Origin of the sequence: Virgibacillus aidingensis (genome assembly GCF_010994035.1) — a bacterium.
Classification (GTDB): domain Bacteria; phylum Bacillota; class Bacilli; order Bacillales; family Amphibacillaceae; genus Virgibacillus_N.
In genome coordinates this window covers 173,015-230,685 of sequence record NZ_WIXN01000004.1, presented here as the reverse complement: position 1 = coordinate 230,685, position 57,671 = coordinate 173,015, and the positions used below count along the sequence as shown (strand labels likewise).

At 38.2% G+C, this 57,671-nt stretch carries 44 protein-coding genes and 1 pseudogene (2 of these 45 running past the window's edge); 34 read left to right on the top strand and 11 right to left on the bottom strand.

The window, feature by feature from the left end:
- Nucleotides 1–299, bottom strand: partial view of a M14 family zinc carboxypeptidase gene (locus GHD25_RS05215; RefSeq protein ID WP_164215314.1) — the beginning only. 2,158 nt of this gene lie to the left of the window's left edge; the window shows 299 of its 2,457 coding nt (coding positions 1–299); the start codon lies at nucleotides 297–299; its stop codon lies beyond the left edge, outside the window.
- A gap of 641 nt (nucleotides 300–940) precedes the next feature.
- Here GHD25_RS05215 and GHD25_RS05210 point away from each other — a divergent pair.
- Together GHD25_RS05210 and GHD25_RS05205 are read left to right on the top strand one after the other, a co-directional pair.
- Nucleotides 941–3,031, top strand: coding sequence for an AAA family ATPase (locus tag GHD25_RS05210; protein WP_240452223.1), 2,091 nt, complete (start codon nucleotides 941–943; stop codon nucleotides 3,029–3,031).
- A gap of 2 nt (nucleotides 3,032–3,033) precedes the next feature.
- Nucleotides 3,034–5,115 (top strand): ATP-dependent helicase, encoded by a 2,082-nt coding sequence (locus GHD25_RS05205; RefSeq protein WP_164215313.1) that lies wholly within the window; start codon nucleotides 3,034–3,036, stop codon nucleotides 5,113–5,115.
- Between the two features lie 1,108 nt (nucleotides 5,116–6,223).
- On the opposite strand, the pseudogene GHD25_RS20145 reads toward GHD25_RS05205, so the two are convergent.
- Nucleotides 6,224–6,447, bottom strand: a pseudogene (locus GHD25_RS20145) (ATP-binding protein); the annotation flags it as partial.
- 866 nt (nucleotides 6,448–7,313) lie between these two features.
- On the opposite strand from GHD25_RS20145, the gene GHD25_RS05195 reads away from it, so the two are divergent.
- Together GHD25_RS05195 and sftI are read left to right on the top strand one after the other, a co-directional pair.
- Complete coding sequence (locus GHD25_RS05195; protein ID WP_164215312.1) at nucleotides 7,314–8,057, top strand: SDR family NAD(P)-dependent oxidoreductase; 744 nt, start codon at nucleotides 7,314–7,316, stop codon at nucleotides 8,055–8,057.
- Nucleotides 8,058–8,741: 684 nt separating this feature from the next.
- Nucleotides 8,742–10,079 (top strand): sulfoquinovose isomerase, encoded by a 1,338-nt coding sequence (gene sftI / locus GHD25_RS05190; protein ID WP_164215311.1) that lies wholly within the window; start codon nucleotides 8,742–8,744, stop codon nucleotides 10,077–10,079.
- 162 nt (nucleotides 10,080–10,241) lie between these two features.
- Here the strand turns inward: sftI and GHD25_RS05185 are convergent, their stop codons facing one another.
- The gene (locus GHD25_RS05185) at nucleotides 10,242–10,406 is read right to left on the bottom strand and encodes a hypothetical protein (protein WP_164215310.1); all 165 of its coding nucleotides are present in this window, start codon (nucleotides 10,404–10,406) and stop codon (nucleotides 10,242–10,244) included.
- 324 nt (nucleotides 10,407–10,730) lie between these two features.
- On the opposite strand from GHD25_RS05185, the gene GHD25_RS05180 reads away from it, so the two are divergent.
- From GHD25_RS05180 to GHD25_RS05135, 10 genes are all read left to right on the top strand, one after another.
- Nucleotides 10,731–11,396, top strand: coding sequence for a DUF4867 family protein (locus GHD25_RS05180; RefSeq protein ID WP_164215309.1), 666 nt, complete (start codon nucleotides 10,731–10,733; stop codon nucleotides 11,394–11,396).
- 119 nt (nucleotides 11,397–11,515) lie between these two features.
- Nucleotides 11,516–13,300 carry a solute:sodium symporter family transporter gene (locus GHD25_RS05175; protein ID WP_164215308.1) on the top strand — a complete coding sequence of 595 codons (1,785 nt, stop codon included), beginning with the start codon at nucleotides 11,516–11,518 and terminating at the stop codon, nucleotides 13,298–13,300.
- Between the two features lie 49 nt (nucleotides 13,301–13,349).
- Entirely contained in the window at nucleotides 13,350–15,386 is a 2,037-nt protein-coding gene (locus GHD25_RS05170) for an alpha-glucosidase (protein ID WP_164215307.1), read from the top strand.
- A 390-nt stretch (nucleotides 15,387–15,776) separates the two neighbouring features.
- Entirely contained in the window at nucleotides 15,777–16,943 is a 1,167-nt protein-coding gene (locus tag GHD25_RS05165) for a diphosphate--fructose-6-phosphate 1-phosphotransferase (RefSeq protein WP_164215306.1), read from the top strand.
- Nucleotides 16,930–17,667 carry a GntR family transcriptional regulator gene (locus GHD25_RS05160; protein WP_164215305.1) on the top strand — a complete coding sequence of 246 codons (738 nt, stop codon included), beginning with the start codon at nucleotides 16,930–16,932 and terminating at the stop codon, nucleotides 17,665–17,667. Before GHD25_RS05165 ends, GHD25_RS05160 begins: the two co-directional genes overlap by 14 nt.
- Nucleotides 17,668–17,680: 13 nt before the next feature.
- On the top strand, nucleotides 17,681–18,562 hold the full coding sequence (locus tag GHD25_RS05155; protein ID WP_164215304.1) for a class II fructose-bisphosphate aldolase: 882 nt from the start codon (nucleotides 17,681–17,683) through the stop codon (nucleotides 18,560–18,562).
- A gap of 28 nt (nucleotides 18,563–18,590) precedes the next feature.
- On the top strand, nucleotides 18,591–20,027 hold the full coding sequence (locus GHD25_RS05150; RefSeq protein WP_164215303.1) for an aldehyde dehydrogenase family protein: 1,437 nt from the start codon (nucleotides 18,591–18,593) through the stop codon (nucleotides 20,025–20,027).
- A 78-nt stretch (nucleotides 20,028–20,105) separates the two neighbouring features.
- Nucleotides 20,106–21,008 (top strand): AEC family transporter, encoded by a 903-nt coding sequence (locus tag GHD25_RS05145; protein WP_240452222.1) that lies wholly within the window; start codon nucleotides 20,106–20,108, stop codon nucleotides 21,006–21,008.
- Between the two features lie 204 nt (nucleotides 21,009–21,212).
- Nucleotides 21,213–22,421, top strand: a complete 1,209-nt coding sequence (locus GHD25_RS05140; protein ID WP_164215302.1) for a threonine synthase — start codon at nucleotides 21,213–21,215, stop codon at nucleotides 22,419–22,421.
- A gap of 897 nt (nucleotides 22,422–23,318) precedes the next feature.
- Nucleotides 23,319–24,536 (top strand): M20/M25/M40 family metallo-hydrolase, encoded by a 1,218-nt coding sequence (locus tag GHD25_RS05135; protein WP_164215301.1) that lies wholly within the window; start codon nucleotides 23,319–23,321, stop codon nucleotides 24,534–24,536.
- Nucleotides 24,537–24,711: 175 nt separating this feature from the next.
- Here GHD25_RS05135 and GHD25_RS05130 read toward each other — a convergent pair whose 3' ends face one another.
- The 4 genes from GHD25_RS05130 to GHD25_RS05115 all read right to left on the bottom strand — a co-directional run bounded on the left by GHD25_RS05130 (nucleotide 24,712) and on the right by GHD25_RS05115 (nucleotide 27,809).
- A complete protein-coding gene (locus GHD25_RS05130; protein WP_164215300.1) occupies nucleotides 24,712–24,990 on the bottom strand; it encodes a hypothetical protein in 279 nt (92 codons plus the stop codon).
- Nucleotides 24,991–25,179: 189 nt separating this feature from the next.
- Nucleotides 25,180–25,476, bottom strand: coding sequence for a competence protein ComK (locus tag GHD25_RS20375; protein WP_164215299.1), 297 nt, complete (start codon nucleotides 25,474–25,476; stop codon nucleotides 25,180–25,182).
- Nucleotides 25,461–25,736, bottom strand: a complete 276-nt coding sequence (locus GHD25_RS05120; protein WP_164215298.1) for an FAD-dependent oxidoreductase — start codon at nucleotides 25,734–25,736, stop codon at nucleotides 25,461–25,463. Before GHD25_RS05120 ends, GHD25_RS20375 begins: the two co-directional genes overlap by 16 nt.
- A 204-nt stretch (nucleotides 25,737–25,940) precedes the next feature.
- Nucleotides 25,941–27,809: a heavy metal translocating P-type ATPase gene (locus tag GHD25_RS05115; protein WP_164215297.1), complete on the bottom strand. Its 1,869-nt coding sequence runs from the start codon at nucleotides 27,807–27,809 to the stop codon at nucleotides 25,941–25,943.
- A 789-nt stretch (nucleotides 27,810–28,598) separates the two neighbouring features.
- Between GHD25_RS05115 and GHD25_RS05110 the strand changes: the two genes are divergently transcribed.
- The 16 genes from GHD25_RS05110 to GHD25_RS05035 all read left to right on the top strand — a co-directional run bounded on the left by GHD25_RS05110 (nucleotide 28,599) and on the right by GHD25_RS05035 (nucleotide 49,722).
- Complete coding sequence (locus GHD25_RS05110; protein ID WP_164215296.1) at nucleotides 28,599–29,345, top strand: SDR family NAD(P)-dependent oxidoreductase; 747 nt, start codon at nucleotides 28,599–28,601, stop codon at nucleotides 29,343–29,345.
- A gap of 409 nt (nucleotides 29,346–29,754) precedes the next feature.
- Nucleotides 29,755–30,192: an oxidoreductase gene (locus tag GHD25_RS05105; protein WP_164215295.1), complete on the top strand. Its 438-nt coding sequence runs from the start codon at nucleotides 29,755–29,757 to the stop codon at nucleotides 30,190–30,192.
- Between the two features lie 3 nt (nucleotides 30,193–30,195).
- Nucleotides 30,196–30,585: a sodium:solute symporter family transporter gene (locus GHD25_RS05100; RefSeq protein ID WP_164215294.1), complete on the top strand. Its 390-nt coding sequence runs from the start codon at nucleotides 30,196–30,198 to the stop codon at nucleotides 30,583–30,585.
- Nucleotides 30,575–31,081, top strand: coding sequence for a sodium:solute symporter family transporter (locus tag GHD25_RS05095; RefSeq protein ID WP_346426773.1), 507 nt, complete (start codon nucleotides 30,575–30,577; stop codon nucleotides 31,079–31,081). The genes GHD25_RS05100 and GHD25_RS05095 overlap by 11 nt, the downstream gene beginning before the upstream one ends.
- Nucleotides 31,082–31,600: 519 nt before the next feature.
- Nucleotides 31,601–33,874 carry an FIMAH domain-containing protein gene (locus tag GHD25_RS05090; RefSeq protein ID WP_164215292.1) on the top strand — a complete coding sequence of 758 codons (2,274 nt, stop codon included), beginning with the start codon at nucleotides 31,601–31,603 and terminating at the stop codon, nucleotides 33,872–33,874.
- A gap of 650 nt (nucleotides 33,875–34,524) precedes the next feature.
- Complete coding sequence (locus GHD25_RS05085) at nucleotides 34,525–34,779, top strand: hypothetical protein (RefSeq protein ID WP_164215291.1); 255 nt, start codon at nucleotides 34,525–34,527, stop codon at nucleotides 34,777–34,779.
- Nucleotides 34,776–36,065 (top strand): FIMAH domain-containing protein, encoded by a 1,290-nt coding sequence (locus GHD25_RS05080; RefSeq protein WP_164215290.1) that lies wholly within the window; start codon nucleotides 34,776–34,778, stop codon nucleotides 36,063–36,065. The genes GHD25_RS05085 and GHD25_RS05080 overlap by 4 nt, the downstream gene beginning before the upstream one ends.
- 1,156 nt (nucleotides 36,066–37,221) lie before the next feature.
- Entirely contained in the window at nucleotides 37,222–40,191 is a 2,970-nt protein-coding gene (locus GHD25_RS05075) for a M14 family zinc carboxypeptidase (RefSeq protein WP_164215289.1), read from the top strand.
- 154 nt (nucleotides 40,192–40,345) lie between these two features.
- Nucleotides 40,346–40,681 carry a putative sulfate exporter family transporter gene (locus GHD25_RS05070; protein WP_164215288.1) on the top strand — a complete coding sequence of 112 codons (336 nt, stop codon included), beginning with the start codon at nucleotides 40,346–40,348 and terminating at the stop codon, nucleotides 40,679–40,681.
- Between the two features lie 700 nt (nucleotides 40,682–41,381).
- Nucleotides 41,382–42,401 carry an asparaginase gene (locus tag GHD25_RS05065; RefSeq protein ID WP_164215287.1) on the top strand — a complete coding sequence of 340 codons (1,020 nt, stop codon included), beginning with the start codon at nucleotides 41,382–41,384 and terminating at the stop codon, nucleotides 42,399–42,401.
- Nucleotides 42,402–42,431: 30 nt separating this feature from the next.
- A complete protein-coding gene (locus GHD25_RS05060) occupies nucleotides 42,432–44,045 on the top strand; it encodes a glutathione ABC transporter substrate-binding protein (protein ID WP_205601330.1) in 1,614 nt (537 codons plus the stop codon).
- Nucleotides 44,046–44,117: 72 nt separating this feature from the next.
- Nucleotides 44,118–45,038 (top strand): glutathione ABC transporter permease GsiC, encoded by a 921-nt coding sequence (gene gsiC / locus GHD25_RS05055; RefSeq protein WP_164215286.1) that lies wholly within the window; start codon nucleotides 44,118–44,120, stop codon nucleotides 45,036–45,038.
- A gap of 20 nt (nucleotides 45,039–45,058) precedes the next feature.
- Nucleotides 45,059–45,961: an ABC transporter permease subunit gene (locus GHD25_RS05050; RefSeq protein ID WP_164215285.1), complete on the top strand. Its 903-nt coding sequence runs from the start codon at nucleotides 45,059–45,061 to the stop codon at nucleotides 45,959–45,961.
- A gap of 25 nt (nucleotides 45,962–45,986) precedes the next feature.
- Nucleotides 45,987–46,979 (top strand): ABC transporter ATP-binding protein, encoded by a 993-nt coding sequence (locus tag GHD25_RS05045; RefSeq protein WP_164215284.1) that lies wholly within the window; start codon nucleotides 45,987–45,989, stop codon nucleotides 46,977–46,979.
- Between the two features lie 2 nt (nucleotides 46,980–46,981).
- Nucleotides 46,982–47,947, top strand: a complete 966-nt coding sequence (locus tag GHD25_RS05040; RefSeq protein WP_164215283.1) for an ABC transporter ATP-binding protein — start codon at nucleotides 46,982–46,984, stop codon at nucleotides 47,945–47,947.
- Nucleotides 47,948–47,985: 38 nt separating this feature from the next.
- Nucleotides 47,986–49,722, top strand: coding sequence for a sigma 54-interacting transcriptional regulator (locus GHD25_RS05035; protein WP_164215282.1), 1,737 nt, complete (start codon nucleotides 47,986–47,988; stop codon nucleotides 49,720–49,722).
- A 183-nt stretch (nucleotides 49,723–49,905) separates the two neighbouring features.
- Here GHD25_RS05035 and GHD25_RS05030 read toward each other — a convergent pair whose 3' ends face one another.
- The 3 genes from GHD25_RS05030 to GHD25_RS05020 form a co-directional block, all read right to left on the bottom strand.
- Nucleotides 49,906–50,625 carry a gamma-glutamyl-gamma-aminobutyrate hydrolase family protein gene (locus tag GHD25_RS05030; protein WP_164215281.1) on the bottom strand — a complete coding sequence of 240 codons (720 nt, stop codon included), beginning with the start codon at nucleotides 50,623–50,625 and terminating at the stop codon, nucleotides 49,906–49,908.
- An 81-nt stretch (nucleotides 50,626–50,706) separates the two neighbouring features.
- The gene (locus GHD25_RS05025) at nucleotides 50,707–51,018 is read right to left on the bottom strand and encodes a hypothetical protein (protein WP_164215280.1); all 312 of its coding nucleotides are present in this window, start codon (nucleotides 51,016–51,018) and stop codon (nucleotides 50,707–50,709) included.
- Between the two features lie 16 nt (nucleotides 51,019–51,034).
- Nucleotides 51,035–52,405, bottom strand: coding sequence for a TRAP transporter large permease subunit (locus tag GHD25_RS05020; protein ID WP_164215279.1), 1,371 nt, complete (start codon nucleotides 52,403–52,405; stop codon nucleotides 51,035–51,037).
- Between the two features lie 197 nt (nucleotides 52,406–52,602).
- Between GHD25_RS05020 and GHD25_RS05015 the strand changes: the two genes are divergently transcribed.
- The 3 genes from GHD25_RS05015 to GHD25_RS05005 all read left to right on the top strand — a co-directional run bounded on the left by GHD25_RS05015 (nucleotide 52,603) and on the right by GHD25_RS05005 (nucleotide 55,171).
- Nucleotides 52,603–53,349, top strand: a complete 747-nt coding sequence (locus tag GHD25_RS05015) for a GntR family transcriptional regulator (protein ID WP_164215278.1) — start codon at nucleotides 52,603–52,605, stop codon at nucleotides 53,347–53,349.
- 100 nt (nucleotides 53,350–53,449) lie between these two features.
- Nucleotides 53,450–54,829 (top strand): acyclic terpene utilization AtuA family protein, encoded by a 1,380-nt coding sequence (locus GHD25_RS05010; protein WP_164215277.1) that lies wholly within the window; start codon nucleotides 53,450–53,452, stop codon nucleotides 54,827–54,829.
- A gap of 21 nt (nucleotides 54,830–54,850) precedes the next feature.
- Nucleotides 54,851–55,171, top strand: a complete 321-nt coding sequence (locus GHD25_RS05005) for a DUF4387 domain-containing protein (protein WP_164215276.1) — start codon at nucleotides 54,851–54,853, stop codon at nucleotides 55,169–55,171.
- A 676-nt stretch (nucleotides 55,172–55,847) separates the two neighbouring features.
- On the opposite strand, the gene GHD25_RS05000 is transcribed toward GHD25_RS05005, so the two are convergent.
- Nucleotides 55,848–56,549 carry an N-acetylmuramoyl-L-alanine amidase gene (locus tag GHD25_RS05000; protein WP_164215275.1) on the bottom strand — a complete coding sequence of 234 codons (702 nt, stop codon included), beginning with the start codon at nucleotides 56,547–56,549 and terminating at the stop codon, nucleotides 55,848–55,850.
- 639 nt (nucleotides 56,550–57,188) lie between these two features.
- Here GHD25_RS05000 and GHD25_RS04995 point away from each other — a divergent pair.
- Nucleotides 57,189–57,671: the 5' portion of an SDR family NAD(P)-dependent oxidoreductase gene (locus tag GHD25_RS04995; protein ID WP_164215274.1), read on the top strand. 279 nt of this gene lie beyond the right edge of the window; only the first 483 of its 762 coding nucleotides appear in the window; it begins with the start codon at nucleotides 57,189–57,191; the stop codon falls past the right edge of the window.

Below are 57,671 nucleotides of genomic sequence, written 5' to 3'. Positions count from 1 at the left end.
ATAGCCTCATCCGACGGTGGTTCAGGATAGCCAACTCTCACCAGATGTATTGGGCGTCCTTCCACTGATTCGCCAACTATAGAATAAGTCATTCGATCTGATGCATTGGAAATCGTCTCTAAGAAAGCCAATTCCTCCTCGTGCGTTGTTCTGCTTTCCCCTTCCCGATCCTCAAACCCGGTCGTTGGCGGGTCAGCACTGTTACCGCTAACTTGTGTTTGTGATCCGGCAAATAGGCTTAAAACCAGCACAAACAATACGGCAAAACGAAAAGTTAAATTATTTTTCAACTTATACATTTTCTAGTAACCTCCTTGATTGATTTTTTACCGCTAAACCTTATTTAGGATCTCTTTCTGATTAGATAACAAAAAACTTCCTACTAGATTTGTATCTAAGTTATCACTCCTTTTTAAAGATATTTATAGAATCTATTAAAATATTTTATATATCACGTCTCCTTTCCGCAGAATTATTTTTCTTTTCATAATATAGTTTCTAGTTCGATAACAGGAATTCCTTTATTATAAAAAGAATTAGTAATTTTGTCGTATATTGTCGAACGAAAGGTGAAAAAATGTAGAAGTGGTGTAGTACAATGGGATTAGTGAGTGGGGAAATAGTTGGGGCATTCTAGGGACTCAGTTTAAATTTATGGCAAGAAAGGTGCAGGATGGGTAAGAAACCCTAAGAAAGCAGCGTATAACAAAGTTTATTTATCGCATTTGGTTCTCTGGATGATGCTGAAGTACAAGCTAAATCTATGATACAGGAGAACCCAGCGGGGAACCTGAGTAAATTTCAAACGAAGTCGATCTTACATTAAAAGTTGAATTAAATGAAGACTTATAAGACCCTGTATTCCGTATTATAAAGATTTAGCTGCAACATTAAAAAATAAATTGTTCTTAAACTTCAAGGGATTAAGAGTGATTTGAATATGTCTAATATTGAGGGAGGAAACTTTGTGTATTTAAAAAGTTTTGGTATCTATAACTTTCGTAAATTTGGAACAACTGAAAATACTATAGAGTTTGTTGACGGAACTAGCTATAGGAAAGAACAAAAAGAAGAAGAAATTAATGTCGCGCCAACAACAACTTTAATTGTTGGAAAAAATAACTCTGGAAAAACAACTGTAGTCCAGGCTTTAGAGAAACTAATTAAAGAAAAAAAATTTAACGTTAATGATTTTAACTTCGTTTATCTTAAAGAAATTTTGCACAGATATAAAGAAACTTATTCGACAACGAATAAGTTAGAAAAAGTAGAGATACCAAATTTAAGATTCATAATTAAGATAGGGTTTGAGGATAATCTTACAAAAGACCTTCTTGGCAATCTTGCGCCATTTTTAATAATAGATAACATAACTAAGATGAAGGAAGTTGAAATAACAATTAAATTAGAGATAAAGGAAACCGAACTATACATTCAGGAAGTAATTAAACTTTTAGAGAAAGGTGAAAGTGATAAGGAGTTTACTTCCTTCATTAAGATTTTAAGAGAAACTGATTTTGAAGTTAACTACTATAGACAAAATGGTGATCCAGTTAAATATGATCTGAAAAATCTAATTGATATAACAGTAATTAAAGCAAACATTGTTGACTCAGATACTTCATTAACTAAGGCGTTTAATAAAATTATTAAATACCGCTATAAATCGCTATTAGACGATAGAGAAAAAGAAGATTTTGAGGAATTGCTGGATGAAACAAACTCTGCATTCACAGAAAAAATTAGAATGCAACACACTACATCAATCAGCGATTCTCTTTCAAAGATAGAGTCAAGAGAAAAATTGAGCTTTTCCCTGACTGCTGATTTAAACTTAGAAAGTATAATGAATAACCTAGTAAGATATGAATATGTTGAGGGAAATATACATATTCCGGAAAATCAATTTGGTTTAGGATACACTAATTTAATGATGATCATTGCAGAGTTAGTAGATTATATGGAAAAATATCCGGATAAATCTTTTAATAGTATGGTAAATATCATCTCAATAGAGGAACCTGAAACTTATATGCATCCACAAATGCAGGAGCTATTTATAAAAAACATCAATGAAGCTATTAAATCCTTATTAGATGGTAAAGAGAAAAACATAAATAGCCAACTCATTATCACAACACACTCATCACATATCCTTAATAGTAAAATACATAGCGGTAATACATTTAATAATATTAATTATCTAACTACTGAAGGCCCTCATACACAGGTAATAAAACTTAATGACGCCAATGTGGTTAAAGTAAAAAGTAAAGGCAAGAGATCTAAGGAGGAAAGTGACAAACTAAATTTCCTGAGGAAGCACATCAAATATAAAGTATCTGAGTTATTTTTTGCTGATGCTATCATTTTTGTGGAAGGTATTACAGAAGAAACCCTCCTCAAATATTTTATAGATAATGATAAAGAGTTAAATAAATATTATATAACCATCTTTAATATAGATGGTTCACACGGACTTGTTTATCACGACCTAATAAAGTTATTACAAGTACCTACACTAGTTATTACTGACATAGACATCAAAAGAAATAAAGATGAAAAAGATAAATTAATGCAAATAAGAGAATTATCAGGGCGAGAAACGACAAATGAAACAATAAAGAAATATAACGATTCCGAATTTATTACTGATATTGAACCTTTCTTTCAAAAAGAAAACTTGTATATAGCATTTCAAAGTGAAAAAATACATGAATACTATGCAAGTAGTTTTGAAGAAGCTTTAATTCTTACAAACTATGCTAATGATTTTATGAACAGAATATTGAAAAACGTGAAGAAGCAAATTTATAAAGAAGTGACAGAATCAAAAATAGGAGTTGACCGTAATAAGGTTAAAGATAATTCCTATTTATTTCAAAATAAATTAGAAAAAGAAAAAAGTAATTTTGCAAATACTATTCTATATGAATTAATTACCAGTAAAGATAATGAATTAATGCTGCCTAGTTATATTACGAATGGTTTAAAGTGGTTAACTAGAGAGCTTCGTGGGGAGGGGACGTAAAAATGTTTTCAAAAATATCGCCAGCTAAACTACAAGAGGAGGAAGAAAGCCAGATTGATATAAATTCATATATCGCTAGTTCTGATAGTTTTGTGTTCCAATCAGGTGCAGGGGCAGGGAAAACCTATGCATTGGTTGAAAGCTTAAAATACATTGTTAACAAATACGGTAATACCCTCTTTAGACATAATCAAAAAATAATGTGCATTACTTATACAAATGTTGCTGCAAATGAATTGAGAGAAAGACTAGGAGCTTCACAGCTTGTAAAAGTATCTACTATTCATGAGAGAATTTGGGATCTTATAAAAGATTATAAACCTCAACTAGTTGAAATACATAAAGTGAAATTAAATGAGGAAATATCACTTTTAGAACAAAAATTAAACAGGGATGATAATTTTAGAGCATATAGAGAGTTGAATAAAGAAAAAAAAGAACAATTTCAAAAAATTATGCTTGACAACAAAGATAATTTCTATAAGGTCTATTTTGCTAAGGCTAGAGAGGTAGATGAATTATTTGGGCCTATATTAAGTGACATACCAAATATACTAAAAAACAAAGATAAGTTCAGAAGAACAGTGAGTGCTATTTATAAAATGTCTGACTATGAAGGTTGTCTAAATATGATTGAGAATAAAGAGAAGGGGTTCCATCAGGTAATATATAATTCAAAATATAATAGGGACAGACTTCAGAAAATGCAGATAAGTCATGATACCTTGCTTGAATATGGATTAACTCTAATCCAAAAATATGACTTAGTAAAACAAATCATTATTGACCAATATCCGTACGTTCTAATAGATGAATATCAAGACACTAGCAAGAACGTAATAGAGATAATGAGTACTCTAAACAAATATGCTAGTGAGATTAATCGTAAGTTTTTAATTGGATATTTTGGAGACGCCGTTCAAAGTATATATGAAAATGGAACGGGAAAGAATTTAGGGGAGATTCATTCCAATTTATACTCTGTAATTAAAACATTTAATCGAAGATCTTGTAAAGAAGTTATTAATGTAACTAATAAAATTAGAATGGACAGTATTATTCAGGAGTCTATATATGATGATTCTACTGGGGGGAGTGTAAAATTTTATTATGGTGTACGAAATAATGTTAACGCATTTATTAACAAATATTTAGAAGAGTGGAACTGCGACGGAGAAAATCCCTTAGATTGTTTCTTTTTAACTCATAGAACTGCAGCGACCTATAGTGGATTCGGTGATATTTATGAACAGTTAAGTAAAACAGAAAAGTATAAAGTTCTTTATAACCAGCTAACAACAGAATTGTTGAGTAATGACATAACAAAACTAGGTGAGATTCCCAGATTCTTATATAACATTATTCATTTTATAGAAAAGTTTAAATCACGGAATACGCCTATAATACAAATTTACGACGACTTACAATTTTATGAAGAAATGACTTTTGTTGAATTACAAGAGGTTATAAAATTACTAGGACAAATTAATGGCACGACTTTAGGTGACTACATTATCTCAATCTCAGAACTCTATAATGAAAATGAAAACATAAAGTTACGAAAAATTATAGACAATACATTGGGTATAGAAAGTATAACTTATGAATCGATTTATAATTACTTACTAAATAGCTTGTTTCCAGATATAAAGGAAGATAAATACAAGAATGCGGAAGAAGCCATTTCTAATTTATTAGATATTGATATAAGCAGCTATGAAAACTGGTATCAATATATACAGAAAGACAATCCTAGCGTTAAGGAAAAGATTAATTATCATACATACCATAGTACTAAAGGTTTGGAATTTAATAATGTACTTATAATAATGGAAAATAATTTTGGTACACAAAAAGATCTTTTTAATTTTTATTTTAAACACTATGATAATGAAGGTTTAGAGAATGATGAGTTAATTAAATTTGAGAAAGCAAGGAATCTATTATATGTTGCTTGCTCAAGAGCTATTAAGAATTTAAGAATACTCTATCTAGATGATATTGCTGAAATAAAAGATAACATTACAGAAATATTTGGAGAGCCACTTGAATTTAGTGAAATTACAAAAAATGTGCATTCATAAATATAGGATTTGGTATATTTGATTTAAGGCTCACTTCTAAGTAAAACAGATAGAACCGTAAAGACTTGTTTTTCTCCATTCGCCCATAAAAATCACTGTCACAGAAATTAAAAAGGTATAGGATTGTGGAGTTGTAGATAATCTCTGCAGTTTTTAAACAAGTATTTATTCATTTTGGTAAGCTATGGAATAAAGTGGGTTCTTTGGTTAGGGAATAATGTTGTGTTGGTAGGAGTTGAAGACGTTACTGAACAGTCTAACAATCAACAGCCTGAAAATAAAGGAAGATGCTGTGGGATGAGACTTGTACAGCCGCTGATATTGCCTATCCGACGAATTCTAGTTATAAATGAAACTCGAGAAAAGTTGGAACGTAGAATTCGCGTATTTGCATGCACCGTACCGTGGGAAAAAGAAACAGCCCCGTACCTATCGTCAAAGTGCTAGAAAGGTCCATTTGACCGCTGCTATGCAGCGTAATCAAAAGAGATGCACAGGCCTATTTGGAAAACAACTGCAGGTTGTTGCACGCTATCTTAGAACTATCTTCAAGCTCAAAGAAGAGAGCAGTTTTCATTATTGACGAAATAAGTATACAAGCAGTTACTTGTCATCAGTGAATTATATTGTCAACTGCGTGAAATGGTAGAAAGCCATGCCTTGATGGAAAACCTTGATTGGGAAAACTACAGAGTGTACCATGCTTCAAGTTTCAGTTGAAAAAGGTATAAAAACTGGTTTTCTCACTATCCTGAAGAAGGACATAAGTTAGTTCCGCCTCTGCCATATTTTTGACCCACCTAGGACAAGATATTGATCCAGCTATGACATTAGTGAACCAATGAAGAGAGGGAAAGACAGCGATATTTATAAACAGCCATTGAAATATGAAACCTTTCAATGGCTGTTAAGTTTATTTAAAGTGTTTTCCGTCTAGTTGTTTATTGATAATATCAAGTGCCCAGTTAACGAGTTCATCATGATCTAAATGCTTTTCATCCTCCCATATACACACTGCTAAGAGTTTATCTTCCACTTCCTACATTATTTCATCTGGTAAAATTGTGGAAGAAATATCTTGCTATACGAAGCTCTACTTCCTCTGGGATCATCTTGTTGCCGCCAGTCCGTTACGCTCTCTCATGGAGACTGTACCGTCAATCAGTATGTTGTAAGAATCTGTACTATTCTGTCTAGTATCGCGTCTGCCAAGGTACCTTCACCAATTTTTTCATGCCATCCTCTAGGATCGAATTGAGAACAAAATATCGTAGAACCATTCTGATGGCGTGCTTCTACGATTTCAAGAAGATCTCTTGCTTCCGTCTCTAACGATACCCTTTTATAATGCAAACGTCGATAATCTTTTTTACACTTTTCAAATAATAATTCACGTAAGTGCGCTAAATCCTTAATAACTGGAGATGGAGTAAAAAGTTATAACGCACATACCCCACTTTATTTTCCATGTGTCCCTTTTCATTGCCTTTTCTTGGGTTGCAACTTGCAGGTCAAATCCATAATGACTCGCAACACGTTGAAAGGCATCAGTGAAAATAGTTTCTTGACCACGGCTTCTTGCCTTCACGACCGCTGCTGAAAGATTATCTAAACGAAGCTTTCTAGGGACAAATCCCGCTTGTTTAAAGAGCACTTTGAGTCCTTCAAGAAAACACTCCTGGCATCCTTTCACTCTCCCACCATTGATTAGACACCAATAACGGTAGGGTATTTTGAAGGGGCTGGCAAGCCATTCTTTTTATGCAACCTTCTAACATTTTGATTGCAATACTCTTAACTTTTATTATGCATTAAACAATACACCCAAGTGAATAAAAATGGACGTAATTGCCATAATAATTCATACAGGGAAAGTTGGTTGGGCTTTTAACCTTCTTTATAAACTGACGATTTAAATCTGACCGCGCTGTACTCAATTAAATCACGGCATAGCTCAACCCGCTTTCAATATTTAAGAACGCAGCATACTCATTTTTCCAGCATAGAGATAAAAAATTCCTATAGCACCATTTGATGCGTGTAATAGTTGGAATTCCCACGAGGATTCCCCCATTCTCAGTGGCTCAGATCACCTGCCATAAAACCAATTAATTGACAATCTGTCATATAACCCTTAAAATTTAATTGTAATTAAAAATATATGAATTAAATATAAACAAAGAAAAGGATGATATAATATGGGTAGATTAGATAATAAAGTTGCCATTGTTACTGGTGGAGCAGGAGGTATGGGGGCCAGTCATGTAAGAAGATTCGTTCAGGAAGGTGCGAAAGTAGTTATTGCTGATTTGGCTGAAGATCCCGGGAATGCTTTAGCGAGTGAACTTGGGGGACAGGCTGCTTACATGAAATTGGACGTTTCTGATGCAGCAAGTTGGGAGAACTTAGTTAAGGAAACGGAAGAAAAGTTTGGACCTATTAATATTTTAGTGAATAATGCTGGAATCAGTATCCCTGGTAATACGCAGGAAACGCCATTTGAAGAATACCAAAAAACAATTAAAATTAACCAGGACGGCGTTTTCCTAGGCATGCAGTATGTATATCCTTCTATGAAAAAGGCGAACGGGGGATCCATCATAAACATTTCTTCATCTGCCGGTATCAACAGTAGTCCTAATACAAGTGCTTACACAGCTTCCAAGTTTGCTGTAAGAGGTATGACAAAAGCGGCTGCATTAGACTTCGCGCCGGATAATATCCGAGTGAATTCTGTCCATCCGGGACTGATTCAAACTCCGATGGCGGAAGACGAAGAAACCAAAAAAGTGATGGATGCATTAAAAGAAAATGTGCCTTTAAAACGATTAGCGACACCGGAAGAAGTAACCAATTTAGTGTTATTTTTAGCGTCAGATGAAGCAAGTTATTGTAATGCTTCCGAGTTTATTATTGATGGCGGTATGTTGGCTCAATTGTAATATCTATATCTATACTTTAAACTACCTGATGCAAGTTCATTGGGTAGTTTTTTTGTTGGGATTAATACGGGGACGGGAGCCTTTGACTAATGATCATAGGCGGAGACAGGCATGAATTGGGGCAAAGGCAATCTCTCTTTTCCGAGTACATGGTACCTCCCGGTTCCGGGTGAATCGGTGTAATATACTTGTTTTCATTTCCGTGTTTTCCTGCATGTCACCATCAACCTCATATGATCCCGGTTTCCGATTTTATTAAAGTTAATAAATTGAGAACTTAGATCAATTTTTCCAGTGATCTCCTCCTGTTCTTCTGATCTCATCCCTTGCAATATAATATAAGATAATTTGGTTTCTATTTCATTAGAGTTTGGTAAAATAGTAAACATAGAAAACATTCTTTCGTTGGTGTCGTTTCACGTTTTTCACCAAAAATGATGTACATTATAGCTTGACTGCTATGCATAATGTTCTATACTTATTGATAGCACTTTCAATTCCTATTGTTTTTTACAAAAGGGGGTGGATCGTAGAATAGGATTAAAGGTAGTGACGTAATCATATTAGGTAGTGATGTTACTATGTATATGCATCCTGCACAAATCCAGCCATTATTAATAATTGGACAAATATGATTCGTTCTAAAATGTCATTTATACTATTTTGTTAAAGGGGAGTTTTATTATGTTAGATATAGCAGTTCTATATTTACCTATAGGGCGTAAGACATTTGATTTAGAGGCAGGAGAATATATTAGATCGGAAAGTCAAGCTTTATTAGAGGGGAATTGCGAAAAAGTATATAGTCCAAATGAAATCTTAACTTCAGTGGAGGATTTGGAGTCATTCCTTCATACAATACAAACAAAAAAAGTTGATATCATCATTTATCAAAGCGTTACCTTTGCCGATGCGGAATTTATTACGAAAACCATAGAGTTATTTTCACAACCGGTTATCGTCTGGTCTGTTCGCGAACCAGGTGTCGGTGCTCGCTTGCGTCTCAACTCACTGACTGGCGGGAATGCTACAAGTCATACGCTGAAGTCACATGGACGATTTTACCGATTTCTATTTGGTAATCCGGATGAAGTTAGTCTTCAAAATCTATTATTCACGTACTTAAAAACAGAAGAAGTCGTTAATCAGCTTGCAACCTTAAAGGTAGGAGTAGTTGGAGAAACCCCGCCAGGCTTTTATTTCAGCGGTACAGATGCTTCGGCATTAAAAGAAAAGGTTGGAGCCACCGTGCACCACATTGATCTTCATAAAGCATTTGATGCATGCAAAGAGATCTCCGAAGAAGAGTATTTAGAGGTTATTGAACGGGCTGGGAAACAAGTAATTGGATTAGATCGAACCGATGAAAAAGTTCAAAAGTTTGCCAGATTTACTGCATATGTCATGCAGTATGCCAAACAGTTTGGGATTAACGCATTTGCTATTCGTAATTGGCCAGAATTCTTCAACGATTATGGTGCGGCAGCAGATTCAACGTTATCGCATTTGACGGAAGAGGGACTCGTTGCAGCCAATGAGTCAGATATACACGGATCCATTTCGATGTATATTTTGCAAGAGCTTAGTGGGGAAATACCGTATTTAGGTGATATGGTGCATTTGAATGAAGATAACAACTCCGTTACATTTTGGCATGATGGATCTGGTGCATACTCGCTTGCTAATCCTAAAACAGGGGCAAAACCAGGGGTTCACCCTAATCGAAAACTAGGTTTGACAATGGAGTTTGGTTTAAAACCTGGACGTGTTACAATTTTTCGACTAAGCAAGGTGGCGGATGAATTCCGTTTATTCATTATGAAAGGTGAGGCATTAGATTCACCTCAACAGTTTTGGGGTACTTCAGCTGAAGTAAAGTTGGATAATGATGCAGTGAAGACGGTGTATGATTTAATGGATGACGGGTTAGAACCGCATTATGCCCTTGTTTATGCAGATGTAGCTGATCACTTAGTAGACTTAGGAAAGAGATTAGGCATCAAAACGATAAAATATTTTTAGATGGTTAGACAGTAGAATAGGATGATAGGTGGGCTGGTAGAAGAAATGCAGCAAATTACAGACTAAGTATATGTAAATCTCACATTTCTCACTTAATCATTAGAATAGGCCAATATTTTATTAAGCACTTTCACTAACGCATAGAAAAAAAGATATGACATTTTAATTAACAAGCATTTTAGCACCTGCTAAAATGCTTGTTAACTTTGAATTGACTGGGATAGTCTCTATCACGATCGTTTCCTCACTTTTGGTTGTAACTAAAATAACAAGTCCACATTCACCGTTTTTCTTTCTGTTTTTTCTCTCTTTTTTGGACGACCTCACTTGTGTTTATATTTTTATTTCCTGCTGTCTTACTACATATCCTCGCCCCATCTCCTGCTTTTTTACTCTAAACGTAATATTAATTCCTATAAATGCTGAAGATTCTAATAGTTTTTTAAATAGTGATGAATAGAAAAAGGAACGTTAATGTTTTGAGGGCGGTATTAATTGTGGAAAGACTTAAAGCAAGAAAAGAAGTAGTTACATGGACATAAAATTTAAAGTTTTAAAAAAAACCTTGCATTTATGTGTACGCTTACATTATAATAAGAGCTAAACATCATTATGTTTTATAAAAGGTCATTATGTTAAGGGGGTGTAAACATGATTGAAGAATTGAAAGCTCACAATCCTTTACTTACTGTAATGGATGTCCGTGAAGATGCATTTAAGATATACGGTAAGGTACTTGAGGACTTTCCTTTTTCGAAGGTTAATGAATTGATGGAAAATATAGATATTCCCAAGGAGGGGAATGTATATGTTGCCACTGAACAAATATTGGAGGACGAAGATTTAAAATCATTTATAGAAAAAAGGTATTATGGAGGTATGGATATACAGGTTGGTTACTGTAATGGCAAAAATTCAAATCTAAATGGAGTTGAATACCACAAAGGCAGTGAAATTAATGTGGCAATTACAGATTTTGTTCTTCTTTTAGGCCATGTAAATGATATTCAAGAAGGAAGCTTTTCAGTCAAAGATGTGAAAGGGTTTTATGTACCTGCTGGAACAGCTATTGAAATTTACCAAACTACGCTTCATTTATCACCTTGTAAGACTTCAGACAAAGGGTTTAAATGCGTTGTGGTCTTACCTAGAGGCACAAATGATCCAATTAGTGATGAGGAAAAAGAATTTGATGAGCGGTTGTTTATGAAAAATAAATGGCTGCTTGCACATCCTGAAAATGAACGTTTTAGAGCAGCGGGTGCTTACGTTGGAATTAAGGGTGAAAACATTACAGTAAGGTATCCATCTAAATAGACAAAGATCAAATGAAAAAATCTTAATACTTCAAAATGATTGGATCAAAATTTCTATAAATAAAAAATTTTAATTTGAGACAGAATCATCAATATTCAATCAGTATAAGGAGGATAAAAATGGGAGGTATTGTTTTTACTCTAGGGTCATGTATCTTTTTTATGGCTTTAGTTGCTTGGTATTCCTACAGAAAAACAAAGAATACAGTAAGTGATTCAGTGGGGTATTTTCTGGCTGGCCGCGGGTTAACAGGTGGATTTATTGCGGGATCCCTTATTTTAACCAACTTATCAGCAGAACAGTTGGTTGGTTTAAATGGACAAGCTTATAGTGCCAATCTATCCAATATGGCTTGGGAAGTGACGGCTGGGTTATCTGTTATAATTTTGGCGCTTATATTATTACCACGCTATTTAGGAGGGTCGTTTACTACGCTTCCTGAATTCATAAATAACAGGTTTGACCAAGGAACGAGAATGTACGTGGTATTACTTTTCATGCTTGGATATGGTCTGGTTACTATTCCATCCGTATTATATTCAGGCGCCATTGCAGTATTACAGTTATTTGACGTTCCATCGTTGTTTGGAATATCCTTTGAACAAGCTATGTGGCTTGTTGTTTGGATTATAGGTATTATTGGTTCATGTTATGCCATTTTTGGTGGACTAAAGGCGGTCGCTATTTCAGACACACTTAACGGTATTGGGTTACTTCTGGTTGGGATACTAGTACCTATTCTTGGGTTCATCGCTTTGGGTGATGGAAGCCTTTTAGATGGAATGAAGACAATAACGTTAAACAATCCAGAAAAACTAAATGCAATCGGTTCGAGTGATGATGGGGTGCCGTTTGGAACAATATTTACAGGTATGATATTTGCAAACTTGTTCTACTGGGGTACGAATCAGTATGTAATTCAAAGAACACTTGGAGCAAAAAGTCTGGCTGAAGGTCAAAAAGGTGCGTTAATGACAGGCTTTTTAAAGATCTTGGTTCCTTTTTTAATGATGATTCCAGGCATCATTGCCTATCATATATACGGACCTGGTCTACAGACAATGGACTTGGCTTATCCAACTTTAATTAGTGATATATTTCCAACTTTCTTAAATGGTTTTTTCCTTGCAGTGTTGCTTGGCGCTGTTTTTTCTAGTTTTAACTCGTTATTGAATAGTGCTTCAACTATGTTTGTTTATGACGTCTATAAAGTAAAAATCAATAAAAATGCAACAGATAAGCAAATGATACGGATAAGCCAATGGTTTGGTACAGGTTTGGCGTTAATAACATTTTTCATTGCACCGTTATTACTTAAGGCACCTGATGGTTTATGGACCATAATTCGAGAGTTTACCGGATTTTTTAATATACCTATTATAGCAATAGTTTTAGTCGGTATTTTCTCAAAGCGTGTTCCGTCCATTGGGCCAAAAATTACAATTATATTTCACGTTATCACTTATTACATGTTGATTTGGGGATTCCCTATGTTATTTGGATTAGAAATACCAATTAACTTTATTCATATCCAAGGTTTATTATTTGTAATTGAAGTAGGCATAATGCTTGTCACAGGCATGGTAAAACCACTGCCAGAGAAATTTAAGTTTAAGCCAGATGCATCTGTAAGTTTGGTTCCGTGGAAATATACCATTCCAACAGCCATCACTTTATTTAGTGCGATGGTATTCAGTTACATTTTATTCTCACCAATAGGGGTTGCTTCTCAAGAGGGGGTTATTTCCAATTGGTTTTGGCCTGCTACTATTGCTCTAGTTGTTGTTACGATAATTCTTATTGTTATTTCTGTTAAATCATGGAGCGAAAAATATGAAAAGCTGCTAGTAACCAGGCATGAACAAGAGTTGCAAAATGCTTCAAAACATAAGCTTGCAAAATAGGAATATGTATACAAAATAAACTTTGTCGATAAAGTGAAAGGGGAAAAAAATGAGTACATTAACTAATTCTAAAATACGTTTCACCCAACATCAGGGAAAAATCAGTGTGAATTATGATGGCAGGTTAGTATTTTCCCATACTCCAAGAGAACCAGGACTATATGTAGGAAAAGGAAAAGAAACTGTAGAGATGTACCGTGGGAACTTTGATATGAGCGACTATGTTTCAGAAAGAATTGGATTAAATGTTAAAGAGGTCATAGAGAGGGATAACATACTTAAAATTGATTGGAATGTTCACCCTTCAGATGAGACAATAGTTCTTAGCACTGAAATTATGGAAAGGGAAGGTCGTCTATATATTAACCTGCATCAGTATGACGAATCATACAATCGCAGTTGGATACGTATCCCTGCTAAAGAGGAAGAAAAAATCTATGGGGGCGGGGAACAACTGTCATATCTTAATCTAAGAGGTCGGAACTTTCCGCTTTGGACTTCTGAGCCAGGTGTAGGAAGGAATAAAGAAACGTATACAACCTTCCAGGCAGATGTTAAAGACAAAGCAGGTGGAGATTATTACACAACCAATTATCCGCAGCCTACATATATGTCTACGGAGAAATACTTTTGCCATGTAGACACAACGTCCTATGCTGACTTTGATTTTAGGGATGCGAACTTTCACGAGCTTCATTTCTGGGAGGTTCCAAGATCAATCATCATATCTACAGCTGAAAATTATAAAGAACTTCAGCAAAAAATAGCTAACCTTCTTGGAAAGCAGCCAGAACTGCCAGATTGGACTTATAACGGTGTATGGCTAGGAATACAAGGCGGTACCGATGTTGTAGAAGAGAAATTACACAAAGCTGAAGAGGTTGGGTTAAAGGTTGCGGCTGTTTGGTGTCAGGACTGGCAGGGTAAAAGAATTACCTCTTTTGGAAAAAGGCTTCAATGGAATTGGCAGTGGGACGCTGAACAATATCCTGGATTGGAACAAAAAATAAAAGAATGGGAAAATCAAAACATTCGTTTTCTAGGTTATGTAAACCCTTATTTAGTTAACGATGGGGCATTGTTTCAAGAAGCACAAGAACTTCAACTTCTTGCAAAGAACGAGCAAGGAGAGGATTATTTAGTCGATTTTGGGGAATTTTACTGTGGAGTGGTTGACTTCACAAACCCAAAAGCAAAAAAATGGTATAAGGAAGTTATAAAAAAATACGCTATTGATTTTGGTATGAGTGGTTGGATGGCTGATTTTGGTGAATATTTACCAACTGATGTTGTTTTATATGATGGTTCTTCAGCTATGAAAAAACACAATGAATGGCCCGTCCTTTGGGGTAACGTTAATAAGGAGGCTATCAGTGAAGCTGGAAAATGGGGAGAAATTGTTTATTTTATGAGGGCTGGATATACAGGGATACAATCTAATTGTACACTGTTATGGGCTGGTGACCAGAGTGTTAATTGGAGTATGGATGATGGACTAGCTTCGGTAATTCCAGCAGCCTTATCTGCAGGAATCAGTGGAATGGGGCTTCATCATTCAGATATTGGTGGTTATACGAGTTTGCATGGGAACAAGCGAAGTAAAGAATTGCTGATGCGCTGGGTGGAATTAGCCGCTTTCACTCCGGTGATGAGAACCCATGAAGGGAATAGACCAGACGATTGCTTCCAATTTGATGATGACATGGAATCTTTAGTTCACTTAAAAAAAATGACTGATGTTTATTCTTCCCTGTCACCTTACTTGAAGGTTTTAGTAAAAGAAAACGCAAAAAAAGGTATTCCTGTTCAGCGGCCGCTATTCTACGAATTTGAAGATGATGAATATGGCTATGATATCCAATATCAGTATATGCTAGGGCCGGATCTACTGGTTGCCCCAGTATATCAAGAAGGAAAAAACACCTGGGAAGTTTATCTTCCTGAAGATCAGTGGGTTCATTTGTGGAGTGGCAATACTTTTAAGGGTGGGCATGTAAAAGTGGATGCCCCTATTGGAGAACCGCCTGTCTTTTATAGGAAGAAATCTGATTATGCCGATCTTTTCGAGGAGATATCTAAAAATTAATTGTCCATAAATCAACTTTCAAATATGCTAGTCCAGTGATTGATGGTATATTCTTCATCAGTTTTGCCAAAAGTGTCCATTCTTATCTAGCAGAAATGGTCTATTATCGTTTAGCGGTTACAACAATATACTTGGCAAAACTGATGATTGTATGACTATGCAAAAAACTGATGGAACAACTTGTATAATCAAGCAAACTATAAAAATAAAAGGTTACTACCTATTTAAATATGTAATAACCTATGATATACTAGATTCATGAACAGTATTGAAGGGTTCGAACCTCATTACGCCCCGTATATAATGAAGTAGCATATGAACGCATTGAACTTTGTTGTCAACTTGGTTTTACACCACAGTTTATAAAGAGGATGGAAGGGAGGGAAACTTATGAGAAAAATTGCCATTGGTCAGGCTGGTGGCCCTACAGCTGTGATCAATGCTACCCTTGCTGGTTTTGTAAAAGAAATGATGAACGATCATTCCCTTACTTTTATCCGAAATGGCTATGATGGTCTCGCACATGGTGAATTTATTGATGGTGACCAAGCGATGCTAGAATGGGTGATTCAAAATAATCATGTACCAGGGGCCTGCCTTGGATCAGGTCGTTATCCTTTATCTGAACAAAACATTACAAATTGTATTAAACACTTAAAGGAAATCGGAGCGGAGGCTCTTGTTATTATTGGCGGGAATGGCACGATGGAGGCATTAAGAAAAATAGAGGCAGGCGCTGCTCGAGCAGGATATGACTTACAGGTCATTGGTCTTCCTAAGACAGTGGATAATGATCTGGGGGGTACTGATCATGCTCCTGGTTTTGCCAGTGCAGCTCGTTATGTGGCGCAGGCTACATTAGATATAGGCCGAGATCTTCATTCTATGAGAAACTTCGAGCAGGTTCGTATTTTGGAAACGATGGGAAGGAACGCAGGATGGCTTGCATCTGCATCCGGTTATCTTCGTAAGTATGAAGAAGATGGCCCACATTTTATTGCAATACCTGAAAGACCAATGAAGCGGGATGAATTACTGGATTCTATTGATATAGCAATTCGGCGTCATGGCTGTGCTACGATTGTAGTGAGCGAAGGAGTACGGTGGAGTGAGGGCAATCAAGTCGAAAGAGAAGTAATTAACGGACGACCAGTCCTTGGTGGTATTTCTAATGAAATAGAGTCCTTTCTAAAAAAGGAATTAAAAATAATGGCACGCTTTGAACTATTGGGTATGAATCAACGGAGTTCTTCGGCAACAGTTTCAAGGATAGACTATAAGGAATCCTTTCTTGTTGGTGTTACTGGCGGGAAATGGATTAGAGAAGGAAAAACCGGAATCATGGTATCCCTACAAAGAAATGGGCAATTCGGCTATAATTTAAATATAATACCGGTCGGATTGAAGGAAGTCGTTCAGGCTGGAGAACGTAGGATGCCAGATCATTTTATCGATGATTTAGATACTTATTATCAATGGCTTCGTCCACTTATTGGAGATGACCTTGTTTCATATCCTTCACCGACACCAAGGAGAGATATTTATGCCAAGGAATAACAAACTTGATTTCGAAAAAGGGGAAGCTTTATACGTACAAATTAAAGACATTTTAATTGAACGTATTCAACAAGGGGTTTGGAAACCTAATGCTCTTATACCAACAGAACAAGAATTAATCAATGAATTTAATGTTAGTCGAACGACTATTCGCCAAGCCATCAATAAGCTTGTTGAAAATGGCTTGGTTGAAAAAAAACAGGGCAGGGGCACGATTGTTCGCCCGCAAAATCTTATTGGCAATCTTGGAAAATTGAGGGGTTTTGCGGAAGAAGCGAGAGAACGAGGACAAATACCACGGTCAAAGCTGTTACGAAAAGAGTTTAAGACAGGGTTTTTTCATGAACAAGATGTACTAAATGTGCAAGCGGATGAACCGATTCTTTTAGTTGAACGGATACGTTTTGCTGATGATACCCCAATCGCACTTGAGCGCACATGTTGGCCTCGGGAAATTGGAGATATTTTAATAAAATATGATCTGAATGAAGTACATTATTATGATGTATTAGAACAGTATAATATCTATTTAAATAAAGCCAATGAAAAGATTAGGGCTATTAATGCAACGATTGATGAAGCTGATCATCTAGGTATTCGTCCTGGAGAAGCTCTTCTCGAAATGACACGATTAAGCTTTGGCGTTAATGATCATCCGATTGAATATACGAAAACGAAGTACCGAAGTGATAAATATCAATACAATATTGAGTTGAAGAGATAGGGAGGGGAAAATTATGCCATTTATTAACGGTAAAGTAATGTTAAAACATGCTCGAGAAAATGGATATGGAGTGGGCGCGTTTAGTGCCCATAATGCGGAAACAATTCTTGGAATCCTGGAGGCATCAGAGGAAGAGCAAGCTCCAATTATGATACAGATTGGACAAAAAGTTATTCAAACACTGGGAATGGAATCTATGAAAACATTAATTGATATCTTTTCAAAAGATTTCACTATCCCGATTGCTATTCACTTAGATCATAGCCGTGACTTTACCCAAACAATGAAGGCCATCCAAATGGGTTTTCAATCCGTAATGTTTGATGGATCCGGTTATTCATTTGAGGAAAATACAAAGACAACAAGCGCGGTTGTGGAAATTGCCAACTCACTTGGAATTGGTTCAGAAGGTGAGATTGGAAAAATAGGCGGAACAGAAGATGACATTACTGTAGATGAGAAAGACGCCCTCATTACATCAACTGAAGAAGCAGTAGCATTTGTTGAAGCAACTAATGTGGATTACCTTGCTGTATCGATAGGTACTGCACATGGAATATATAAACAAACGCCTGATCTGCGGTTTGAACGATTAAATGAAATATCAAATGCAGTAAAGCGTCCAATAGTCCTCCACGGAGGATCTGATGTCCCGGATGATCAAGTAAAACGTGCCATCACATTAGGTGTTGCAAAGATTAATGTTGATACAGAATTACGACAAGCATTTACAAGGGGTGTTCAAGAAGTTTTTCATGAAAATCCAGATGAATTTGTACTTGCAAATTCACTAGGAAATGGGAGAATCCGAGTGAAGGAAAAAGTTCAGGAAAAAATTCGTGTGTTTGGAAGTAATGGAAAAGCAAAGGATCTTTTGTCAAACAAAAGGTTATAACGTTATAACATAGGAGGATGATGAATAAATGACTACTACAAAGATTTCAAGTCCAACTTATGGCTTATACATTCAGGGAGAATGGCGGGAAAAGCAGAATACTAGTGAAGTAATAAATAAGTATACACAGGAATCAATCGCAAAAACCTCAGTTGCAGACAAAGGGGATATTGAAGATGCTGTAAAAGCTGCAAAAGAATCACTGGATTCCCCTTTTTCACCGTATGAGCGCTATACAATACTAAAAAAAGCTGCAGAGGGCCTAATTGAAAGACAGGAAGAATTGGCGTTAGTTTTGGCTGAAGAGGTAGGAAAGCCTATTGAAGAATCTAGAGGAGAAGTTGGACGCGCAGCACTTACCCTTGAAAATTCAGCAGAGGAAGCTAAACGTATAAGTGGAGAAGGTGTTCCAGTAGAAGCTGCACCTGGTTCTGAGAATCGCCAGGCAATGACATTAAGAGTTCCAGTCGGTGTTATTGCAGCTATCACCCCTTTCAATGTTCCTTTGAATCTAGTATGTCATAAAGTAGGTCCAGCAATAGCTTCAGGGAATAGTGTAGTTTTAAAACCGGCAGAGGTAACACCACTTTCTGCTCTTATGTTGGCGGAAATTTTTGAAGCTGCCGGGTTGCCAGCTGGTCGCTTGAATGTAGTGACAGGGAAAGGTTCACAGATCGGTGAGTGGTTGACATCAAATAACAATGTTAACATGTTCACCTTTACAGGAAGTCCGAGGGTTGGACAGATCATCCGCGAAAGGGCTGGAATTCGAAAAGTTACGTTAGAGCTTGGAAATAATTCCGCGACAATTGTTCATAAAGATACTGACATAGAACATAGTGCAACACTTACTGCTCAGAAAAGTTTTAACAACGCTGGTCAAGTTTGTATCTCAGTTCAGCGTGTCTATGTTCATGAAGATATTTATGAAAGATTCCTTTCAAAAATGAAAAAAGTAACGGAAGCGCTCGTTGTAGGTGATCCGAAAGATCCATCAACGAATATTGGACCTATGATTGCTGAAAAAGAGGCAATTCGAGTTGAGGGTTGGGTGAACGAGGCTGTCGAGCAAGGGGCTGTTGTAGAGACAGGTGGAAAACGAGATGGTGTTTTTTATCTGCCTACCATTCTTACTAACGTAAAAGATGATATGAAGGTATGTCGTGACGAAGTATTTGGTCCAGTTGTTGCAATTAACACATACCGTGATGAAGAAGAGGTCATTTCCCGTGTAAATGCTTCAGAGTACGGCCTGCAAGCTGGACTTTTTACAAATAGCCTTGACTTTGCAATGAAAGCTGCGAAAAAAATTGAAGTTGGCGGGCTTATTGTGAATGACACATCCGGATACCGAGTCGATCATATGCCTTATGGCGGTGTGAAAAAGAGCGGATCGGGAAAAGAAGGTCCAAAATACGCAATGGAAGAAATGACAGAAGAACGATTAATTGTTTTTAATCTTTAGAATGGATAGGAGCCCTTATACGGGCCCCTCTTTTTACCTTTATAATTAAGGGTATGTAAAATAAGGAGAGCGGAGTCATTGATATTTACAATCTTGTTACCAATTGTTTTTGTGTTTGGTATTGGATTTATTGCTCAGCGTCTTTTACGGTTAGAAACTCAAGTGATATCAAAGTTTGCTTTATACATACTAGTTCCCTTTCTCGTGTTTCGGACTTTTTATGAACAATCTATAAATGTTTCTTATAGTTATATGATAATTTATATGCTTGGACTTTGTATTGCTATTATTTTAATAGTAAATATTTTATCAAAGGTTTTCGGGTATTCGGAACAACAACGTTGTGGACTTGTGCTTTCAAGTGCCTTCATGAATAACGGTAACTATGGAACACCGCTGGTTCTCTTTTTATTTGGTGTCGAGGGAATGAAGATAGCTATTGTACTCATGGTGATACAGCAATTATTAATGAGTACGTTAGGTGTTTATTATGCAGCAAAAGGGAGCCCAGATCATGACGGGGTAAAGGCAGCCTTAAAGGCAGTTAGAAGATTGCCTATGGTTTATGGTGCAATATTAGGGGTTGCCTTTAATTTGCTGGAAATTCCACTTGGAAATATTAAAAATGGAATTGATATTATTGCAGACGCTGCCATACCTACTATAATGGTAACTTTAGGAATGCAACTCGCAAATATAACCATCCAAAAAGTTGATTGGAAAAAGTTATCTACAGCTCTCACATTAAAACTGGTTACAGCTCCCATAATTGCTGCACTTATTGTGTTGACTATGCCAATTGATGAGATGTCCAAACAAATTATGATTATTATGGCTGCAACTCCTACAGCCGCTAATACAACCATGTATGCAATTCAGTTTAAAGTGGAATCACAAAATGTATCGAGTGCCACTTTAATCTCCACAATCATGAGCTTGGTAACAATACCAATTGTAATCTTTTTTACAATGGGCGTATAAAGATATTGATATACAATGGGCAAAGCAGTAAAAGATACATGTCATAATAAGCATAGTTATTGAACAGGGGGAAACATGTTTGGAAAAGTTAACTGGAATATTAGCTGCTGTCAAGGATATGAAGGGTTTTGACAGGTGCTGTAGCAGTAACCACATCTAATTCAGATCTGTGGGAAAACCGAGAACAAAATTTGGAGGGTTTGTATGACTTATAGCTATGTATCTCATTTATATTGTCCAAAGTGCGAAAATATTTATAGTACAAAGGAAGTAAACCAGTTATGTGAATGTGGATCACCATTGCTTGTTTCTTACAAAATAAATGAACTAAAAGAAGCTTTTAAACGAGAGGATTTGGTTGGACGTGCTCCGGATTTATGGCGTTATCATGAATTATTACCAGTTGAAGATCCGCAATATGTGGCCACATTAGGTGAGGGCATGACTCCAATGCTTTATATGAATAAAATAGGGAAACAAATGGGAATTCCTAACTTATTTATGAAGGATGAAGGCTTAATTCCATCAGGCTCATTTAAATCAAGAGGAGCTGCTGTAGGGGTATCTAAAGCCAAAGAATTAGGTGTAGGGAAATTGGCTATGCCTACTAATGGAAATGCTGGAGCAGCCTGGTCATTATACTGCGCACAAGCGGATATTAATTCAACTATTGTAATGCCAACTGATGCACCGGAAATAACCAGGAAAGAATGTGTTGCCGCAGGAGCTGACCTCTATCTTGTGGATGGCTTAATCGGTGATGCAGGAAAAATCGTTGGTCAAGCTGTAAATGATTATAATTTATATGATGCTTCTACACTAAAAGAACCCTATCGAATTGAGGGTAAGAAAACAATGGGACTTGAAATAGCTGAGCAGTTTAATTGGGAGGTTCCTGATGTCATTCTTTACCCGACGGGGGGAGGAGTTGGATTAATTGGGATTGATAAAGCTTTTCATGAATTGCAGGAGTTAGGATGGATAGATGAGGGGAAGATGCCAAGGTTAGTTGCTGTTCAATCCGAGGGGTGTGCACCTATAGTGAAGGCTTGGGAAGAAGGAAAATCAAGCGCAGATCCTTGGGAAGATGCTTCGACTGTTGCATTTGGTATCAATGTGGCTAAAGCTCTTGGCGATTTTTTGATTTTAGATGCTATCAGGAAAACAAACGGTTGTGCAATATCTGTTAGTGATGATGACATTTTAAAAGAGCTAAGTATTGTGGCAGCCACCGAGGGTGCTTTTGTCTGCCCTGAGGGTGCAGCAGCATTTGTTGCGGCTAGAAAATTACGGGAACAAAATTGGATTAAACATGATGAACGAGTAGTGGTATTGAACACGGGAGCTGGTATCAAATACCCTAATACGATTGAAGTCGATGTACCTATCCTGCAGAAGGGTGAAAAATTGTAAGAAATGCCGCCGCAGTCTGTAAAAGTGATGTAGTATCCCTATTACTAACTAGTGGGGATACTATATCATAACAATTGGAAAACTATGAGTTGAACTGTTTATTGGTAAATGAAAGGATATCACAAGTAATAAAGAACTTAAAAGGGTGATGCATATTTCCCTTTGAAGAATAGAAACTGTTCAGTAAACAGAAAGATTGGGACAACACGCGCACCGCTTTATGTATCCTGCTGCAGCCGAAACTTTCTAGCACTCTAAAACCCAAAAGCAGGGGAAAAATTTATGGAAGTGGTAATTAGAAGTGCTCTAAAACCCAAAAGCAGGGGAAAAATTCATGGAAGTGGTAATTAGAAGTGTCCTAAAACCCAATAGCAGCAATAAAATCCATAGAATTGGTTAATAGATATGCTCTAATGCCTAAAACCTGCAAAAAAATCAATTGAACTGTTTAATAGAAGAACAGCCTTAGTTTACATCATATGCCCCGAATGTGTATTGTCCTTTGTTACCAACACCTGCTCCACCCGAGACAGTGGATTCAGCAACAAAAGCACCTCCATTCCGCTCATATCCGGCAACCGTTTAACGAAATCTTTCATCTCTCCCTACCAAAGCTGAAGGAAGCTAATTCCCGAATGGGATAGAAGGCATCTTCCTCTTCCAGCAGCTTTTAGCCCTGCCAATGAATCATTTTTATTGGACAGGACCCGATGTTTTTCCAACTCCATTCTCTGTTTGTACCAAAATCAACACATCAATTATTCCCAAAATACTAAATTGACAAAAAATAGATTTGTTATATAATTAATAGATACATATAGATACATATTTTGCGGGAGGTGTAACAGGACGGACGGGAAGAAAGTTTCTATAAAAATTTGAAAAGAGGGTGGTACAATGTATGGAAAACGAATCATATATGCTTTTATGAGTATCATAGTTTTATTGGGAATCGTGGCTCAAGGCAGCCCTGCACAGGGTCAAAGTGAGCAGGCTTACGGAGATATCGCGCTTGATCACATTTCCCACCTGGCTGACGAAATCGGGGAACGGGTGGCCGGAACGAGTGGTGAAGAACAAGCCCGGGATTATCTATACCAAACATTTAAAGACTTAGGCTACGACGTTGAAGTACAGCCATTTATTTTTGGAAGCAACGGACAGGAATCTTCCAATGTGATCGCGACAAAAGAAGGCTATCTGGATACTGAAAAGCAAATCATTATTGGCGCTCACTATGACTCTGTTCGCAATGTCGAAGGGGTGGATGACAATGCGTCAGGTGTCGGTGTCATGCTGGAGGCAGCTGAAAGAGCAGCGGCAGCGGACAGCCCCTACACCATTCATTTTATCGCTTTTGGTGCCGAGGAAGTTGGGCTGCGCGGATCACATTATTACGTCTCTGAAATGACCGATATAGAGATCGAATCCACGATGGCGATGATTAACTTGGATAGTCTTGCAGCCGGCGATTATATGTATGTACACGGCGGAATAGCAGACGGATCGATCAGGGAGATGGCATTGGATATCAGTGATAACCTTGGCATTGACCTGCAGATCAATCCCGGACTAAACCCGAACTATCCTGAGGGAACGACGGGAAGCTGGAGTGACCATGCCGCATTTGAAAATGCAGGCATCCCGATCGGATACTTTGAGTCTACTAATTGGGAAATCGGCGCCCTTGATGGATATACGCAAACCGAAGAGTTCGGCTCGATTTGGCACAACCCCGCCAGGGACAACATGGCCTTTATTCGGGAAAATCTTGCTGAGAGAATGGACAGCCATATAAAAAACTACGCGCAAATTTTAACTGAATTGGTTCACGAGCTGGTTGCTCCGCCAAGTGCAGAAGGTATCCGTACTGCTATTGAGGAACTTGAAGCAGAAGGTGAAATTGATAATGCGGAAGCTATCCGCGTTTTACAGATTCACTTAATAGCGGTTGGCCAATATGAAAACCAAGGGGAAGTAGAAAAAGTGATCAGGCACATGGGCGGTTTTCAAGTACTGCTTGATCATCAAAAAGATCAGGGAATGATTTCCGAAGAAGCATATGAACAACTCAGTCACGAGTCCGATCTGCTGATCCAGGAATGGGAACGGTAAGATAAACAAAAATGGCGTGATGAATCTCGATTGGGGTTATCATCATGGAACACATATGAAAACAGGGATTGTTGGGGGCGAGACAGCCCCCTTTTTGCCTGGCTTTCGAAAAATCCTTTACATAAAATCACTCTGGAAGAATGCAAATCACCTTATGCTTGCAATCATGAATCCCCTACTTTTTCCCCGTCGTGCGCGGCAATGGATTCAACAGAAGAAGCATTTCCAATCCGCTCATTTCCGGCAGCCGTTTAACGAAATTCTTCATCTCTCCTTTTGTACCAAAGCTGAAGGAAGCTAATTCCTGAACAGGAAAGAAGGCATCTTCATCCATTGCCAGCTCCAATATATGTATGATAAACATACCGTCCCTTTTCTCCGAAAGCAAGGTAATTCCCAGTTCCTGATGAAAATATACTCGTTTCCATTTCCATGTTTTCCAGCATGGCATCATCAAAACGTACTTTTTTTCCCGAATTCATGGCATTTCCCCTTATTAATTTTCTATTTTCTTCATCCTCTTTGCTGTGTTCTTTCATCACTTCTGAGTTTTCGATGTCTTTCCATAAGGATCCGTATCTCTTCCTATTGCTGACCAGTAAGCACACCACCTTTAAAAAGGTTTTGGTGTGCTTTTTGCTGCTTAACGATAAATCCCTTTTACTCCAATCATGCAGGATAGGGTCCGTTCATATTGTTTCTTGAATATGTAATGGGACAATGGCAGTGGCAGCTGCCTATTATTTTTAAAAGTAATGAGTGTTTGATTCTGTTGTTTTTGAATGTGTGCAATATGGTTGAAAAAGATCCAGTGGCAATTGAAGTCTGTTGTGGCGTGGGTTGGGAATGTGAAGATGGATGAAGCTGATAGATGTTGGAAGAGGTGATGTTCGGCATGCTGTTTGAAGTTGGTTGACTGTACTTTTAATCTTCTTTCCATTCTGCTTTCATTTGTTTGTACTCCTGTAAGTATTCATCTGAGTTGAATCCTAATTCTATTTGGAGCAGTGCCAGTATGTAAGAGCCCACTTCTTTATGTCCGAGTTCAATTGCATTGAGGTGCTTGGAGTCAATGCCGATATTCCAGGCCAGTTCTTCCATGGTCTCCCCCTTGAAGACCCTTCTTTTACGAATGACTCTCCCAACGGCTATTTGAAATATTTTTTTGTCTCTGTTCCTCATTCTCTTTCTCTCGTCCATCGTTAACCGTCCTTTTCTACATTATCTTAATGCTGCAATGATCCATATTGAGATAACATTAACTGGCACTTCTACATTCGCCTTATCCTTCGATGTATGCCCCCGTGCTGGCATGAACGCTGTTTTATAAATTCATTGAATTTTGCTTGATGAAGAAACACAAAGTTGTACACGACTTGCCCTAGAAAAATAAATGACTTTTCCCTAATAAACAGGTTGGGATTCCAGTCTTGTTTTTTCTTCTTTTCCTTGCCGCAATAAACGAAGGCCATTCAATATTACCAGAATAGTAGAGCCTTCATGGAATAACACTGCCATCGGCAAATTTAACAGACCAAATATATTTAATATAACCAGTGTGATAATAACACCAACCGAAAAGACGACATTGCCAACAATAATCCGGTTTAATCTGTGACTCAATGTAAAACTGTAAAAAAGTTTCTCCAAATTGTTTTTTACAATGACAACTTCGGAAGACTCCATGGCAACCGATGAACCGCTCCCCATTGCAATTCCTATATCCGCGTTTGCAAGGGCCGGCGCATCGTTAATACCGTCCCCGATCATTCCGACAACTTTATCTTTTTCCTGACTTTCATTTACATATCTGATTTTATCTTCTGGCAGACAGGATGCAACGTAATCATCAATGCCTACTTCTTCCGCAACTTTCTTTGCTACGGTTTCATTATCTCCTGTTAACAAAGAAACCTGAATACCCTCTCTTTGGAATCCTGCAACAGCATGGGCCGACTCCTCGCGCACTTGATCAGCAAGTGAGAAGTAGCCTGCAATCTGATTATTTTTTCCCACAAAAATATTTGTATTTCCCTCTATTGCTTTACTAAGGTATTGATGGGGATCTACAAAAAGCTTAAAAGCGGACGGCTTTCCAACCATGATATCGCCTTTTCTCATTCCCGAACCAGCTACTTCTTCCACTGGCTGTGTCCGGTCAACACTATGCAGATCCAAATCTTTAAATGTATTGACAATCGCATCAGCAATTGGGTGACTGGATTGTTGTTCCATATACACTACTTCTTTTAATATATCCTCATCTGCTGCGTAATCAACCACTTGAAACGCTCCATGCGTTAATGTGCCCGTTTTATCACTATAAAGAATATCCATCGTACTGAGTGCCTCCATCGCTGCTCCGCCCTTAAATAACACACCGTTTCTTGCACCGTTGCTAATGGCACTCAAGGTTGCAGGAGTCGCTGAGGCCACTAATGCACATGGACTCGCTACAGTTAACATAACCATCCCTCTGTAAAAGGCTTCCTGAAACGTGAAACCATTAAAGGTATACAGGATAAAAATAAAGATTGGAACCCCGATCAGCACCCCAATGACATATTTGGATTCAATGCGATCAATAAATTTCGAAACTTTAGATGGTCTGTTTTGCGCTTCTTCCACCATTCTGATTATATTGGAAAAAATGGTTTCATTGCTTAACTTGTTTACTTCCAGATAAAAGACATTTCCCTCATTAATTGTGCCTGCAAAAACCTCATTCCCTTTTTCTTTCGTTACAGGAACAGATTCCCCGGTTAATGCCGATTCATTTATCAATGTTTTCCGATCAGTATAGCCGTCAATCGGAATCTGATCTCCTTTTGACACTATCACAATATCCCCTAAACCCAATTCTTCCGTAGGCACCTTGTCAATTTCGCCATTTTCTTTTAAAACATGTGCTGAGGAAGGGACTTGTGACATTAATGCAGAGATGGCCTTCGTTGATTTGTTTGATGCGTAATCTTCTAATACTTCGGCTCCGGCAAAAATCAGTAATAATACTGCCCCTTCCGATTCATAGTTAATAATAACAGCTCCAATTGCTGCTAAAATCATCAGCAAATCGACATTAGGGGATTTTGACTTTACTGTATCCACCACGGCATTTTTTGCAGCAAAGAATCCTAAAAAGAAGATGGCAGCATAAAATGAAATCCGGCTGATGATATCAACAAAGGGCATGAAAATAAACCCTAGTATAATGAAGAAAATACCTGTGAGCAAAAACTGACCGGGACGGCTTTTAAGCAGGTAGTTCAACATTTTACATAACCCCTTCTAAAATGACGTTATTTATAATTACTATAATTATTATAACACTAAAGTATATAATTGTCAAAATAATTGAGAATTTTTAGTATAATTGAGAATGAATATCATCATCGATTAGCTCTGTATTATTCATTTTCATTACTGGCCATTAAGAAAAAATAAAATATTCGCTGAAGAGGATGTCGTGCAGGTTTGGGACTATCTTGTAAATGAAGTGAATTATATATTATGAAAAGCGGGTGACCGTCTTTAATAGGTGATCGCTTTTTGTTTTTAATTGGGACCATACTCCATATTTTCCGGCTATTGCTAGCAGTACTCTGCCGTAGTTTAGAGGTACTTAAATTTATATACGGAATGACGAGCGGGTGTACATATTATTAACATTTTGACACAGAATAGAAATTACTGGATATCAAATAAAGGAGGGATATTTAAGGTGGAAAAGAAATAGGATGGATCCACTGTCGGGTATGAAAGGAAACGTGAAAAGAAAATAATCCTGTTCTCATAATAGATGTATGAAAACATGTTATAGACCTGAAATAAGTTACTTACTTAGCATGTCAACACAGATCCTCATTTTTTATAAAGAAGATGGGTCTTTAACAAGTAGCCCTTACTTTAATCAAGGTAAAAACAAGCCGGTGATGCCCGGTGAACCCCGTGATTAACAGTTCTCTTGGCATTAATTGCAGATCCTCTGCAATCAGGGTATTTACATCTATTTTTATTGGGTTCTTTCATAAAATAACCAATAACATTACATTAGGAGGCATCATGAAAATGAAGCGTGTGGAAGATAAAGTTACGTTAATTACAGGAGCTGCATCCGGATTTGGAAAAGCGATGACAAAGCTATTTGCTGAAGAAGGTGCGAAGGTTTTTGCCGTAGATATTAGCGATAAAGTGAAAGGTCTAGAGGAAGAAGTAAATGGCGAAGTCCATGGCTATGTAGCAGATGTATCTAACCCTGAGCAAATTGAAGCAGCATTCAAGGAATGCAAAAATGTATATGGACGATTGGATGTTTTATGCAACAATGCTGGAATGACAGGAGTAGTAGAAACACCACTCCATGAAGTTACCCTTGAAAACTATGACAAAGTAATGAATCTCAACTTAAGAGGTGCTTTTAAAGTACTGCAAGAGGGTATTAAAATGATGCTTGAAAACGACGGAGGAGCCGTTGTAAACACAGGGTCCGTCGGCGGTTATCTTGCAACACCGGGCTCGGCACCTTATATCGTGTCAAAAGGTGGTGTGGTGATGCTGACAAAACAGGCAGCTTTAGAATATGCGGATAAGGGTATCCGAGTAAACTCTGTAAACCCTGGTACAGCAAAAACTGCACTGCTGGAAACATTCACACAGGAAGCGAAAGACTTTTTAGCAGGGCAAGTTCCAATGGGAAGACTTGCTGAACCGGAAGAAATTGCAAGTGTTGCTTTATTCTTAGCTTCTGACGACGCTTCCTACATCACAGGCCAGGATCATATCATTGATGGAGGACGTATTACAGAATAATACATCTAACCATATGAGCATACGAAGAACAGCGGGTAAGGTCATCGATGGATGATTTTACCCGCTGTTTTTTTGATTATTGGCCGGTAGCGAACCAGGTTCTGCTTGAAAGTAAAAGCCGCTGCGGCTCAACGCTACCGGAGAGAGTGAGGGGCGGAACAGCTAAGAGTGGCATGCAATTTTATAAGCCAAAGGACTTTACTGAATACTGCAAACCCGAAATTTCAGCCCCTTTTCCAGAGCTGTTTTATAGGAAAATGAAAAGCGCTTACCTTGTGATCGGGAGGGGGAGACCGAGTTTCCGCGGGAAGTTCAGGGCAGGCTGTCAACAGGTCAGAACGACATTTGTAATATACTGTACAATATTCCAAAAGTTACATACCGGCAGCAGATAGGATAAAGGAAATCGGTGATTGAAGGCGGGGATATTGTAGCTCCTTCCGCTATTCCTTTTTCAGATAAATCTCCGATGCCGCGGGAGCTGAAAACAGACGAAGTGGAGCGAATCGTGGAATTATTTGCAGAAGGAGCAAAGCGCACCGTGGAAGCCTGCTTTGACACGATAGAAATTCACGGGGCGCACGGCTATTTGCTTCATCAATTTTTATCCCCGGCATCCAATCAAAGAACAGATAAATACGGGGACCATGTGTTATTTGCCAAAGAAGTGATTGAGGCAGTGAAATCGGAAATGCCAAGCAGCATGCCGCTCATCATGAGGGTTTCCGCGGTGGAGTACAATGGCCAGGGCTATTCATTTGAAGACATATTGAAACATTGTCAGACATTTATTGATGCAGGTGTAGATATGTGTATGTTGGATCACAGCTTGCTGCAGGCGGAATGACGATTGAAACAGTATTTAATATTGACCCGACTAATTGCAGGTGTCATTGTGACGATCTACTGTTTATTTGGCGGATTCGCCGGTGTATCGATAACAGACTATTTTCAGGGAATTATAGTGGTGGTAGGTACTGCAATTTTGGGAATACATTTAGTATTTGAAGCAGGCGGATGGCCTGCGATCGTATCTCAAGTCGGTGCAGAAGATCCGGGAATGATTTCAGCCAACATGGGCGCAGCAGGTTCTACATTGTTTGGTCTTATTTTTGGATATTTAAGTCTGGGTGTTGCCATTATCGGAAGGCCGCATGATACGATTCGTTTCTTTGCGATTTCAAGTTCATCTGAAGTCCGCAAATCGTTTGCTATTACTTTGAGCGCGCATTATCTATAACGTACTGGGGGGCATACCTTGTTGGGTATGCAGGAAGAGTGCTTCTGCCGGATCGACTTTCGGTGAAGATGTGTACCGCAAATATATTAATAAAAGTGCGTCTGACAAACAAATTATCTTTGTGACCCGGATGTTTATCGCCATTGTCGGTATTGCGTCAACCCTTGTGGCAATTTACAGTTCCGAATCCGTTTTCTGGATTACGGTATATGCGTCGGCAGGTCTCGCTGCAACATTTGCACCTGTTCTGATTGTTTCACTATATTGGGACAAACTGACAAACCAAGGTGCAGTTGCCGGTATGTTTGCCGGATTTATCACCGTGGTATTGTGGGACACATTTGTACCGGATATTTATTTCATCATGACTGAAGCACTGCCGGCTATGCTTGTTTCATTTATTGTAATTATTGTAGTAAGTAAGCTGACAGAACAGCCGGAGATTGAGCAAGTAAGAAAAGAGCTCGCTCAGGCGAAGAAGGTATGGAAGAAGTAAGGTTCGGTTTTAAAGTTTATTGGTATATCTGCAATAATGAAAAAGGCCACCGTTCGTTGATCGGTGGTCTTTTTGTATAGTGACCTATTTTATGAATTTCTATCGTAAAAGTGGAACTGCTAGTGTATCTGTTCGAGCAAGTATAAACCATACTGCTGCTAATTTAAAAGTGCTACTTATTGACTATGGGCCGGCTGTCAGGCTGACATTAGGGACATTGGTACTAAAGCAAAAGAATGAAGTTTTATATAATTGCTTAAAGATACTAAAAATGACTTGACTTATAAATAGGTTATGCTAGATTTATAATTATTGTATAACTTACATTTTTCATAAAATATACACGATTAGACAAATTTTTATTAAGTATGCTACTTATTTATATTTTCAACCTAGATTTACCCATAAATATTATCCAGTAAAGGGAGGTGCACAAGGAATACAAATTTGATATAGAGGAGGGGGCATTTGTAAGTATTTTCCGCAGGTTTATGACAATTCTATAAGGGGGTTTAATAGGTGAAAAAGCTTAGTAGATTTTTTATATTTTTAGCTTTGTTTTTAATGGCTATGTCATCAACAGTGAGCGCAGCACCAACAGGATTAACATCCTTTCCGGACCCGGTTGATCCAAAATCCTGGGAATTACCGGAAGATATGACCTGGGATGACTATGAACCAATTCCAGGGATTGACTGGGCAAATACGGATATTGAACCGGAAGAAGATCTAAAAGGAGCCTTAATTTTAGTCGATTTTCCTGATCAGGATTTTATCCTGACTGAACCCAAGGGTTCTGATCCGGTGGGTAATCCGCAAATTGATCCAGTTCCCCGCGAGGAGCTTGGGGAGTGGTGGCATGACTACTTAAATGTGCCAAGTGAGTTAAATAATTATCAGACAATTGATGGTTTTTGGAAAGAGAATTCCTACGGTAAATGGGGTGTAAGTCTTGATTCTTATGGTCCCTACCGCCTGGATAAATATGAATTTCAGTACGGGCTGGAAAGCCGTATGAATCCTGGCTTTCTGCCTGAGCAATACGAAAGTGCAAACTTATTTCAAGATGGGATGGCAATAGCAGAGGAAGATATAATCGCATCCGGAGAAGAGTATGACTTCGCATTTATTATTCATGCAGGCTATGCCGAATCAACCGTATGGCAAGAACTCGGTGAAATGATGTTCCAAAATCCGGAAGATGTAACTGATGAGTTTGGACCGCCGGATTTACCTGGGTTTGAAGACATGCCAAACTGGGCTTCCACCCGTTATGTACCATGGACATCCTGGCTTGCGGCCAAGAGTATTTGGTCTGCTGCATCCAGCGCAGTAATCAACGGGCAAAGAATGCGTGTTTCCATTCAAGGTGAACATGGCATGTCTACATTCGCCCATGAGTTTGGCCATCTCCGAGGACTTGGGGATAATTATAATAATGCAGCCCTTGACCCGAGAACCTATTCGGGTTATTGGGAAACGATGAGCCGCGGATCATTTGGTGGACCCGGAGGAACGCATACTCGCTGGATGATTCCAGCCAAACTGGGAGGTACTTTGGCGGCACCGCATACTCTCAGAAATAAGATGAAACAGGGATTTGTCACTGATGATGAAGTGCTGCATTTGGACCGTGATGAGCTAAAAGAAACCGGGCCGGTGTTTGCGGATATTATTGCACGCCAAGCGCCGATTGGCAGTGAGTTCGGCCGGACGGGACTCCATGGCATCAACATCAGCATGGACGACTTAACTCCTGAGGATTACCTTGAAGGTGACTGGCGTAATGATATGTTAAGCGGCGGGTACGATAATTACACCATTGAGGTAGTAGACCGCATAGGTGCGGACTCCTTCGCAACCGATGAAGGTGTACTGATTGCCAAAACAAAAGATGCAGAAAGAGCACCATTCATCTGGGTAGTTGATTCACACCCGGAAGATATTAATGTAGTGGACTTCACAAGACCTGATGGAACAGAAGCTATGGTTACGAAAGGTGACCCGAGACAACTTGCTGACGCTTTATTCCATGCAGGAGACGGAGAAACTCTGGTAAGCGGGGACTTCGATAGTGTCAGCGGCGAAAATATTGTCAGTGAATATAAAGATCCATACAACCGTCTACACTTCTATGTTTTGGATAAATACAGAGACGATGACGGAGTGCTTAAGTATCGGACAGCAGTACGCCATCTGGATGATTCTGATTCATTTGAGCGTGGAGTAAGTGTTGTCAGCAGTGAGGTTGATCGTGCGGTACCTGGACAAGTTGCTGTGCATAATTTTAGTGTTACAAACACTGGAGAGGCAACGGATCTTTTCCGCATTAGTGCAGAAAATGACGCTGGATGGGAAACGCAAATACAGCACAACGTGATAGAAGTAGAGGCGGGTCAAACAGTGGAGGTGCCGGTGTATGTAGAAATTCCGGAAGAAAAACAAGATCCGGTAAACCTTACCTTTACAATAACTTCAGAGACAGACCCTGACCAGACAGCAACTGAAACAAATGTTTTGATAAATGATATAAGCGCAGCAGGTCTAAAGGCGCTTGTTGAGAGGTTTGAAGAAATAGGGGAATTTTCCAGCGATACCGCAGCCCGGGTATTAAAGATACATTTTACCGCGATAGATCGTTTTGAAAAACAAGAGCAAGGCGAGAAGGTAGTCAAACATATGGAAAGGCTTCAGCTCTTGCTTGAGCAACAATTGGAAAATGAACAGATTTCTGAAAAGGCTTATAATGCCCTTACGGATTATAGTAATCAACTGATTAACAAATGGGAGTAGTTTTATAGAGTTTTGACCAGAGCGAATTTAAGGGTGACACTTTAAATCTTACAGGAACACAGCAAACTGTGTTCGGGGAAAAATAAATTGACTTGAGGAAGACTATTTCAAATGGGTGATAGTCTCTTCTTTTTGGAATGAATATGTTACGAAACTAGGTTTCTATAATATAAGCTGATTAAAATCTAAATGATCCAGGCAAAAATGCCAGAGCCCCTTGATTTTTTACTGATAAAATAGTAATGCTTTTTTGCCTGATACAAAAGTACAAACTGACCAGCATATGATCAAAACGATTATTTTTATCTTTGAAAATGGCATAGGTTACATTTTTAAAGAGTACTCATCATATGAATAACGATGTATCCGGAAGTTGAAAGCGTCACTTAATTAGAAAGTTGGTAACTTAATTTAGCTTATAAAGTATTTACATACTTTAAATCCGTTAAAAAGGAGGTTGGAGCTTGCTTATCAGTGTCGTTACAATTGGAAGTGGGTGATTTGATTCGTATTCCAAAATGGTTCGTAACAGCAGTGTTAATTTAATAGTAAACATTTATGAAAACAAGATGAGAAAGGCATAAAAATTGAATGTATGGTCAGTATTGATCAACTATGTTTTTTAAATTATTTAGGGGGATAATCATTCTATGAAAAATTTTTTCGCTAAATTAGCATCGATGTTTACTTTATTAATCATCGTATTTCCTGTCTCAGGCATTTCTGCTCAAGAAAATGCAAACACGGCAGAGCCTCCAACGACAGGGTTTGAAAATACCAACGGAGAAGAATGGACAACGCATGAAGAAGAATTGGAATTTCTGGAAGATCTGAATAATGCTTCGGAAAGAGTAAGTTACTCACAAGTAGGGACTACGGTTAATGGTAAACCTATTCTTTGGTGAAGGTTGGTTATCCTGAACCGCCTTCAGATGAAGAGATTGCTGAGGGACGGAGTATTATGATCAATGCAACAGTTCACGGCAATGAGCCAGCTGGCCGGGAAATGGCATTACAAAAAATGAGAGACCTGGCATTCACCGATGATCCGGAACTACTGGACATGCTGGAAAATTCAACGGTGCTGTTTATCCCAACGATGAACCCTGATGGAAGGGAGGCAAATACTCGTCAGAATGCATGGGGACTTGATAATAACCGTGGCAATCTAAATTTAATGACGCCAGAGACCCTGACAGCAGGAAACATGATTAATCAATTCCAGCCGGAAATAGTGGTTGATGCCCATGAGCGGCGTTCGGAAGGCGGTAATATTGAATTTATGCATTCGCGTAATCTGAATGTATATAGACCGATGCAGGAATTAAATGAGGAACTGATTGAGGATTATTTGCGTCCTGACGTGGAAGCGGATGGTTTTTCAACCGGCATATATCCCACTCCTGATTATATTAATGGTCATGAACGCACTTTAACCAATAACTCGGGATTGCGCCATGCTATGGGTGTCTTGTATGAATCATGGTCGGGCGGGGAACCCCGGGACCGGGTAGAAGTACAAATGAGTGCTACCGATGCGTTATTTCAGTTTTATATTGACAGGTTTGACGATGTTGGAGAAATAAAAGCGGATGCACCAGTGGAAAAAGCCGAAGATGGAGCAAATCAAAAGCCTTTCTATTTAGGTGGATCGGATAATCTAACTCCACCGGAAGGAACCATTTTGGATCCTGCTCCATGTGGGTATCTGCTTCATACTTCACAGGCTGCGCATATCGAGCGGCATCTTGATTCATATTCCATAGAAACGGAATCGGTCGGTGAGGATGGTGTATTCGTCACAATGAACCAACCCTCGATGACAGTCATCCCACTCCTGCTGGATGATCGTGCTAGACTCAATGAAGTTTCCGGAGTACCGGTATATAACTGCTCGGATCCAAGTTCGGTGGCCCAGCCTGAAACACCTTATACTTCCAACCTGGAAAATCGTGTTGAACTGCTCGCAGAACAAGAGGCATTCGAAAGTGACAGTAATGAAAGTCAATTAATGATCCATTTAACTGCTGTAAGTCAGTTTGAAGCTCAAAACACTTCGGACAAAGTAGTAAGACATATAAGAGGATTTCAAGATTTGTTGAATTATCAATTTGACAATGATTTGATTGATAAGTGGGCATATAACTATCTTAAAGGTGATACCGAATATGTGATTGAAGAATGGGAATAGACTTGCAGGGAAATTCCCCCTCTGTGTCAGGCTGGAATTCATGGATGTTCAGCCTGGAGGGCTAGTAATGCAATTGTTATGACTTTTTCAGTCATCAGCTCCTGAATTCGTGTATCATGTAACGCATTACCCAGGCTGGTCTAGTGTTATGAAGGCGGGAAGCTTCCATTCGATAGACTTCTAACGTTTTACGTCGACGAATGAAGCAGCTGATGCAGCAAGAAGGGAGACCGTTAAACCGGTAATTTTATGAATAGAATTACCAGAAGGAGGATCCAATTGAATATAAAAATCAGGGACCATATTTTGTTGTAAGTTGGGAAGCAGTGCACTATTGCAGAGTGCACTGCTTCTATTTTTAGTTGGGTCTAGGATTGGGTTTTCCGACATTTGATTCTCCGGATGTCTAACAATTTAACCCATTAATATCAACGTGAGTGTTTTGTTCACTGCCAGCTTTACTGTTGTTTCATTTTGATTTAATTATTTTCGTGAATGGAGTATATTTCCGGCACTTCTTTGCCATTTGTTATTGAATTTAATTGTTGATGTTACTGATTTTCCGATATTCAATGCAGAGTGTAAGGTTATTGAAGGGGATTAGGCGTATCGTATAAAAAAGAATAACCTTTCCGCAGTTACAGCTCTGAGTCTATTTATTCAATTTTATTATTAATGGATGTTGATATTTTGATATCGTACTTTTTAAACCACGATAAAGAGTTGTTTCGCTCATTTTTAACAGTGTTTTCACAAACGTTGATTAATACCGGAAGTTGTGTAAAACAGCTCAAATTTAAATATTGGTAAATAAGCCTGATTAAAATACAGAAATTTTGCATGCCTTTTGTAATTAATAATTGTATGGATATAGGATAAATGAACCAATTGATATCTATTTATTAAGAAAATTTATATGTTTATAACATTTTGTTGTTTCACTATTAAATAAACAATAATTATAATTTGTAACAAAGTGGGGAAGTATTTGTTGTTTTTATATCAGAAAGGGGTGTGGTATATTTTTTATATTTTTGAAAAGCGCGGAAACCCAGTCAAGTCAAATGCGGTCAAATTAAGTTAATCAGTTGGACTATCAGTGAGGGATAATGAAGATTATATCTACTAAATTTTACATGATAATGAGGGGATTATATTGATAAAGTATGCGGCACGAATGATCCCATTGGTATTTTTGTTTATGGTGTTGTGGATACCTTCCGCCGTTTTTGCCAATGAGACGGAATTAAAAACAGGGTTTGAGATTCGTGATGGAGAAGAATGGACCACTATTGAAGAGGAACAGGAGTTTATTGAGGAGTTAAGCAGCATATCTGATAAAGTATCTTTCATAAATATATGGGATTCTGTAGAAGGAAGGCCTATAAATCTAGTAAGTGTCGGAAACTTTGATATATCTGAAGATGATTATGATCAGATTGGCCGCTCCATGTTTGTGATGGGTACACCACATGGAAATGAACCGTCCGGTCGTGAGATGGCATTAAAATTAATGAGAGATTTAGCTTTTACGGATGACCCCGAACTATTAAATTTACTGGATAAGGCGACGGTGCTCATTATGCCGACACCTAACCCGGATGGCAGAGTTCGGGACCAAAGAAGAAACGCCTGGAGCCTGGACAATAACAGGGATAATTTAAGTTTACATTCTCCTGAGCAAAAAGCGGTTGCCTGGACCTTAAATACGTTTAAACCTGACCTTTCAGTGGATGCACATGAAAGACCTACCGGGACCGAACCTGATCAGGAATTTACCTGGCCGGTAAACTTAAATGTTCATCCGGAAGTCAGGGCATTAAGCCAGGAGCTTACATTAAATCATCTGATACCTGAGGTGGCAGAAGATGGTTTTACGACTGGAATTTACAGGGATCCGGATAACCCAAGAAGTGGTTCGGAAAGAATGATGTCCAGCATGTCCGGACTCCGTAATGGCTTGGGAATCCTGACTGAAACAGCCGGACAGTTACCGCCTGAGAAGAAGGTGGATGTGCAAGTCAGCAGTATTTACTCGGTCCTTGACTTCTATAATCATCGCTTTGAAGATATTGGACATGCTGTAGAGAATGCAAATAATCATCGCTTTACTGAAGACGATACTTATCACATTACTATAGAAGAAGAAATTACACCCGCGTGCGGCTATATGTTGAATAACGATCAATTTGAGGCGATTGAACGGCATATCGACCTGTTTTCATTAGAAAATGAGCGGATTACGGATGAAACGGTATTCATCACAATGGATCAGCCGATGAATAAAATTATTCCATTATTATTAGATGACCGTGCATTATTTAATGAAGTAAACGGGAAAGCCGTTCTGGATTGTTCTGATTTGCCTTCGATTTCACCTCCGGAACCTGATCCGGTAACGGGACCGGCACAATACAATACTGATTTCTCGGATACCCCAGAGGGTGAACTTCCGGAAGATTGGACACAAATCTATAGTGAAGGTAATTGGAAAACCTTAAAAAACCCGGATAGATTACAAATTAACAATGACACTTCCGGCAGAAAAGCGCTTGTTTGGGATGAAGTAGGGTACGTATATGGCGATGTGGAGCTAACCGGAGTTGTCCGGGCAATGAATACTGGAGATAATATGGTTCAAGTTGCACTTAATATGTCCGGAGATACAGGTGCTGTTAACATGCATTATCTGATCTTGAATAAAGAAGGAGAGGCAAGGATCCAACGAATGCGTGATAATGGTTATTTAACAGTGGGTTCAACTGAACTGCCATTTTCAGTGGAAGAAAATAAATGGTATCAAATCGTTATGGAACGTGAAGGAATCTTTATATGGGTGAAGATTTGGCCATATGGAGATGAAGAACCGCAGGAATGGCAATTAGAGGTTGCTGATCTGGACTTTTTTGAAGGTCAAGTCGGGTTTACCGTTTATGACAGGGGAACGATCAACGAGTGGGCTTATTTTGGTGCAGGAACGGGAGGTATGGAAGCACCGCGGGCTCCCGCGGATTTATTGCCTGACGTTGATAAATCTTTACTTGAACTGAAAATAACTGAAATTGAAAAAGAGGTTTTAGAGGATAGATACTACTCTCCGGAAAGCTGGAGTTATTTCCAGGAACAATTATCCCTTGCCAAGTCCGTTTTAAGGGATGAAGACGCGGATCAAACTGATGTGGACCAAGCAATTGAAAACTTGACTGCGGCGTATGAAGGATTAGAAGGTGTAAAAGCGCAATACTGGACAAACTTTTCTGAATATGAAACAGGACAGCAGCCCGGCGACTGGACTATGTTATGGCGGGATGGCAGCTGGACGGCTATGAATGAACCGAGCCGCTTAAAGCATGAAGTAGTCAGTTCCGGCCGGCAAGGACTGACATGGGATGAAGTCGGTGAAGTTTATGGAGATGTGGAGGTAGCAGGTGTGGTAACGTCAAATGGGTCTGCCGCGTCACACTGGCAATTTGCACTTCATATGTCCGGTGAGGCAGAGGCAGAGAATTATTACTACATTACCGCCCGTGACACTGCAAATGGAACCAATGTCAGACTCAATCGGGTAAGGGATCATTATTTCTTAATGTTAGATGAGATAAACCTGCCGTATTCCATGGATGAAAATGAGTGGTACCAGGTTGTCTTAAATAGAACCGGAGACAGACTGTCTGCTAAAGTATGGCCATATGGCGAGGAAGAACCTGCCGATTGGCAATTAACTGCGGAGGATTCGCTTTTTGACAGCGGAAAAGTAGGAATAGCCCACCTGTATTCCGGTGCTGTTAGTGAATGGGCTTATTATGGAGTAGGAATTGGCGGAATGGGTGCTCCGAGAGCACCAGAGGATCTATTTGATCCAGACGCAGTCAGTGCAGCAAGTATAATAACAAGAATTGGCCAGTTTGAGGAAGCGGGATCTTTTGAGAATGATCAGGTTGTAAGGTCATTAACGCTTCAATTAACGGCTGTAGATCAGTATGAGACACAGGAAGAGGGAGAAAAAGTAGTGGGACATATGGAAAGCTTTAAACTACTGCTTGACCATATGGAAGGGCAAATGTCCGAAAAAGTGTATGAATCGCTTTATGCTGACGCTGCATCACTCATTGCCAAGTGGGAATAAGGGGACTTCCGGAAAAATCATGATTCTGATTGGGAGTTGTATTCAAGTAAATGCGAGAAGAACGGTAAGTACAACTTCAGCAGCTTTTCGTTATTTAAAAAATCATGGAATAACCTACAAATTTTGGTTCTAGCTCAGGTACGGGGAAGCTGCATTGCCGAAATGGTACACCTTTATTCCTTTGTTTGTCATTGGATTTTTGGTTCTTTCAATTGTCCGGACAATTGGAGATGCTACTATGGGGGAAACAGGAGCTGCTTTTGGGTTATTTGCTGAGGATACATGGGAGGGCATTTATCAAAATGTGAGTTCATTTGGTACTACATACTTACTTGGTATAGCGATGGCAGGGGTTGGGTTGTCTACAAATTTTAAGATGTTCAAAGGGATTGGAATTAAGCCCTTTTATATTGGTATTACTTCTGCTGTTACGGTAGGTGTAGTTAGTGTTGTATTGATTTCTTTATTTGGTGGATTTGTTAATATTTGAGGTAGTTAGTGTCCAGAAAAACTATGGAAGTTTTTCATATACATGCTGTTTATAGGATATTATCTAGTATCAACTAATATTGTCTACTCCTATTATTCTGACATACTATTAGATGGAGCAAGTTTAACGAAATTTACGGGGGCGATTTTTTTCTACTATACCCTGATTCATGCTTCCTGGATCAATCCCATTACCAAACCTCGTTCCCTTTAGGGCGCCCCTCAGGATCTAGATAAATTTTTCCCAATGCACATTTTTCCGATATTTATTTAATTTCATATTCATTTATTCTGTGGTGCCTAAACTCTCTTCTTAAGTAAATTTATCTTAGCTAAATCCGTCATATTGATAAGTTTATGAACTCACTTGTGTAGAATTGGAAATCTCTTCTCATTTCCCACGTTTGTGGTTATGACAAAATTTGTTGCGTGCCCCGTCGATTAGATGTAAATATTCAAGGCGCAAGTTCATCTTTTGTCATCCATGGTGTTTACATACTAAGGTTTCACCAAAAGTGTTCATTTTTATTTAGCAAAATGTCTGTTTTAAATAAATAAGCGGCAAAAAGGCATTTATTGTAGAATAGGTTGTAATTGGTTGTTATTATTTTCTGTTTTTTCATAAATGGGTTGTAATTGGCTGATGAATGTTTTATTATATATATACTTTATTATCAAAAAATTTAAATTGGGGTGAATTGATGGAATATACTAATCTTGTTAATGTTCGAAGAGGTAATCATGTTGAAAGTAGTCATCTTGTACATATGGCCGTTGTGGATTCCGGTGGAAATCTACTTCATCATACAGAAAATACAGTTGGAAAAGTATATGCACGTTCTTCTATGAAACCGCTTCAAGCAATTCCGATAGTAGAGACCGGAACAGCAGATTATTATAACTTCAGTAATGCAGATTTATCATTATGTACGGCATCACACAACGGTGAAGATATGCATACGGATAGGGTTCTGTCGATCTTAAAACGTGTTGGGCTTGAAGACAATATGTTAAAGTGTGGTACTCATATTCCAAGGTGGCAGGATACGTACAAAAATCTAATAATTAATAATAAAGAAGTAACACCTTTATACAATAATTGTTCGGGTAAGCATACTGGAATGTTGGCAACGGCTAAGTTTATGGGTGAACCAATTGAAAAATATTATTCGAGGGATCATCCGGTTCAACAACGGATTATTCAGGTCATTAGTGAAATGTGTGATTATCCAAAAGAGAATATTGAAATTGGAATAGACGGATGTGGTGTCCCTGTACATGCCCTACCATTAGAACATCTTGCTTATGGATTTGCAAGAATGGCAGATCCGAAATCTCTTAGTGAGGAAAGGCAAGGAACAGTACGTCGCATAACGAAAGCAATGACAGAGGCACCCGAAATGGTTGGTGGAACAAATCGTTTTTGTACAGATTTTATGTCTGTTGGAGGGGGGAGATTTTTTGGCAAAGCTGGTGCGGAAGGTGTCTATTGTATTGGAGATAGCCAAACTGGCTTAGGTATTGCAGCCAAAGTTGAAGATGGAAATGGTAGAGCAGTATATCCTGCTATAATGGAAGCGCTCGCACAGCTTGAGTTACTAACGAATGAACAGATTGAAAAGTTAAAAGAATATCATCATCCGAAACTACGCAATTCAAGAAATGAAGTCATTGGAGAACTGGTTCCAATCTTCCAATTAAAAAATGCAATTGGATTTTAAATTTTTTATAAAAAATAAGGAGGAATAAAAATGAAAAATAGGTATTGGTTTAAATTAGTTATGCTACTGATCTTATCAATCATTGTATTGATAGGATGTTCTGACGCTGCGTCTGAAGGAGAAGGAAGTAATACAGACGCAGAAGATGCTGAAGCCCAAGAAACGGCTGTAAAAGAAGGAAAAGATTTAACGATTGCAGTTGCTGCTAACTTTATTAGTTTGGATCCACATGATACGAACGATACACTTTCCTACTCTGCTGAGAAAACAATGTTGGAAGGTCTTGTTGGCTTTGATAAGGATATGAACGTGGTGCCTGTCTTAGCAAAAGATTACTCAGTTAATGATGATGCGACAGAATTTACATTTGAGTTGGAAGAAGGTGTGACTTTTCATGATGGTGCGCCATTTAATGCCGAGGCTGTAAAAGTAAATCTAGATCGTCTTACAGCCCCTGACAGCACACTGATTCGTTCTAGTTTGTTTGAACTTATCGAGGAAACAGAAGTGGTCGATGAGTTTACTGTAAAGGTAAAATTATCAGAGCCATTCGGGGCGATGATTAATACTTTTGCACATCCAGCTGGAATGTTAATCAGCCCACAAGCTTTAGAAGAATATGGAGACGATGTTTCTCAAAATCCAGTGGGGACAGGACCATATGTATTTGAAGAATGGCAACCAGGAGATCATTTAACAGTAACCAAAAATGAGGATTACTGGAATGCTACTGGAAATGAAGTTGATTCTATTACCTTTGTACCAACACCAGAAAACGGTACACGAGTAGCAATGTTGCAAACAGGAGAAGCAGATTTTATCTATCCAGTTCCGACTGAACAAGCGGAAAGTATTAATGGTACAGAAGGTATTATAGTTGAGAATGCACAATCTATTGTTGTTTACTACTTAGCAATGAACAACTTAAAGGAACCATTTAATGATGTGCGTGTTCGTCAAGCAATAAATTATGCAATTAATAAAGAAGCGTTTATAGAAGTAGTTAATAATGGATTTGCGAGTCCATTGGATTCCATCATTGCTCCAGATACTCAATTCTATTCTGGGCAATCACCTTATGAATATGATGTAGAAAAGGCAAAAGAATTATTGGTAGAAGCTGGATATGAAGATGGGTTTAATACAACTGTTTGGGGTGCTAACAGTTCAACAGCTATGAATGCAATGGAATTTATTCAGCAACAACTTGCACAAATAAATATTGAACTTGAAGTGGTGCCAATGGAATCTGGTACACTTTCAGATAGTATCTGGTCTGTAGAAAACCCAGAAGATGCAGAGATGGAGATGTATTATGGTGGATGGTCACCGTCAACTGGAGATGCGGACTGGGGAATTCGCCCACTCGTTGGAGGTGAAGATGCATATCCACCTAATTCATACAATACAGCTTATTATAATAATGATGAGGTAAACAGTTTAATCGCAGATGGATTAGCAACTGGAGATCCATCAGAAAGAGAACAGGCATATGCTGATGTTCAGGAAGTTATCTGGGAAGAAGCTCCATGGGCTTTCCTAACTGTGGACGATACGATATTTGGAAAGAAAAACTATTTAGAAGGTATCTATTTATTACCTGATGGATCATTAAGTGTTGAAAATTTAGAAATTGTACAGTAAGTAATCAATTATAATATTGAGCGCTGTAAGTTAATATTACGGCGCTTAGCATTTTTAGCAAGGGGTGTATTCATGCTAAAGTATATTATTAAAAGGTTGATCGGGGTTATTCCAATTTTATTTCTAGTCTCGATATTTATTTTTTTGTTTGTCCATCTTATTCCAGGTGACCCGGCAAGACTGGTTGCTGGTCAAGATGCTACGATTCAGGATGTTGAGAATGTACGTAAAGAATTAGGCTTGGATCAACCTATACATATACAATATTTCTCTTTTATTTCAGGTATTTTTCAAGGGGATCTCGGAATTTCATTAAAGACAAGCAGACCTGTTTTTGACGAGATCGCAATACGTTTTATGCCAACCTTTTGGTTAACGTTCTGGAGTATGGTATGGGCAGTCATTGTTGGTTTATTGATCGGAGTTATATCTTCTACAAAGCGAAATAAGTGGCAAGATTACTTAGGAATGTTTGGAGCCGTTTCGGGTATTTCAATACCTTCGTTCTGGATGGGATTATTACTTATTCAATTATTTGCCGTTCAACTTGGCTGGCTACCAACAGGAGGTTTGGATTCATGGAAAAGTTATATTCTTCCATCAATTACATTAGGTTCTGGAGTTGCTGCAGTAATAGCTAGATTCTCGCGCTCATCTATGATGGATATTTTAAAAGATGACTATATTCGAACGGGTAGAGCAAAGGGCTTAAAAGAAAATAAGGTTGTTTGGGGCCATGGATTAAAAAATGCAATGATCCCAGTAGTTACCATGACAGGATTACAATTCGGTTTTCTATTAGGAGGCTCTGTTGTTATTGAAACAGTATTTAACTGGCCTGGTCTTGGAAGATTGTTGATTGATTCAGTAGCATTTCGTGATTATCCAGTAATTCAAGCCGAAATGCTTTTATTTGCTCTACAATTTATCTTAATTAATCTAATCGTGGATTTAATCTATGGATTTCTTAATCCGCAAATTCGATATGACTAAGTAGAGGTGGGTGTTATACAATGGCTAATCCAGAAACGTCAGGTCTAGCAACTGAAATGGCGCTAGATCAAAATGTAGAGAAAAGTTCACCAGTTAAGGATTTTTGGAGAAAGTTTAAGAAGCAACGTCTTGCATTAGTGGCAGGGGTATTCATACTTATTTTAGTAATCATTGCGATTATAGGGCCGGTTATTACACCATATTCATCAGACGAGCCCGATTATGCAAATGTACTGCAAGGACCTTCATTAGAACATTTAGCAGGGACAGATAATTATGGAAGAGATATTTTTAGTAGAATATTAGAAGGAACAAGGATTTCTCTGTCCGTAGGCACGATATCGGTATTACTAGGAGCCTTAATAGGTACAATTCTTGGGCTAATTAGTGCATTTTATGGTAAGTGGGTGGATAGTATAATCATGCGAATTTGTGATGTGTTATTTGCCTTTCCAGGGATATTACTAGCTATTGGTATTATCGCGATTTTGGGGCCTAGTCTTGTAAATGTTGTCATTGCAATTTCTATTTTTAGTATCCCAAATTTTGCTAGGATTGTACGAAGTAGTGCTCTTTCAATTAAATCAACTGTTTATGTGGAGGCAACAAAATCAATCGGCGCAAAAAATAGACGAATTATTTGGAAGCATATTTTCCCAGGGACAATTTCAAGTATTATCGTTAATTTCACGATGAGAATTGGTACGGCAATATTAACAGCGGCTAGCTTAAGTTTTCTTGGTTTAGGGGCACAACCACCCACCCCGGAATGGGGAGCAATGCTAAGTGGTGGAAGGGATTATCTAAGTACAGCTCCTCACCTTACTTTTTATCCAGGTCTTGCAATTTTTTTAACGGTATTAGCTTTTAATCTTTTTGGAGATGGATTAAGAGATACGCTTGATCCAAAAATAAAGGATTAATTTTTAAAAGGAAGGAGATCTTCATATGACTGAAAAAATGTTGGAAATAACAGACTTGAAAACGTATTTTCGAAGCGATAACGGCTTTGTGAGGGCTGTTGATGGCGTAACAATTACTGTTAACAAAGGAGAGACAGTTGGTATTGTTGGTGAGTCGGGTTGCGGAAAAAGTGTAACCTCCCTGTCTGTCATGCGACTTTTACATGACACTCCGGGTGAAATCGTAGGAGGTTCAATTAAGTTTGAGGAAAATAGTTTATTAGATTTAAGTGAGAAAGAAATGCGCCAAATTCGTGGTAATGAAATTGCTATGATCTTCCAGGAACCCATGACGTCTTTGAATCCAGTTTATAAAATTGGAAAACAGCTGGAAGAAACAATAAGATTACATCTAAAATATGATAAAAAGCAAGCTCGCGATCATGCGATTAAAATGTTGAAAATAGTAGGGCTCCCACGTGCTGAGGAACTAATCAAGGAGTTTCCTTATCAATTATCCGGTGGTATGCGTCAACGTGTTATGATAGCAATGGCGATGGCCTGTAATCCGAAACTTTTAATAGCTGATGAACCAACTACCGCCTTAGATGTAACCATACAAGCGCAAATTCTTGATCTTATGCGAAATCTTCGTAATGAAAGTGATACAGCAATTATGCTTATTACTCATGATCTTGGAGTTGTGGCTGAGATGTGTGATCGTGTAGTCGTTATGTATGCAGGAAAAGTTGTAGAAGAGACAGATGTAAATACATTATTTGAGAATCCGCAACATCCATATACAAAGGGACTTATTGGTTCTGTACCTAAGTTAGGGCAAGATGTTGAAAAATTAGAATCTATCCCTGGTACTGTACCTACGCCAACAAATATGCCAGAGGGATGCAAGTTTGCTGCGCGTTGTGACTTCGCTATGGATATTTGCCGGAAAAGTGATCCTAATTTATTAGAGATTGATGATAACCACAAATGTAGATGTTGGCTATATCAAGACCAAGAAAAAGCCTTGGAGGTGTAGGTATGACAGCAACACCACTAGTTGAAGTAAAGAATATAAAAAAATACTTTCCAGTTAAAAAAGGAATACTTGGATTGAAGAAATCCTATGTTAAGGCAGTTGATGATGTATCTTTTACGATTCATAAAGGGGAGACGCTCGGTCTTGTAGGGGAGAGCGGCTGTGGAAAATCTACTACTGGTCGTCTTATCATGAGTTTACTAGATGCTACGGAGGGTCAAATATATTTCGAAGGTAATGAAATTACCACCCTAAGTGATAATGAAATTCGTAAGGCTCGAAGAGATTTTCAAATGATTTTCCAAGATCCTTATGCATCATTGAATCCTAGAATGATGGTAAAAGATATTATTAATGAACCATTAATTGTTCATGGCTTCGAACCAAAAGAGCGAATGAAACGGGTTAAAGAACTTCTGGAAGTTGTAGGTTTAAATGCTTATCATGCAGATCGTTACCCGCATCAATTTAGTGGGGGGCAACGCCAACGAATCGGTATTGCCCGGGCATTAGCAGTGAGCCCTAAGTTGATTATTGCGGATGAGCCAGTTTCAGCCCTAGATGTTTCCATTCAATCACAGATTTTGAATTTATTAAAAGACCTTCAAAATTCATTTGATCTAACGTATCTGTTTATAGCTCATGATTTAAGTGTAGTGGAACATATTAGTGATCGGGTAGGTGTTATGTATTTAGGGAAAATAGTTGAAATAGCAGATAAAAAAACTTTATATAAAGACCCACAACACCCTTATACCAAATCATTATTATCAGCTGTTCCTATTCCGGATCCTAAGTTGAAACGGGAGCGAATTATTTTGAAAGGTGATATTCCTAGTCCAGCTAGTCCACCGAGTGGATGTACTTTTCATACGCGATGTCCTTTAGCAACTGAAGTTTGTAAAAAGGAGGTTCCGAAGTTACGTGAAACCAGTGATGGACATTATGTATCCTGTCATCTCGTTTAATAAAATAAATATACAGCTTTAGATTGGAGCTGAAAGAAATGGAACTTAGAAAGGTAAACATAATTGCAATTCAAGAAAGGTATTTAGATATAATTACAAAGCAAGTGAAAGAAATACTTGGAGATAAAATAATTATTAATTCAATAACAGTAAAGGATCTTCAAAAAAATACGGTTACAAATGAAGATATTGTTGTTATTTCAAACAGTCAGATCAAGGGGTTAGTAACCCAGCTAATACCTGAAAATTGTCCAATTGTTATTGCGAAACGTGATATAAACTATACCAATACAAAAAAATTATTAAATCTCCCACCAGGTCAACAAATTTTGGTGGTGAATGATAACAAAAGTAATACAGAGGAAACAGTTCAATCCCTAAAGGAAATTGTCTTCGAACATAATTATCAAGCTTATGTACCAGAAGAGACTATCTCAAACACAGTTGACTATATTGTTACACCTGGTGAGCAACATCTTCTGCCTAAAAGTTTATCGAATGTGATTGATATAGGGTATAGGTTGTTAAGCATTAGCACATTTGAAGAAATAATAGATCTGCTGGAAATTAACTATCAGAGGACACAAATTATTAAGCGTTATTTTAAAGCTTGTGTTTCTTTATCCGGAAATGGTGTTACGCAAACAAATAATAACAAAGATATCCGAAATGTTGCGCAATATCACTTTGAGGATATTATCGCTGTGAGTAACCCTATGAAGGATGCAGTTGCACTAGCTAAAAAATATTCAAGGAATGAAACTATCTCTCATATTCATATAGATGGAGAAACAGGTACTGGAAAAAGTATGTTTGCACAAGCAATTCATAATTATTCTAATTTAGCTGAACTACCGTTTATTTCAACAAGCTGTGTTTCAAAACCTTTTGATCATGTGGAGAAAGAGTTATTCGGATCAGAAATCGACGAGGAAATATCATATGGACTATTTGAACTTGCCAAGTATGGCACAGTTTGTATAAAAGATGTTTGGGATCTGCCCTTATCTCTGCAAAAAAGGTTGTATCAAGTTCTTAAGACAGGGGAATTTTCCCGTTTGGCTAGTAGCGAGGTTATACCGCTTCAATCCCGGGTGATAACTACAAGCTCTAAGAATAGTAGAGAATTAGAAAAAGGTTTAATATGCAGTGATCTTTATCGTTTACTTACGAAATACTCATTGGAAGTTCCTGCTTTAGCTGAAAGGTTGGAAGATTTTTCATCGTTAATTGATAATATAAAACAAAGGATTAATCGATCGGATATTCTTTTCACCAATGAAGTTATTGACTATTTAAAGTCCCACGACTGGGAAAGGAATGTGAAAGAACTTTATAATGTTATTACCTATTTAGCTTTCCTAGAAGAAGCCCCTATTGGGATGGATTCTCTGCCATTTTATCTTCGGTCAAAGGCTAATGAGAAAAAGTTTAATGATATTGAAATACATACTAAAATTATCTCTAAAATTGAAGAGCATGGGTTTTTGGACGAAAGTATAGAAATATTAAACACTTTTTATGAAGGGAAAAAAGTATATAATTCTTATGGTAGAAAAGCATTGAAGAAGCATCTGGAGAAAAAAGGATTAAGTCTATCTGAGCAGCAATTACGTATGCGTTTAGAAGTACTTCAGGAATTGGATTTAACGATCGTAAGACAGGGGAGAGCGGGTACCACAATTTCACGAAAAGGTGAAGAGTTTCTTAAAGGTTATTTTAAAAATAAAATTACTCGGGAAAGTAAAGAATTAGATTTAAAAATAGTTAAGTAGGAGGCAGTAGAATATACTTCCGGAGGAATTAGGATATATCCATGGAAATTAAGAGGCTCCTCAATTTCGCAAAGTACGTATCAGCTGCGTCGGACAAGTTCGAAGCCGGATACGGTAATTTGAGGAATAAATGGGGACTATCAAACATCATCCCCCGGTACCAGGGGGGAATGATGTTGCTCATCAGTCATGTTCGGAACCTCTATCTTTAAATTCCTCAGCCGCCCTAATAAAGCTTCTGTAAATATGATTCATTTTTTCACTTTCCACCATAAATTCCGGATGAAACTGAAGCCCCAATATAAACTGTGAAGTGGTCCCTTCCATACTTTCAATCACTTTATCTTTCGAGTAAGAGGTTATTTTTAGGCCATTGCCCACTTGATCAATGGCCTGACTGTGGAAACTATTTACTTCCGCTTCTTCACTTTGTATAGCCTGATATAAAATCGTTTCACGTTCAACAAATATCCTGTGTGAAGGCTGTGCTCCGGCTTCCTTCTGGAGATGAGCTTTACCCGGCAGGTTTTCAAGGGACCCGCCCATCAGTTCATTGATCATCTGATACCCCCTGCAAATTCCCAGCAATGGGGTACCCATTTTCAAAGCATAGTTAATGATTTCGCTTTCAAAATCATACCTGTCCGGATTTTGTTCCCGCAAACCCGGTAAAACATCCATTTGTTCAATATGTGGCAGCAAACCGCCTCCGCCACTTAGTAATATGCCATCGTATAAATGAAGCATAGATGTAATTTCTTCCACTGGCAATATAGGAATAATTTGCGGGATCGCCCCATTTTTATAAACCATATCTGTATATGATTTATCTAATTGAAACGTACCATTCTCCCCTTCATGTGGCTTAAAATTACAACTGACACCAATTATCGGTTGACGCATTCCTTTTACCCTCTCTCTTTAAAGGAATAAAATTTTATTCTGTTCCATAAGCTCCAGGATTGCAATTCTCTCGCCCGCATCTTAGGAAACAATATTCTTTTTGGTCTCTTCTTCATCTTCTGCCAGCTCATCCTGATTATCCGGGTCCTTATCCATCGTCAATGTGTGCCGCTTACTAACATAAATATTAATGATGCCGGCCAGTACAGCAATAGTTGCTAACCGGATCGACCAGGTCATCAGATCTCCGGATACAACAGCTAAATTCTCTCCGGTTGTTCCGCCAATGATTAACGCAGTTAAAAATAATAAAGCAACGAACAAACCAAGAGATAATGCAATCAACGTAATCCAGGTATACAATTTATCCGTAACATTTGTAAGCACTTTCATTTTTTCACACCTTTCGCTATAGCCCTAAAATAGGCAGGAGACCTGTTAACAATATCATGGTTAATAATATATGTGTCGCTATCCAAATAATCGCCGACTTTGCCGTTTTCTGAAAACCTGATCCTGCTATTCCCATGGCAACATATAGGCCAAGTGCCAACGGAGGAGTCATTCCTTCAAGTGCTCCGGTCATGGCAGGCAGCAATGCAGCAAATAGAACAGGGTCCCCGCCAAGCGTGGCAAAAACAGTGATCATTGCTCCACCTAAAATAGCAATTTGTGCGGATCCCGGCAAAACCATTCCCAGCACCATGAATAGTAATGGTAATAGAATAATAATCATGGTTAAATTCAAGCCAAAGGATAAGACCCATTCACGTACGACCGTATCCATCTGTAAACCTACAAAAATTTGAGATAATGCATACGCCATATAAATTGTAACACCAATAGGCACTACCTTTAACAATGAATTGCTGAAAATATCCAGTAAATTTTTCAAGTTTACTTTGGCATTCGGCAATGCTTTCCGGCCGATCATTAAGGCGTATCCTCCGGCAATTGCCGGGGTAAACATTAATACAGAATTTGAATAAGCAGCCGTACCCTCTTCGCCAATCCTCCCTAAAAAGAAGTTTTCGAATTGGGCATCAGCAAATAATGGGACAAAAATAAGTAAAGGCAGAAACAAAGCAGTCCACCCTTTTTTAAGGCTTGGCCGAAACGTTGGCAGTTCTTCAACTGGAACTGGTTTTACTTTATATACTTTGCATAAAACCCATAATGTAACCAGCCGCTGCAGTAAAAACCAAAGTCCGATACCATAGGCTAAAACCATCCAACTGCTCAAAGAAATACTGTCAGGGACAAGTTCAATCAGAATACCGTAAGTTAGAATCACAATTCCTGATGGCGGGATAATATTTCCCAACATACTTGCAGACATTTCAGTGCTGGCAGCAAGCGGTGCAGGAAAGTTAGAACGTTTCATCATAGGGATGGTAAATACCCCTGTTGCTGCAACATTACCCGGGCCTGTGCCTGATAAGCTGGCCATAAATGTACTTGAAAGCATGGCAACATACCCGGCCCCGCCTTTAAATTTCCCTACAACCGCCAACATCAAATTGATAATCTTATTGATCACTTTCGTAGAATCAAATAATACTGCGATTGCCAGAAAAGCAAAGATGGCGTAGAACAAAGAACTTGTAGAAGGGTATATCAGCGCCTCCCAAAATAAATCAAATGATCCTGTAATCACCACAATAAACAAAAATGACAAGGTCATCACTTCGTACATGGGCCGTTTAAGCCAAATAAATAAAACAGCCACAAAAATAAGTAAAGCTATCAAGTACAAAATCGGCATTGGTACTCCAAACATATTACACCTCCAAATTATTCACTCATTATAAAAGAGTTTATATTAATTTATTAGAGATTATAACAAAACAGTACAAATTGTCAACGGATTTTGAAAAAACTTTTAATAAAATATAAATAGATGGAAAACGCAGCTTATTTGGTTATAATAATAATGAGACTGATTATATATACGTTATTGATTAGGAGGTACCTCTCATGATTAAACGAGGGTTAAAAACACCATTATATGAACAATTAAAAGATAAATTAAAAGAACAAATACAGAATAACGAGCTGAAACCGAATGACCAGCTTCCATCGGAGAAAGAGCTTGAAGCACATTACGGTGTAAGCAGAATTACTGTTCGCCAGGCAATTGCATTAGCTGAGAAAGAAGGATTGGTCTCCAAAATACATGGGGTAGGCACATTTGTAGCCACCCCTAAAGTGGAACAGGAACTGGATACGATCAACAACTTTCAAAATACTGTGGAGAGATTAGGTCTCGTGGCTTCTACGGAGATTATTAAAAGAGACAGAATATCAGGCGATTTTCAACTTGCCAAGCTTTTGAATACAAATGTCATGGATATCATCTTTAATATGCAGCTTGTAGGATCAGGAGATAACTATCCAATCGTATATTACAATTCATTTTTTTCCGATAAAATAGGAAAAGCGGCCATGGAGATAGCAGAGGAATTTAAAATGAAGCAAACCCCTTTTTCTACTTTGGATATATATCATGACATTGATTCAGTAACACCAACCCACCTTGAACAAACTTTTGAAGCAATGGGAGCGAATGCCGAAGTCGCCGATCATTTAAACATAGATCAAGGGTTTCCTTTACTGAAAATTACTTCGATGGTATATGAAAATCAAACACCGCTTGAGTACAGGGAGTCTTATTACCGCGGGGATAAATACAAGTTTTTTGCAACCCGTACTCTAATTAACTAACTTATTTGATTATAAATCGATCCTATTTTCAGAATTGACATAACCTATATTTGTGTTAAACTCATTGTTATAACACATTATAACAACTGGGAGGATGGTTATGAAAAAGGAGTTGCGTATTGTAAGTCCAAACGGTCATTTAGGATTTGCTCCAACAAAAGAAGAAAGTTTTAAATTAGCAGCTGCCACCAAGCCTGATTATTATTGCTGTGATTCCGGCAGTGATGATATTGGGGCTTCTGCGCTTGGGTCTGACAGGTCAGTAAGTATGTATAATTGGCAAAAACATGATTTGGAACTCATGTTACTGGCATCAAGAGAACAAGATGTCCCTATGCTGATTGGTTCGTCAGGAGATACAGGTGCGAATAGCCGTGTCGATATGTATGTGCAAATGATTAAAGATTTAGCAAAAGAACATGACTTGCCGCCTTTTAAAATAGCGTACTTTTATTCTGAGGTCGAGAAAAATTATTTGAAGGATAAATTGACGAATGAGGTTGTCATTGAAGGGTTGGATGAGCGTGAAAATCTTCAAATGGAAAACGTTGAAAAAACCGATCGTATTGTGGCGGTAGCAGGCGTACATCCATTTATTGAAGCCCTTGATATGGGAGCGGATGTTGTAATTGGCGGGAGATCCAGTGATGTAGCCATTTTTGCTGCACCGGCCATTCGTGAAGGCTTCCCTGAAGCAAATGCATATTATTTAGGCAAAGTCCTGGAATGTGCCTCTTTTTGTGCAGAACCATATGGCGCAAAAGAAAGTGTAATCGGTACCATTACCCATGATGATGTAAAAGTGACAGCCATGCATCCTGATCAGCGCTGTACAGTGGCATCTGTTGCAGGCCATGCGATGTATGAAAGAGCAAACCCATATTATGAATATTTTGCCGGCGGCATGCTGGACATGAAACATTGCCATTATGAACAATACAATGAAAAAACGACGAAAATTACGGGAATGAAGTATGTTCCCGTTGAAGGTGATATAAAAGTAAAGCTTGAAGGTTCCGGGATGGTTGGTGAGAAATTTCTTGGCATCGCCGGGGTCCGGGATCCTTATACCATTGAACATATTGATGATGTCATTAAATTTGCTTACGAACAGGTAGAAAAAGAATTTGCAGGAGAAGAATACCACTTAAATTTCCGCATCTTTGGAAAAAATGGTGTGATGGGAGATTTGGAACCTGTTACAGAAATTAAGTCTCATGAATTAGGAATTGTCGTAGAAGGAGTTGCGGATTCGAAAGTTACTGCAGAGGAATTGACGCTCTTTGCCACAAGACAAATTTTTTACGCAAGACTTCCGCAGGTAAAAGGAACAGCGGGAACAGCAGCTTATTTGATTGATGATGTTATTTATGCAGGACCAACCTATGAGTGGACGATGAATCACGTGGTACCTGTGGAGGATCCACTTGAGCTGTTTGATGTGCAAGTGGAGGAAGTAAATCAAAAAGTAAATGCGTAATTAATGAGAGGGTGAATAGGATTGTCCAAAAAAACTCTAAATGATTTGGCGAAAACGATTCGTTCCAAGAATGCTGGAACAGATAAGATCACATTTGATATTATTTTCAGAGAGAAAGAACAATATGATCTCGTATGCAAGAGCGAAGTGTTAACAAAGGAAACGATAGCTGAACTTTATCATATTCCATTGGAGAGGGTTACAGATTTTGTTCAGTTCGATCCGGCATATGCGATCAAGTTTACCATTAGACGTAATAAACCGAGTGGAAGTCCTGGTGACGGCGATATTTTCGGAAGCCAGCAGTATGCACCATTATTGGATGTAGAAGTTCCGGTTTAAGGTATTTCATTATTATTACTGTAAATTCTGATGATTCAATGATCGCTTTGATGTTTTACTGGATAGAAACCGAAATAAAAGATACGGCTTACCCTCCTATATTTTTATAGGAGGTTTTGTTTTATACGATGGATTAAAACTCCACCTTCGCCACAAATATAAAATATCAAATTTACGCATGCTCCCAGCATATTATTTTTTTTCATTCGCCTAGTCACAATTTATTTATCTTTCCTGGAGGAGATCGTGAAGTTTTATCGGGACCCCCAAGATTTATAAGCTCCTTGATAATGCAAGCATTCATTATATCCGGATGACTTTCTTCAAATCATTGCATTCATTTTACGCGACCCTGGTGAATACGACATATGTAAGCGAAAAATAACCCGCACCTATGTTTAGATGCGGACTACTGTTATCATTTATTTAGATTTATTGGTGACAGGACATTCATTAGGGAGTGAAGCGAAACACGGCAGAAGTTGAGTCAGATTATATAAAAAAGAAGGCATAATTCTCTTTTTTGAGAACTATACCATCTTTTAGAGACTTTCTCGGTTTCCTTCACAATAAGCGGATACATTACTGAAAGGGGATTTTTAAATTATTGAAAGAGGGCTTTTGAATTAAGAATCTCTAACTATTTCATCCTATTCTTTTTGGAAAACGCGTTTACTTACTCTTGCACGATATAAACGTCAAACCCTGCATCACTTGCTTGATCGGCAAGTGCTACTGCATTGCCTCTGTCGCTGAATGCACCAATTTGGACTTTATAAAGACCGCCTTCATGCACGATAAAGTTATCAAACCCAGCATCTGTTGCCTGATTGGCTAATTGCACGGCATTGTCCCGTACACCAAATGCACCAATCTGAACTTTATAAAGCGTACCAGGTGATCCCTGGTTTCCAATACCTGCTTTAAATTCATTCCATGTTGGCAAAAGCTTTCTTGGACAGTATTTACCACTCCAATGGCTATGGGAAACAACATTACCCAATGAAATATTATTCGTACTCATCAACTGATTAATCAGCCATTGTGCATTTTCTACCGCCCTATTGAAGTTACCATCACTATTCTCGCAAATTTCAATTCCTATCGACCTGGTATTCCCGCTGCCTGAACCATCACCTGCATGCCAGCCCTGTTGAAAGTCTTCCAGCGTTTGCCATATTTCAGTGTCATCTACAGTATAGTGCCAGCTGGCTTGTCGGCCGCCACTGCCATTATGCAGATAATTTTTATGCATTTCAGCATCTGCCCCAGCCGACGTATTAGCCGTATTGTGAACGGTAATATAAAGTGGTGTCATCGTACGCCCCGGAACATTTGGAGCGTTTTGTGAAAGAATAGCTCTTTTAATTGGAACCATAATTTATCATCTCCTTCGCTATATAAGCTATGTTCTATCAAAGTGCCTGTACATTATAAACAACCAAAAAAAGTAGACTCTTGTAATCGTTAAGAGAAAATAGACTCTTCTTCTAATGAATTTATTACACTTTTTCTATGAAAATGGACGAACCGATTGGTGTCGTTTGAAGTTTTGCAAATGTGAGTAATGGGCAGCCGGGAAATTACATCGGGGCAAACTTTTTTCCGATTTTATTTAATCCTGCTTTAACCTGAGTATCATAATCAAGATATTGGACATTATAAAAGTTGAATGGAAGGAAATTAAATAGGAGTTTGCATAGAGGGGGAGAGTCAACGTGTGAAATTATGGAGACACAGAATGAACCTGATATAACCACTATACATGAAAATCTCTAAACTGCTTGCTCATCTTTAGTAATATCCGAAGATTGGCACAGGAGTAGAGGTCTAGTTCTTTTTGTGTGTGTTATTTAGAACTGTTTCTTAAACAAGCTTAATGGAAGGAAGCGATACGGAGATAGCATCTATACATATTATTAACTTCTAAGTAAGCAAAAAAATTGTGTTTACACAAAATAGTTGTTATGATATTAATATAATAAGTTACTAAAAATAACTAACTGGAGGAATGTAAATGGGGCGTTTAGCAGATAAAGTAGCAATCATAACAGGTGCCGCTGATGGACAGGGTGCTGAAGAAGCACGCTTATTTGCAAAAGAAGGGGCAAAGGTTGTTGCTACAGATGTGCAATCAGGTAAAGTAGAAGCTGTAGTAAAAGAAATAAAAGACAATGGTGGACAAGCCATTGCAATAGCACAGGATGTTGCCAATGAAGATGACTGGAAAAAGGTTGTGAATACAGCAGTCGAAAACTTTGGGAAAGTAGACGTATTAGTAAATAACGCAGGAATAACAGGCGATTTAGCTGCGGGAGCTGCAGATACAGAGACAGAAGAATGGGATAGAGTAATTGATGTTGACCTGAAAGGTGTCTTTTTAGGTATGAAATATGTCATTCCGGAAATGAAAAAAGTTGGTAAAGGCTCTATCATCAACATTTCATCGATTGCCGGCCTGATAGGAAACGGAGGACCTCATGCATATACTGCAGCCAAA

Bases quoted from the DNA above. Each gene is read 5' to 3' on its own strand.
- sftI (WP_164215311.1), top strand. From the start codon at position 8,742: ATGTTAGATATAGCAGTTCTATATTTACCTATAGGGCGTAAGACATTT.
- GHD25_RS05030 (WP_164215281.1), bottom strand. From the start codon at position 50,625: ATGCGTCAACCGATAATTGGTGTCAGTTGTAATTTTAAGCCACATGAA.
- GHD25_RS05155 (WP_164215304.1), top strand. From the start codon at position 17,681: ATGCCATTTATTAACGGTAAAGTAATGTTAAAACATGCTCGAGAAAAT.
- GHD25_RS05135 (WP_164215301.1), top strand. From the start codon at position 23,319: ATGTATGGAAAACGAATCATATATGCTTTTATGAGTATCATAGTTTTA.
- gsiC (WP_164215286.1), top strand. From the start codon at position 44,118: ATGCTAAAGTATATTATTAAAAGGTTGATCGGGGTTATTCCAATTTTA.
- GHD25_RS05180 (WP_164215309.1), top strand. From the start codon at position 10,731: ATGATTGAAGAATTGAAAGCTCACAATCCTTTACTTACTGTAATGGAT.
- GHD25_RS05040 (WP_164215283.1), top strand. From the start codon at position 46,982: ATGACAGCAACACCACTAGTTGAAGTAAAGAATATAAAAAAATACTTT.
- GHD25_RS05020 (WP_164215279.1), bottom strand. From the start codon at position 52,405: ATGTTTGGAGTACCAATGCCGATTTTGTACTTGATAGCTTTACTTATT.
- GHD25_RS05000 (WP_164215275.1), bottom strand. From the start codon at position 56,549: ATGGTTCCAATTAAAAGAGCTATTCTTTCACAAAACGCTCCAAATGTT.
- GHD25_RS05120 (WP_164215298.1), bottom strand. From the start codon at position 25,736: ATGGACGAGAGAAAGAGAATGAGGAACAGAGACAAAAAAATATTTCAA.
- GHD25_RS05035 (WP_164215282.1), top strand. From the start codon at position 47,986: ATGGAACTTAGAAAGGTAAACATAATTGCAATTCAAGAAAGGTATTTA.
- GHD25_RS20375 (WP_164215299.1), bottom strand. From the start codon at position 25,476: ATGGAAAGAAGATTAAAAGTACAGTCAACCAACTTCAAACAGCATGCC.
- GHD25_RS05050 (WP_164215285.1), top strand. From the start codon at position 45,059: ATGGCTAATCCAGAAACGTCAGGTCTAGCAACTGAAATGGCGCTAGAT.
- GHD25_RS05170 (WP_164215307.1), top strand. From the start codon at position 13,350: ATGAGTACATTAACTAATTCTAAAATACGTTTCACCCAACATCAGGGA.
- GHD25_RS05175 (WP_164215308.1), top strand. From the start codon at position 11,516: ATGGGAGGTATTGTTTTTACTCTAGGGTCATGTATCTTTTTTATGGCT.
- GHD25_RS05210 (WP_240452223.1), top strand. From the start codon at position 941: ATGTCTAATATTGAGGGAGGAAACTTTGTGTATTTAAAAAGTTTTGGT.
- GHD25_RS05015 (WP_164215278.1), top strand. From the start codon at position 52,603: ATGATTAAACGAGGGTTAAAAACACCATTATATGAACAATTAAAAGAT.
- GHD25_RS05165 (WP_164215306.1), top strand. From the start codon at position 15,777: ATGAGAAAAATTGCCATTGGTCAGGCTGGTGGCCCTACAGCTGTGATC.
- GHD25_RS05115 (WP_164215297.1), bottom strand. From the start codon at position 27,809: ATGTTGAACTACCTGCTTAAAAGCCGTCCCGGTCAGTTTTTGCTCACA.
- GHD25_RS05130 (WP_164215300.1), bottom strand. From the start codon at position 24,990: ATGATGCCATGCTGGAAAACATGGAAATGGAAACGAGTATATTTTCAT.
- GHD25_RS05110 (WP_164215296.1), top strand. From the start codon at position 28,599: ATGAAAATGAAGCGTGTGGAAGATAAAGTTACGTTAATTACAGGAGCT.
- GHD25_RS05150 (WP_164215303.1), top strand. From the start codon at position 18,591: ATGACTACTACAAAGATTTCAAGTCCAACTTATGGCTTATACATTCAG.
- GHD25_RS05010 (WP_164215277.1), top strand. From the start codon at position 53,450: ATGAAAAAGGAGTTGCGTATTGTAAGTCCAAACGGTCATTTAGGATTT.
- GHD25_RS05025 (WP_164215280.1), bottom strand. From the start codon at position 51,018: ATGAAAGTGCTTACAAATGTTACGGATAAATTGTATACCTGGATTACG.
- GHD25_RS05065 (WP_164215287.1), top strand. From the start codon at position 41,382: ATGGAATATACTAATCTTGTTAATGTTCGAAGAGGTAATCATGTTGAA.
- GHD25_RS05205 (WP_164215313.1), top strand. From the start codon at position 3,034: ATGTTTTCAAAAATATCGCCAGCTAAACTACAAGAGGAGGAAGAAAGC.
- GHD25_RS05140 (WP_164215302.1), top strand. From the start codon at position 21,213: ATGACTTATAGCTATGTATCTCATTTATATTGTCCAAAGTGCGAAAAT.
- GHD25_RS05160 (WP_164215305.1), top strand. From the start codon at position 16,930: ATGCCAAGGAATAACAAACTTGATTTCGAAAAAGGGGAAGCTTTATAC.
- GHD25_RS05085 (WP_164215291.1), top strand. From the start codon at position 34,525: ATGAAAAATTTTTTCGCTAAATTAGCATCGATGTTTACTTTATTAATC.
- GHD25_RS05195 (WP_164215312.1), top strand. From the start codon at position 7,314: ATGGGTAGATTAGATAATAAAGTTGCCATTGTTACTGGTGGAGCAGGA.
- GHD25_RS05060 (WP_205601330.1), top strand. From the start codon at position 42,432: ATGAAAAATAGGTATTGGTTTAAATTAGTTATGCTACTGATCTTATCA.
- GHD25_RS05045 (WP_164215284.1), top strand. From the start codon at position 45,987: ATGACTGAAAAAATGTTGGAAATAACAGACTTGAAAACGTATTTTCGA.